The following is a 55,961-nucleotide window of genomic DNA, read 5'->3' on the forward strand; positions in this document are numbered from 1 at the left end:
TCTTGTCGTGCGCCATGGTCTCGGCACTGAGGTGCACGGGGTTGCGCTTGTGGGGATCGCTCATCGGGGCTGACTGCTCGTTAAAAATCGTGTTTCAAGAGTAAACGACTCCCCGGGTGAACACCACGGGGCAAGGGCGGGAAAGATGCCCGAAAAATCCGTTATAATGCCCCCCGTTTTTCCCCTCCCCCCCACAGACATCGCGAGGCCCCATGTCGACTCCCCTGCCCTGGCACCAAATAGATACCGTTTTGCTCGATATGGATGGCACCCTGATCGACCTGCATTTTGACACCCACCTCTGGCAGACCCTGGTGCCGGAACGCTACGCCGAGCGACTCGGCCTGCCGCTGGCCGAGGCCAGGGCGCAGATCGAGGCGCACTATCAGGCCGTCAGCGGCACCCTCGACTGGTACTGCGTCGATTACTGGACCCGGACGCTCGGGCTCGACATCCGCGCCCTCAAGCAGGAGATCCTGGCGAAGATCCAGTGGCGGCCCCACGTCCTCCCCTTCCTGGCCGCACTGCGAGCTGCCGGCAAGCGGCTGGTGCTCTTCACCAATGCCCATCCCGCCAGCCTGTCGGTCAAGGATGCGCACCTCGGCCTCGCCGAGCACCTCGATCTCATGGTGAGCACCCACGATCTCGGCTGGTCCAAGGAGAGCCAGCACTGCTGGCAGGCACTCGCCGAACGGCTGGCGTTCGACCCGGCCCGCACCCTGTTCGTGGATGACAGCGAGCGGATCCTGCGCGCCGCCGCCGACTACGGCATCGGCTACCAGCTCGCCATCCAGAATCCGGACAGCCAGCAGCCCGAGCAGCGCATCACCGCCTTCCCGGCGATCCGCGACTACGCCGAGTTATTGCCGCTGACCGTGTGAGGCCAAGGCTCACCGCCTTCCCCGTTATGCTCCGCAACTACGCCGGATAGCTACCGCCGACCCAGCGGGCAGCGGGCAAACAAAAGGGCTGCCAGGGCAGCCCTTGTCGATCCCGGGTCGACTCAGCCCCGCCACGCCACCAACCGATACTGCTTCTTGCCCCGGCGCAGCAGCAGGTAGCGGCCGAACAGCCGATCGTCGGCGGTGAGCTGCTCATCCCGGCGGATCTCGCCGTTGACGCTGATGGCCCCCACCGCCAGCAGCTCCCGGGCGATGCGCCTGGAATTCGCCAGACCGCTCTCCACCAGCAGGGTCACCAGATCCCTCTCCCCTGCGATGTGACTGCAAGGCAGGCCATCCTGCGCCAGCTGGGCGAGATCGCTCTCCCCGAGGCGGGCCACGTCGCCACTGAACAGCAATTCGCTGATGCGCCGCACCGCCGCCAGCGCCCCCTTGCCGTGTACCAGCTCGGTCAACTCGTCCGCCAGCACCTGCTGGGCCAGCTTGCGCCCTTGCCGCTTGGCATCGTCCGCCTCCAGCGCGGCGATCTCGGCCAGCGGCATAAAACTGTAGTAGCGCAGGAAGCGGTAGACATCCTCGTCCGCGGTGCCGAGCCAGAACTGGTAGAAGGCGTAGGGGGAGGTGAGCGCCGGATCCAGCCAGATTGCGCCCCCCTCGGTCTTGCCGAACTTGGTGCCGTCCGCCTTGGTGATGAGCGGCAGCGTCATGCCATAGACCTGCGCCTGATGCAGTCGGCGGGTGAGATCCATGCCGCTGGTGATGTTGCCCCACTGGTCGTTGCCGCCGATCTGCAGGGTGCAGCCGAGGCGCAGGTGTAGCACGGCGAAGTCCTGGGATTGCAGCAGGGCGTAGGAGAACTCGGTAAAGGAGATGCCCTGATCCGGGCGGGCCAGCCGCTGGCGCACCGATTCCCGGGCCAGCATGGCGTTGACCGAGAAGTGCTTGCCGATGTCCCGCAGAAAGTCGAGGGCCGACATCTGCCCCATCCAGTCGGCGTTGTTCACCAGCCGCGGCGCCGCCAGCCCTTCGCTCGCCGGCAGCAGCGCTCTTATCTGGCCCGACAGGCTGGTCACCCAGCCCTGCACCGTCTCGGCGCTGTTGAGGTTGCGCTCGGTCGCCTTGAAGCTGGGATCGCCGATAAGGCCGGTGGCGCCCCCCACCAGCGCCACCGGGGTGTGACCCGCCAGCTGAAAGCGGCGCAGCATCAGGAGCGGCACCAGATGGCCGATGTGCAGGCTGCCGGCGGTGGGATCGAACCCGCAGTAGACGGTGCGCGGGGTGGTGAGATGATCGGCCAGCGCCGCCGGGTCGGAATTCTGGGCCACCAGGCCGCGTCGGGTAAGCTCGTCGAGCAGATGGGGATTGATCATGGAAGACTCCAACAGCAGGGGGAAAAGCCCACATATTCGCCGCTCTGGCCTGCACCGAATATGTCCCCTGGGGGACAGTTTTGTCACTCCCGTGCTAGCATCCGGCCATAGTGGGTAGCCAGCCCAGCCACCCGGAGCCCATCGCCATGCCCCTGTCTCCTGCCACGGATACCCTGAGCCTGACCGCCGCCGTCGATGCCCTGCACGGCAGCGGCTTCCCGGCAGCCCTGGTGCGCCTCATCCAGCAACAGGTGGCATTCGACTGTGCCCTGCTGCTCGGGGTGGGGCTGCGCCCCGTCTACCTCTACGACAACCTGCACCACCAGCGGGCCCTGCTGTTCGACCGCTACCTCACCCGCCACTTCAGTCAGGATCCCTTTATGCAGGCGCTGGAGCAGGGGCTGGGTGCCGGGGTCTGGACCCTGGCGCAGGTGTCGCGGGGGCGGCTCGACCCCGAGTATCGCCACCACTTCTATCAGGCCACCGGCTGGCAGGAGGAGGTGGGGCTGATCCTGCCGGTGCGCGGCGGCCTCACCCTGATGCTGTTTCTGGGGCGGCTCGACAAGCGCAGCTCCCTCGGTCGGGACGAGCTGGCCAGGCTGGAGGCACTGTTCCCGCTGGTGCACTCCCTGTGCCGCCAGCATTGGCGAGAGGAGACGCCGCGGCTGGCGCTGAGCCCATCCCTGCCGGGTGGCGTCGACCTCAAGGAGACGGTGACGCAGGCCATCGCCAGTCTGGGGAGCGAGAGCCTCACCCGGCGGGAGCACCAGGTGGCGGGCCTGCTGCTGCAGGGGCTGGACACCGAGGCCATTGCCGCCGAGCTCGGCATTGGCAGCGGCACGGTGAAGAATCACCGCAAGCACCTCTACGCCAAGCTGCACCTGCGCTCCCGGGCCGAACTGTTCCACTTCTTTCTCAACCACCTGATCACGGTGCCAAGCGGCACGGCCCCATAACGACACCACCCCGCCAGGGCGGGGTGGTGTTCATAGTGCCAAAACAACCGTCACAGCCGTCAGATGCGACCCTGATAGCGCAGCGGGAAACGCCCCTGACCATCGGGCTGGCCGAGGAAGGGGAGTCCCTGCTTCATCTGGTCCGGCAGCTCGGGCCCGGGTTTGAGGGTGCCCTGGAACAGGTACTGGCGATTGGCCTGTAGCTCCAGCTTGCCCAGCACCTGCACCGCCTCCGAGCCCTGCTTGATCTCGGCCACCAGCCGGGAGTCGAGGCAGGTCAGCTTGATCTCGGGATCCCCCAGCGCCAGCTTGCCCGCCGGAGTGTCCGCCTGCGCCTCATACCAGTGGAGGTCGCCGTAGAGGTTGTCGCACCAGGGATTACCTTGGGCAAACTGATCGATCTTGAGCTGCAGCTGGCCCCCCGCCGTCAGGGGGAAGGGCGGCCTCATCGGCACCCGCCCCAACACCCAGGAGGCCGGCGCGTTCAGGGTGATATCGCGGCCGAAGGCGGTGCCGCTCCAGCCGACCACCCCCTGACCGTTGAGGCCGCCACGCTCGCCAAAGCGGACCGAGACCTCGGGCGCCAGGCGCAGCAGAGACCAGCCGTTCAGCTCCCAGCGCACCTGGGTCAGCGACTCGCTGGCGTATTGCAGACGGGCGACCTGACCGCTCCAGAGGGTGCCGCTCACCCCCTCCAGCCGCACCAGGTTAGGGGGGAGTGGCAGGTGGTGCACCACCAGGGATGCGGGCAACTGGGCCAGCAGGAAACCGAGATAGGCCAGCAGGAAGAGGCTGGCGATCACTATTTTTCGCTTCATTGGGAACGACTCAACTGCAAACGTCTGACCTTGACCAGCCCGGGCGCCAGCCCCTCGCGGGCCACCTCGATGATCTGCACCTGGACGCCGTACTGATCGGAGAGGGTCGCGAGCCAGATCAGCAGATCGTCGAACGGCACAGTGTCTATCCACACCTGCAGCTCCTGCCCCTGGGGCTGCAGCCGGGCAATCTTGATCTTCTGGTTGAAAGCGGTGCGGTTCACTACCCCGTCCAGAGTGCCGCTGGTATCGATCTGGCGGCCCTGGCCACCCTGCATCGCCAGCACCTCCTGTCCTTTCTCCTTGAGCCAGGCCAGGGTCTGCTGCTGCTTCACCACCTGCCGCTCCCGCTCGGCGATGCGGCTGGCCACGGGCTGCCAAATGGCCCAATAGAAGAGGCCGATGAGCAGCACGCTGCCCCCCACCGCCACCAGCCGCTGCTCGCGGCCGCTGATGCCGCGCCACCAGCCTTGCAGTTTGTCCATCATGACGATCTCCCCTTGAGCACCAGCGCCCCTTCCACCTTGCCTTCCTGGCTTCGCACCTCACCCTGCTGCACCTCGAAGCGCTTGCCCGCCAGCTCGCGGAAACGCTCGATCTCGGTGAAGCCGGGGGCCGTCACCTGCAACCTCAGCTCGCCCCGGGCCGCGTCGAACCTCAGCACCTCTGGCTTGAGGCCGGGCACCTCGGCAAACACCGGGGCCAGCTCGGTCAGGAGCAACAGGACGCCATCCTGGGGAGCCTGCCCCAACTGCTGGAGGTGCTGGGTCATCTGGCTGCGCACGTTGACGATACGCGTCTCCCCCGGGAAGATCCGGGTGTAGACCTGCCGGATCTCCGCCTTGAGGGCCTTGTCCTGCTCCGCCAGCTGATAGAGGTGCACGCCGCGCTGGGCCAGGGCCACCAGCAGCAGCCCCCCCGCCAGCAGGGCCACCTTGCGCCACTGCAACCAGTAGCGGGCGTATTCGGTCTGGGGACGATAGGCCCCCTGCAGCAGGTTGGCCTGACAGGCGAGCGCCCCTTTCGCCAGCAGCAGCATGGGCAGTTCGGGATCGGCCGCCTGCCAGTTGCCGGCCGCCATGGCGGGGATGGGGGTATGGCTGTGGAGAGTGACGGGCTCGGGCTGGGCCGCCAGCAGCATGGCCAGCAGGGACTCCTCCGCCACTATGCCCTGACGGGGCCCCTGGCGAACCAGCCACTCCTCACCCAGTTGCAGGGCGGACCAGCCATCGTCGGCCAGAGGCAGCGCCAACACGTCCGGCAGCAGCTGCAGGGTCTTGAGCCCCGCCTGCTGCAACCAGTCGAGCCAGGTCTGCATCTTCGCCCTGTCTACCGCCATCAGATCCACGTCCTGACCCTGATGGCCCAGCACCACCAGGTGCAGCTCGTCCACGTCGGAGGCGATCTGCTCCTCCAGCAGATAGGGCAGGGCCGCCGCACTCTGGCGGCTGTATTTGCCCGGCAGGCTGACCCGCCGGAAGATAAGATCGCTGCCGGGCACCAGGGTCACCACGGGGCGACCGCCGGCACGCTCCTGCAGCTCGCCGAGGGCATGGGCCGAGGCCAGGGTGCCGGAGGCGATGATCTCCTGCTCCTGCGTCGACCACACCAGCCAGTGCACCGGCTGCTGTGCATGGGTCCCCAGACGGATGACCAGACTCTCGCTCACAAATCATTCTCCTGCCATGCCCGCCGGCATAAGGTCGCCGGGCGGGGTCGCAGCCTTGGGCTGCAATCTGGATAAGGGGCGGGACGGACGGGTCTGTCCCGTCCTCTCCCTGTCATTCGGCGCCGCCGCTCAGGCGGCGCAGCATCACCAGCTTGTTGTCCTTGCCACGCTGGAAGACGGTCTCGAGCCTGGCCCGGGTCTCCCCCACCTCCGCCAGCAGATGGGCCTCGAAGAAGCTGCTCTTGATGTCCAGGGCCCCGTCGAGCCCGGTGATGGCACCCGGCTGGACCTGGAACTGCTCCGTCATCTCCTGCTTGTTCTTCCACCCCTTCCTGGGCCTGTTGGTCAGCACCTGTCTGGCATCGTCGAGGGATATCCTGCCCTGGTAGAGCCCCACCAGCAGGGCAGCCTGCTCCGGCTTGATGGTGTTGATGTTCACCACCAGCTTGTCGTTGGGCAGGGCGCACACATAGGGGGCGAGCCTCGCGTAGAGCGCACCGCTCACCCCGCGCACGGCCCGCAATTCGTCCGTACCCAGCATCCGCTGGTTCGCCACCAGATAGGGGGGATTGAGTCCCTCGTAGTAGGCATCCTCGGCTCCGTTGCTGGAGACCAGCTGGGTATCCTTGTCGGTCCAGTCGCGGATGGCGTCCGTCAACTGCACCGCCTCGTACTCGTCCACCTCGAGCTGGGCCAGCAGGGCGCGGAACGCCTTGAACTGGTAGGGCTGGGACTCGAGATCGTCGCCGTTCTCCCCCTCCCTGAGGGGCACGCTCAGGCTGTTGAGGTTGAAGCAGGATTGCAGATCCCGCACCCGGCCGGACAGGGTGCCATCCTCCACCGGGAAGACCCCGTCCTCCCGCGCCCAGTGCTGTCCCAGGCTCACCCGGTCCGGATCATCCTTGTAGTCCTGGTTCAGCGCCTTGATCACCAGCGCCTCCGCCGACATGGCATACCACCAGGCCTGCTTGCCCAGGGTGAGGTTGGCGGTACGCCGCAATTCCAGCTGCAACCTGCCGCTCATGTTGCTGGCGACGATCACCATCACCGACAGGATGAGCAGCACCACCAGCAGAGCCATGCCCCCTTGCCTGGCGGGGCTTGTCATTGGTCTAACCGCCATTCTCGGCCCTCTGGCCACCGGCCCCTATCAGGAACTGGCGACGTATGATGCCGTAATCCTCCAGCTCCAGCTCCACCGCCAGCCCGTAGGGCAGCAGGTCGCGCTGGGTCCACTCCTCCTTCCACTGCCCCCTGTCGTAGAAGTAGAGCCGCAGCGCCGTCACCCCGGTCAGCACGGGCTGGATGCGCGGCTCGGTGCCGATGGCCGGATCCGGATAGAGGTAGCTCAGCCGCTCCAGGGTCTGCCCCTTGAGCCGCCAGCCCACCCGTTGCAGTCCGGAACGCGGCAGCATGCCATCCGGATTGAGCCAGCCACCACGAGTGAAGGCCATGCCCCAGTCGTCGCTCTGCTGGCCGAAGCGCGACGCCGCCAGCAGTACCTTGTTGTTCTCGCCGTCGATGCGACCGCTGCGCGGCACCATCTGGGTGACGTCCCGCTCCAGCAGGCTGAAGGCGAGTTGCAATTCGGAGAGGCGGGCCTCCTTGCGCTTGGCCACCTCGTCGCTGGTCAGCACCCCTTGCAGCACCTGATAGGCCCCCAGGCTCAGAGTGGCGAAGATGGCGATGGCCACCAGCATCTCCAGCAGGGTAAAGCCACTGTGGCACGATGGGCGGGTGTTGCTCTGGCTCATCGGCTGACACCGGCTCCGGATCATCGAGACACGTTGATGAATGTTCATCGGCTGAGATAGGTCCGGATCATGGCCACCGGGCTCTCTGCCTTGGGCGCGGTGCGCACTTCCATGTCCAGCGCCCTGAAGTTGCTGTCCGCCGTGGCGACACCGCGATAGCGCCAGTACCAGGTCTGCCCCGCCAGCTCCTCGTCTCCCTCCACCCAGCTGTCTCCCGGCCACTTGCCCTCGAGCCTCTGCTGCACCAGCTGATTCTCCACCACCCAGGTCGCCAGGGTCTTCTGCTCCAGATAATTGAGGCCGGAGAGGTGCTCGCTGGCGGTCTTCATCACCGCCAGCCCGGCGATGGCGAACACTGCCAGGGCCACCATGACCTCCAGCAGCGTCATGCCGCGCCCCCTGCCGGGGCCGCCCGCCAGAGAGGTGCGGCAAACCCGAACGCCGCCTGTGTGCCGAGTGCCCCTCACTCTTCTTCCTCTTCATCCTGCAACAGGGAGAGGCGACCGAACTCGTCCCCCCTGACGGTGCGCAGGTACTCCAGATCCTCGTCCTGCTGGCTCAGGGTCAGCACGAAGGGGGTGAGCTCCCCCCCCGGGAAGACGAAGATCTGGGGCGTGCGCTCTTCTTCGGCACGGCCCTGTTCCTGACGCTCGTCCGACTCGGTACGCCAGTTGAAGCCTTCCAGCTCCACCGCCAGGGTCATCCCCTCCGGCAGCTGCACCGGCCCCAGCAGCTTGTCCCCGGTCAGCGCCTGCCACTTGCGATCCTTGGCCGCGCGGGACATGAACTGCCAGCCGTTCTCCTCGACCCTCAGCCCCAGCAGTCGGCCATCCATCACCGAATACTCCTGCGCCTGCTGCAGGGTCGCCATGAAGCGGCGCGCCTGCTTGTCGAGCTCCCGATCCCCCCTGGCGCCCCCCATGCTGAGGGTGACGGCGGTGGCCACCAGCCCCATCAGCATGGCCACCAGCAGTACTTCCAGCAGGGTAAAACCGGCATGGCGACTATGCTTCATGGCGCCAACCCCAACTGCATGGCGGTAGCCTCGAGCCGTCCCATCAACATGGCGACCAGCAACACCTCCAGCAGGGTAAAACCGGCATGGCGACTATGTTTCATGGCGCCAGCCCCAACTGCATGGCGGTAGCCTCGAGCCGTCCCATCAACATGGCGACCAGCAGTACTTCCAGCAGGGTGAAGCCGGACTGGCGACGGGCAGAGGAGGCCACCTTCATTCAGGCAGCCCCGGGATGACGGGGTGAGCGCGACGCGGCGGGATCACTTATTGGAAATCCTTCAGGTTCCAGTTGCCGATGTCGTCATCGGTCCCGGCTTCCCCGTCCATCCCCATGCTGAAGATGTCGATCTTGCCGAACTGGCCCGGGCTCAGCAGCTGGTACTGGTTGCCCCAGGGGTCCTGCGGCAGGCGCTTGATGTAGCCCCCGTCCCGGTAGCTGCGTGGCTCGGGAGATGCGGTCGGCTTGTTGACCAGGGCATCCAGACCCTGCTCCGTGGTCGGGTAGCGGTTGTTGTCCAGCTTGTACATGTCCAGGGCGTTTTCCAACGCCACTATGTCGGAGACGGCTTTCTGCTGATCCGCCTTCTCCTTGTTGCCCATCAGGTTGGGGACCACCAGGCTGGCCAGGATCCCGAGGATCACGATGACCACCATGACTTCCAGCAGGGTAAAACCGCGATGACGACGACTGTGCATTACTACTTACTCCCTAACGAATGAGATGGCGCGGGCCATCAGAAAGTGATCCATGGGTTCGACGGCCAGCCGGCCCTCGAACGCCTAAGCCTCATAAATTCACCATGTTGTTGAGCTCCAGGATCGGCTGCAGTATCGACATCACGATAAAGAGCACCACCCCGGCCATGGAGACCACCAGCATGGGTTCGAACACCCCGAGTGCTATGTTCACCTGGGTCTCGAACTCCCTGTCCTGGTTGTCCGCCGCCCGCTCCAGCATGCTGTCGAGCTCGCCGCTCTGCTCGCCTGAGGCGATCATGTGCAGCATCATGGGCGGAAAAATCCTGGTTTCATCCAGCGCCTTGCGCAGGCTGGTCCCCTCCCGCACCCGCTCGGTGGCCTCACCGATACGCATGCGGGCATAGTCGTTGGAGAGCACCTCCCCCGAGATCTTCATCCCCTCCAGCAGGGGCACGGCACTGGCGTTGAGGATGCTCAGGGTGCGGGCGAAGCGGGCGGTGTTGAGCCCCCGGCTGACCCGACCTATCACCGGCAGGCGCAGGATGACCTGATGCCAGTGACGGCGACGCTTGTCGTCGGTCAGCCACCAGCGCCAGACCAGAGCAGCGAGGCCGAGCAGCAGCAGGAACCAGAGGCCGTAGTGCTGCAACAGCTCGCTGGTGCCGATGAGGAAGCGGGTTGTGCCCGGCAGTTGCTGGCCCATGTGCTCGAACTGGGCCACCACCTTGGGCACCACGGCGGTGAGCAGTATGGAGATGACGCCGATCGCCACCAGGGTGAGGACTATGGGATAGATCATCGCCTGCAGCAGCTTGGTGCGCATGTGCTGGCGCTGCTCCGTGTAGTCGGCGAGCCGGTTCAGCACCTTCTCCAGGTGACCGGACTTCTCGCCGGCCGCCACCATGGAGCGGAACAGCTGATCGAACACATGGGGGAAGGCCCCGAGCGAATCGGCAAGGGAATAGCCCTCCACCACCTTGCTGCGCACCGTGGCCACCAGGCTGCGCAGGTGGGCCTTCTCACACTGCTCGGCGACGGCCTTGAGCGCCTCCTCTATGGTGAGCCCGGCCCCCACCAGGGTCGCCAGCTGGCGGGTGATGAGGGCCAGCTCGGCGGTGCTGGCGCCGCGGCGCAACAGCACGAAGCGGTTCGCCTCGCGCTTCGCCTTTTCTGTGGTCTCGTTCACCTCGAGAGGCGTCAAGCCCTGTTCGCGCAGCAGCTGGCGCACCTGGCGGGCGGAGTCCCCCTCCATCACCCCGGATTTCTGCCTGCCTCTGGGGTCGAGCGCCTTGTATTCGAACGCCGCCATCTCAGTCTTCCCGGGTCACGCGCAGTACCTCTTCGAGGCTGGTCTGGCCCTGCAGGACCTTGTCGATGCCGTCGCGGCGGATGCTGGGGGTATGGGCCCGGATCAGCCGCTCGATGGCGAGCTCGCCGCTGGCACCGTGAATCGCCTCGCGCACCGCCTCATCCACCACCACCAGCTCGTGGATGCCGGTCCGGCCGCGATAGCCGGTGTGGTTGCACTGCTCGCAGCCCACCGGGCGCCAGATCTGCTGATCCGGTGGAAGATCCAGCCCCATGGCGAGGCGCTCCTGCTCGGTGATTGGGTGCGCGGTGCGGCAATCCAGGCAGAGGGTGCGCACCAGCCGCTGGGCCAGAACCGCCAGCAGGGACGAGGAGAGCAGGAAGGGCTCTATCCCCATGTCCCGCATCCGGGTGATGGCGCCGATGGCGGTGTTGGTGTGCAGGGTCGACATCACCAGGTGACCGGTCAGCGACGCCTGCACCGCTATCTGGGCGGTCTCGAGGTCGCGGATCTCCCCCACCATCACCACGTCCGGATCCTGACGCAGGATGGCGCGCAGGCCACGGGCGAAGGTCATGTCCACCTTGCTGTTGACCTGGGTCTGGCCCACCCCTTCGAGGTCATACTCGATAGGGTCTTCCACCGTGAGGATGTTGCGATCCCGGGAGTTGATCTCGGACAGGGCCGCATAGAGGGTGGTGGACTTGCCCGAACCGGTCGGCCCCGTCACCAGTATGATGCCGTGGGGCTTGCGAATGAGATCGCTGATGATGTTGCGGTTGGCGAGCGTCATGCCGAGCTGCTTGAGCTCGAGGCGCACGTTGTTCTTGTCCAGCAGTCGCAGCACCACCCGCTCGCCGTAGCTGGAGGGCATGGTGGAGACCCGCACGTCCACGGCGCGGCCGCCGATGCGCAAGGAGATGCGGCCATCCTGGGGCACCCGCTTCTCGGCGATGTCCATCCGCGACATCACCTTGATACGCGACACCAGCAGGGAGGCGAGCTTGCGATGGGGCCGCAGTATCTCCCGCAGCACGCCGTCGATGCGAAAGCGAATGACCAGGGCCCGCTCGAAGGTCTCGATGTGGATGTCGGACGCCTCCTCCTTGATCGCCTCGCTCAGCATGGCGTTGATGAGGCGGATGATGGGGGCGTCGTCGTCGGCGTCCAGCAGATCTTCGCTCTGGGGCAGCTCCTCGGCCAGGGCGAAGAAGTCCATCTCGTTGCCGAGATCCTCCATCAGCTGGCGCGCCTCGGAGGAGTCGCGCTGGTAGTGGGCCATCAGGAGCGTCTCGAACTCGTCGCTGCCAAGCTGTTCCACCTGGAAGGCGCAACCCGCCACCCGCCGCACCTCCAGCAGGGTCTGCGGGGTCACGCCCTGGCGACAGAGCAGCACTGGGGTCCCCTGGCGCTCGGTCAGGATGACCCCGAAGTTGCGGGCGAAGGCGAACGGCAGTTCCGGCAAGGAGGCCGGCAGCTCGCTGCCATCGAGCTGATAGGCGGCCATCAGGGCTTGCTCTGCACGAAGGGTTGGCTCTGGGGCTGCTGCACTGGCTGCTGCACCATGGGTCTCACCACAGTGGTCGACTGCTGCTGCGCCTTCATCAATTCGATCTGCTTCTGCACCTCGGGGGAGAGCATCACGTCCTGGCCGTAGGCGGGCAACACCTGGCGGGTCGGCGAGGTGGCATAGCCCTCCTGGGCGGCCAGGTTCAGCTGCTCGGCGCGGAACAGGGTGTACTTGTTGCTGGAGACCCCGGTGTAGACGTTGGCGTCACGCAAGATGGTCGGCCGGATGAAGACCATGAGGTTGCGCTTGGCCGTGGTATTGGAGGTGGAGCGGAACAGGTAGCCCAGCACGGGGATGTCCCCGAGCAGCGGCACCTTGGAGACCTGCTCCTTGGTCTGTTCGTCCATCAGGCCGCCCAGCACCACTGTCTCGCCGCTCTTGACCAGCACGGCGTTCTTCACGGTGCGGGTATCGAAGGTGGGGCCCAGGTTCGCGGTCCCGGTCGCCTGGGTCTGGGCCACGCTGGAGACCTCCTGCTCGATGTTGAGCAGCACCGAGTCCCCCTCGTTGATCTGGGGCGTCACCACCAGCTTGGTGCCCACCGTCTTGCGCTCTATGGTGTTGAACACCTGATCGCTGGTGGTGGAGCTCTGGGAGCCGCTCTGCACCGGCACTTCCTGGCCGACGTTGAAGGAGGCTTCCTTGTTGTCCATGGTGACGATACTCGGGGTCGAGAGGATGTCGTTCTTGGTGTTGGTGGAGAGCGCCGTCACCAGGGCGGCCCAATCCCCCTTGTAGAAGCCCGCCGCCATGCCGCTGAAATCACTGAGCAGGTTTTCGAGCCCGTCGGTGTTGCCGTTGTCGTCGTAATCCTTGCCCGCGATGATGGCGGGGCCGATGGGCAGGCCGGTATTGGTGAACTGGGTGCCGCCGCCGTTGGCGTTGGCCCATTGCACCCCGAGGTTGAGGCCGTCACCGTCCTGGATCTCGACGATGATGGCCTCCACCAGCACCTGGGCACGGCGGATGTCGAGCTTGGCGATCACCTGCTCCAGCTCGGCCATGACGTCCGGCTGGGCGGTGATGACCAGGGCGTTGGTGGTCTCGTCCGCGGAGATGGCGAGCTGGCCGCCCCCAATGCTGGCGCCGCCGGCGGCCGTGGCCGCGGCCCCCCCCTTCTTGTCCGCCGCGATGCTGGAGCTGACGCCCTTGAGCACGTCCACCAGATCCTTGGCCTTGCCATATTTCAGATAGAAGACCCGGGTGTTGCCCTGGCTCTGCAGATCCCGGTCGAGCTGACGCACCATCTGGATGATGCGGGCCCGAGCCTTGGGCTCGCCGCTGATCACCACGGAGTTGGTGCGCTCGTCGGCCACCACCTTGGGGGAGAGCAGCAGGGAGGCGTTGGCCCCCTGATTGCTGCCGTCCTTGTTCAGATTGGTCACCAGCCGCACCATCTCGCCGGCGGAGGCGTACTTGAGCTTGATGACGTCCATGTCCTGGTCACCGGCCTTGTCCACCCGGCGCACCACCTCCACCAGGCGATTCACCACGGCCGCCCGGCCGGTGATGAGCAGCACGTTGGAGGGTTCGTAATGGACCACGTTGCCGCCGCCGGCGTTGTCGTTGAGCTGGCGCAGCAGGGGGGCCAGCTCGCGCACCGACACGTTGCGCACCGGCACCACCCGGGTCACCATCTCGTCGCCCACACCGGGATTGCTGTCATCCACCACGGGAATGGCCGAGGTCTTGGCATCCTTGGAGCGCACCACCTTGAGGACCCCGTTGTTCATGGGCACCACGGCGAAGCCGTAGACGTCGAGCACGCTCAGGAAGAACTGGTAGTACTGATCCTCGTTGAGCAGATCGTAACTGCGCACATTGATCTTGCCGCGCACCGAGGGCTCGATGATGATGGTCTTGTTCAGGTTCTTGCCGACCGTGTTGATGAACTCTTCGATGTCGGCGTTCTTGAAGCTGGCGGAATATTCGGTGGCCCAGGCAGAACCGGCCATCATCAAGGCTGCCGCCACAGTGGCGAGACGCCAGTGCTTCCCTTTATTTGTCATTCTTGGTGCTACTCCGATTCATTATTCTGACAAGCCGACATACACGTCGTAGAGCTGTCCTTGCCGCTCGACGGTGACGGTCATTTCCGTGGCACCCGCCACCTGCTGCATCGCCTGCATGGCCTGTGCGTTGTCACGGAGATCCAGGCCATTGATGCTGACCGCCAGATCGTTGGCGACCAGACCGAGCTGATTGAACACTTCCGGATTGCGGCCTGGATTGAGACGATAGCCGACCATGCGGCCATCCACCCGGACCGGGGAAATATTGAGGTAATCGGTGATCTTGCCTGGATTGCTCAGCAACTCGCTGCGCACCGAGGAGAGCTTGTCGTCCTGGGTGCCCTGCCTGGGCAGCGGCTTGCCATACTCTTCCCCGTCCAGCATCAGGGTCTCGTCGCGCCCCTCCCGGGCGATGATGACCCGGTCGGCGAACACCTGGCGGATCTTGGCCTGGGTGCCGTCGATGTAGTCACCTATGCCATAGGAGTTCTGCAATCCGTTGTGGGCGATGATGGCGATGGACTTGGCCGGATCGGAGCTCGCCAGCACCCCGTTGAGCTGGGCGTTGAGCTGGGTCTTGGGGGCATCGGCTGCGACGGCATCTGCCACCTTGCCGCCCTTGGGCTGCTGCGCCTTGCCAAACAACGAGAGGCGGCTGACATTGGCGATATCCAGGCGATTGCCGCCACTGCCCTGGGCCGAGGTGACCGATGGCTGCCAGGGGACGCTGCGGGATGGCTGGGCCAGTTCGAACAGGCGCCAGGTGAGCACGGCGCACTGCTGCGCCAGCAACAAGAGCAGCAGCCAGAACAGGGGCTGGCTGAAACGGGAGAGTGGTACGGCCTTGCAGCGAGCCAGAAGGGGGCTCAGCAAGTCATCCCTGAACGGTAGCGTCATCTTTATCAAAATTGTCTGGCATCCAAGTCGGTTGGCTATTGTGTACGGCAATGGACCCAGAGACAACCGACCGGATGGGATGAGGGGGTGAAAATCCAGATCCCGTCACACCGCCGTTCTCCCTGTTTCTATCCCCCCCCTTGCCTCTGGTATAATCAGGCGCCCTTTTCAGCCACACGGAGCCGATTCATGCCAAATCTAGCAGAAAACAGCACTCAGGTACGGCTCGACAAGTGGCTGTGGGCCGCCCGCTTCTACAAGACCCGCAGTCTGGCACGGGATCAGATCGACGGCGGCAAGGTCCACTACAACGGCCAGCGCAGCAAACCGGGCAAGACCGTCGAGGTCGGCGCCCTCGTCCGTTTCTGGCAGGGCCAGGACGAACGGGAGGTACGGGTGCTGCAGGTGAGCGAGCAGCGCAAGTCCGCCCCCCTGGCGCAGCAGCTCTATGAAGAGACCGCCGAGAGCCTGAAGAAACGGGCCGAGAACAGCGAGGCCAGGCGCTTCAACAGCCAGTTTGCCCCGAGCCCGGAACGCCGCCCCGACAAGCAGGAGCGGCGCCAGCTGATCAAGGTCAAGCAATCCTAATCTGCCTGTGTGGCCCCTTTATGACGACAGGTGGGGGAATTAGTTCCTAACCACCTGTTTAACAATGTATTTATTTTCCCCAAGAACATCCTAGGACAACATGATGAGTAACCAAGATCTCCTGTATCGCTATCTGTTCGAAGAGTACGAAGTGCGGGGGGAGCTGGTCCAGCTGGATCGTACCTATCGTCACATCATCGATGCCCAGAACTACCCGGTACAGGTACAGCAACTGCTGGGCGAGCTGCTGGTCGCCACCAGCCTGCTGACCGCCACCCTCAAATTCGAGGGCTCCATCACGGTGCAGTTGCAGGGGGACGGCCCGGTGCGTCTGGCGGTGATCAACGGCGATCACAACCAGCAGTTGCGTGGCGTGGCCCGCTACGAAGGGGAATTGCCGACGGACGGCAAGCTGCAGAGCCTGATCGGCCAGGGTCAACTGGTGATCACCATTACCCCGGAACAGGGTGAGCGCTATCAGGGCATCATCGCCCTCGAGGCCGATACCCTGGCGACCTGCCTGGAGCAGTACTTCGCCCAGTCCGAGCAGCTCGCCACCAAGCTCTGGATCCGAACCGGCCACCATCAGGGCGAGCCCCGCGCCGCCGGCATCCTGCTGCAGGAGCTGCCCGCCCAGAGCGAGGATCACAGCGCCGACTTCGAACATCTGGAGCAGCTCACCAGCACCATCAAGGACGAGGAGCTGTTCGGTCTGGAAGCGGAAGAGATCCTCTACCGCCTCTACCACCAGGACAAGGTGCGGGTGTTCGATCCCCAGGCCATCGAGTTCCGCTGCACCTGCTCCCGCGCCCGCTGTGAAGGAGCCCTGCTGCAGATAGAGAAGGAGGAGGCGGTGGCCATGGTGCAGGAGCTCGGCAAGATCGACATGCACTGCGACTACTGCGGTGCCCACTACGAATTTGACGGCATCGACATCGAAACCCTGTTCAGCAGGGCTCCCGGTAATGATGCAAACCAGTTACACTAATCAAAGGCGGGCAAAACCCGCCTTTAACTTAAATAACAAAAAAATACCCTATTTTATAAAGTTTGATGGCGATCGCTAAAAACTACCACCTAGGTGGTAGCATGGACGTCAGATAGAACCCTACACACCTCTGAACCCAGGAGAATACAATGACAATCGTGGTAGAACCCGCCCTGGCCCAACAACTGAAGCTGGACCAGTACGGTATCAAAAACAGCCAGGAAATCGTTCGCAACCCCTCCTATGAGCAGCTTTTCGCAGAAGAGACTCGCCCTGACTTGGAAGGCTTCGAACGTGGCGTCGTCACCGAGCTCGGCGCGGTCAACGTCAACACCGGCATCTTCACCGGTCGCTCCCCGAAAGATAAATATATCGTCAAGGACGGCACCACCCAGGATACCGTGTGGTGGTCTGACCAGGGCAAGAACGATAACAAGGCGATCACCCCGGAAGTGTGGTCACATCTGAAATCCCTGGTGACCAAGCAGCTCTCCGGCAAGCGCCTGTTCGTGGTGGACGGCTTCTGCGGCGCCAACCCGGATACCCGCCTGGCCGTGCGCATCATCACCGAGGTGGCCTGGCAGGCGCACTTCGTGAAGAACATGTTCATCCGCCCGAGTGAAGCCGAGCTGGAAACGTTCGAACCTGACTTCGTGGTGATGAACGGTGCCAAGTGCACCAACCCGAACTGGAAGGAGCAGGGTCTCAACTCCGAGAACTTCGTCGCCTTCAACATGACCGAGAAGATGCAGCTCATCGGTGGCACCTGGTACGGTGGCGAGATGAAGAAGGGCATGTTCTCCATGATGAACTACTTCCTGCCCCTACGCGGCATTGCCTCCATGCACTGCTCCGCCAACGTGGGCAAGGACGGCGACGTCGCCATCTTCTTCGGCCTCTCCGGCACCGGCAAGACCACCCTCTCCACCGATCCCAAGCGTCAGCTGATCGGCGATGACGAGCACGGCTGGGACGACCACGGCGTGTTCAACTTCGAAGGGGGCTGCTACGCCAAGACCATCAAGCTCTCCGAAGAGGCGGAACCGGACATCTACCACGCCATCCGTCGCGATGCGCTGTTGGAGAACGTGACCGTGGCGGCCGATGGCACCATCGACTTCGACGATGGTTCCCGCACCGAGAACACCCGGGTCTCCTACCCCATCTACCACATCGACAACATCGTCAAACCGGTCTCCAAGGCGGGTCACGCCACCAAGGTGATCTTCCTGACTGCCGACGCCTTCGGTGTGCTGCCCCCGGTCGCCAAGCTGACCAAGGAGCAGACCAAGTACCACTTCCTGTCCGGCTTCACCGCCAAGCTGGCCGGCACCGAGCGCGGCATCACAGAGCCGACCCCGACCTTCTCCTCCTGCTTCGGCGCGGCCTTCCTCAGCCTGCACCCGACCAAGTACGGCCAGGAGCTGGTGAAACGGATGGAAGCGGCAGGGGCAGAGGCCTATCTGGTGAACACCGGCTGGAACGGCACCGGCAAGCGGATCTCCATCAAGGACACTCGCGCCATCATCGACGCCATCCTGGATGGTTCCATCGAGCAGGCGCCGACCAAGGTGCTGCCGATCTTCAATCTGGAAGTGCCGACCGAGCTGCACGACGTGAACCCGGGCATCCTCGACCCGCGCGACACCTATGCCGATCCTACCCAGTGGGACGCAAAAGCCGTGGACTTGGCCCAGCGCTTTATCAAGAACTTCGAGCGCTTCACCGACAATGAAGAGGGCAAACGCCTGGTAGCGGCGGGCCCGCAGCTGTAAAACGGGCGGATCGCCAGCCCCCATCCCGTACCGGTCAGCCCTGCTGACCGGTATTTTTTTGGACGATGCGCGACGTATGACTCCCGCCAAGCCTTGCCTTGTGGCCCCTTGCGCGTTAGATTCAGCCAAACTTTATACAATATACAATTTTGTAACGATTCCCCTGTGACCCGATCATGACCCCACCCTACAAGACCCGCACCCAGATGGTGATGGAGAACCTGCGCGGCCGGATATTGCGTGGGGAATTTCCCGCTGGCGCCCCCCTGCGTCAGGACGCCCTCGCCAAGGAGCTGGCGGTGAGCCGGATCCCGGTGCGGGAAGCCCTGATGCAGCTGGAGGCCCAGGGGCTGGTGAAGTTCGAGGCCCATCGCGGTGCCGTGGTCACCATGCTGGACGCCTCGGCCATCGAGGAGCTCTTTTATTTGCGGGCGCTGCTGGAAGCCGATACCCTGTTCCACGCCGTCGACAAGATGACGGAAGCCACCTTCGCCGAGGCGGAGGCCATCCTCGCCCAGTTCGATCTGGCGCTGGAGTCCGGCACCCAGATCGAGCACTGGGCCGAGTTGAATCACCGCTTTCACGCCACCCTCTATCAGGCTGCCAATCGCCCCCAGGCACTGGAGCTGATCGCCCAGATCAATCTGAGCTGCGACCGCTATGTGCGCTTCGAACTGCTGTTCGCCCAGGGCGGTGTGGACAAGGCCGAGCGTGAGCACGCCCGGCTGCTGGAGCTGTGCCGCACCCGCCGCAAGCACGAGGCAGTGGTGCTGCTAAAGCAACACATCGAGGCGGCAGGCCAGTCGATCAGACAGATCCTGGCAGGCAGCCACCATCCATGAACACTCACATCACCACAATCTGGCAATAACGACATGAATCATTTCGAGATTATTGAAACCCGCGTCGCCCAGGTCAGGGCCACACTGGCCACGTTGGAACTGGACGCCTTCATCGTTCCCCACGACGACGAGCACCTGGGGGAGTACATTCCCGCCCATGCCGAGCGGCTGGACTGGATCACGGGTTTCAACGGCTCCGCCGGTCTCGCCATCATCATGGCGCAGCGGGCGGCCCTGTTCATCGACGGTCGTTATACGGTGCAGGCACGCATGCAGGCGCCGGCCGAGCTGTTCGAATTTCTCCATCTGGTGGAAGCTCCCCACGTGCAGTGGCTGGCGGAGCAGCTGCCTGCCGGCGCCCGGGTCGGTTTCGACGCCCGCCTGCACAGCCTGGCCTGGTACCAGAACGCCAGGGCCGTGTTGGCGGATCGCGGCATCGCGCTGGTGCGGGTGGACGAGAACCCCATCGATCTGCACTGGGTCGATCGCCCGACCCCGGCCAAGAGCCCGGTCATCCTCTACAGCGAAGCGCTGGCGGGCCAGTCCAGCCAGGCCAAGCGCGAGATGCTGGCCAGCGATCTGCGCAAGCGCGGACTGGATGCGGTGCTGCTGACCCAGGCCGAGCCCATCAACTGGCTGCTCAACCTGCGCGGCCGTGACGTGGAGCGGCTGCCGGTCGTGCTGGGTTTTGCGGTGCTCTACGCCAACACCAGCATGGATTTCTTCGTCGACACCGACAAGATCGACTGCTTCGCCTTCAGCCAGCACGTGGGCCAGGATGTCTCCGTCTACCCCATCGACAAGCTGGGTGACGTGCTGCAACGCATCGGCGAGGATCAGCAGAAGGTGCTGGCCGACCCCAACACCGCCAACGCCTGGACCCAGCTCGTCATGGAAGAGGCGGGCGCCATCCTGGTGGCCGGTCAGGACCCGACCATGCTGCCCAAGGCGTGCAAGAACGAAGTGGAGCTGGCCGGCATGCGCGCCGCCCACCTGCGCGACGGCGTCGCCGTCACCCGTTTCCTCGCCTGGCTGGACCGGCTGGTCGCCAGCGGCTCCTTCGAGGGGGTGGATGAAGGCACTCTGGCCGACCGGCTGGAAGCCTTCCGCCACGAGCAGGAGCACTACGTCGAGCCGAGCTTCGACACCATCTCGGCGCTCGGCCCCAACGCCGCCATGTGCCACTACCGCCACACCAACGGCGTGCCGCGCGCCTTCGGCCAGGACAGCATCTATCTGGTGGACTCCGGCGCCCAGTATCTGGATGGCACCACCGACATCACCCGTACCGTGAAGGTGGGTGAAGTGAGCGATGAGCACAAGGCCATGTTCACCCGGGTGCTGCAGGGTCACATCGCGCTGGATCAGGCCCGCTTCCCCCGCGGCACCGCCGGCATCCAGCTCGACGTGCTGGCCCGCATGCCCCTGTGGCAGGCCGGCTACAACTATGACCACGGCACCGGCCACGGGGTCGGTCACTTCCTGAGCGTGCACGAAGGCCCCCAGCGCATCGCCCCCAAGGGCAGCCTGGTGGCGCTGCAACCGGGCATGGTGCTCTCCAACGAGCCGGGTTACTACCGGGAAAACGGGTTCGGCATCCGCTGCGAGAACCTAGTGGTGGTGACAGAGCAGGAGGCGCGGGGCGAGCTGCCGATGCTCGGCTTCGAGCGGCTGACCTATGTACCGTTCGATACCCGCCTCATCGATCGCAGCCTGCTGAGCCCGGCGGAATTCCGCTGGATCAACGAATACCATGCCGAGGTCTATCGTCGTCTTAGCCCGCTGCTGGACGGCGAGGATCTCGCCTGGCTGGAGCAGGCGACCAGCCTCCTCTGATGACACAGGGCCTGCGGGCCCTGTTTTTTTGCCCGCCGTCGGCCGGGGCAACCCCTTGCATCAAGCCGGTCACCCTTCTACCCTGTGCCCTTTTTGTGCCGCCGCCCGGCGGCAGAGACCTTATGCCAGGAGCCCGGATGCAGCCTCCCCCCGTTTTGCGCATTGCCACCCACGCCGACATGCACGCCATAGGACGGCTCGACGCCGACATCTTCGGTGAGGATGTCTATCCCCCCTTCTTCTTCCGTCAGGCCATGGATTTGTGGCCCGATCTACTGGTCGTGGCGGAGCGGGAAGGCAGGCTGCTGGGCTATGCCCTCGGGGGACTCGGTCAGGATCGGTCGCAGGGCTGGCTGCTCTCCCTGGCGGTGCGCCCCGAGGCGCGCGGCTTCGGTCTGGCAGAACGCATGATGCGGCGGGTAGAGCAGGGGCTGGCGACTCTGCGAGTCGCCCGGATCAGGCTGACCGTGGATCCGGCCAATCCGGCCCAGCGCCTCTACCTGCGGCTCGGTTATTCCTTGCTGGCCGAGGAGGCGGGCTACTTCGGCCCGGGTGAGGATCGCCTGCTGCTGGAGAAGACCCTGGGCTGACCCGTTCGGGGGGTGGTGCACCATACCCCTCATAAATGGTTACATTTTGCAGGTTTGACGAGCAATCTGGTTGGCGTAAAGTGGAATCCATCACCCGATTAAACCTATGCCTGCCCAGGAGGCCCATCATGTTGAAACGCATTGCTCTCGTCACCCTGCTGGCCGCCACCACAGCCCTCACGGGCTGCGCCAACAGCGACGTCTACTCCGGCGATGTCTACACCAAGGATCGCGCCAAGCAGGTACAGACCGTCAGCTACGGCACCATAGTCTCCACCCGCCCGGTCAAGATCCAGGCCGATGAGAACTCGGTGCTCGGCACCATAGGCGGCGCCGTGGTCGGCGGCCTGCTCGGCAGCACCATAGGCGGTGGCCGTGGCAGCGACATCGCCGCCGCCGGCGGTGCCATCGCCGGTGCCGCCGCCGGCAAGGCGGCCGGTGACAAGCTCAACCAGGTCGATGGCGTCGAGCTCGAGATCAAGAAAGAGAACGGCGAGTCCATCGTGGTGGTGCAAAAAGCCAGCCCCACCTTCGTACCCGGCGCCCGGGTTCGCATGACCCAGGGCAATGGCAGCATCAACGTGGCCGTGGTGAACTGATCGCCTCCATCGGACGCCATAAAAAAGGTGAGCCCAGGCTCACCTTTTTTATCCGTCTTGTCTGCCGCCATGCCGGCTCAGGCCTCCTGATGCAGCCAGGCCGCGATGGCCAGTTGCAGACCCACCATACCGGCATCATGAAGCAGGGCGCGAAGTGACCCCGCCTCCCCCGCCGCCACCAGCAGGCGCTGCTGTACCAGGAACCCGGGCAACCAGGACGGAGCCGGGGTCAGGGCGCCGGCGGCCTCGGCCACCAGGGCCCCCCCTTCCAACAGGGCGTGCAGCGCCCGTTGCCGCTCGTCATCATCGCCACTCTCAAGCCAGAGCTGCTCATGGTGCTGCCAGTGTTGCAGGCCAAGGCCGATGCGCTCCTGCTGCGTCCGACCCCCGACATCTGGCAAGGGCTGCACGGTCAGCGGCTTGCCGAGCCCCGCCAGCCGGTAGCCGCGCTGCGCCTTGGACTGGGCCCCCAACCTGAGCCCGCCCAGCGTCGCCAGCCTCGCCGCCAGGGCGAACAGGGCGCCGGCCTCGCCGGACTTGATCTCCAGCTCGAGCTCGTCGATCCCGGTGCGTCCCAGAGCGCCGACAATCTCCCCCCGATCCCAGGCCAGCTCGATCTCGGCACGCTCTCCGGCGCTCTCGAATGCGATCAGCCAGTGGCGGCGCAGAAAGTCGGTGCTGAACTGGGCCACCAGCCGGGACTGGATCTCGTCGCGCACGGCCAGGCTCGGCCAGATCTCTTCGGGGAAGGTCGCCAGGGTCGGCAACTCACCCTCGATCGGGGCATTGTACTCGGGCCTGGCGTGCAGCCCTCCCACCGCCTGACCCCGGCATTTGATGGTCTGCTCGGAGAAATGGTCGCTGCGGCGGATGCGCAACCCCATGTCGAGGCGGCGCAGATCCAGAGCGGGGGTGTCGAAATAGACATTGCCGAGCCTTGCCTGATCGGAGGAGATAATTTCAAGCGAATTCAGAAAGTTGGAGAGAGAATCTTGAATATTGCTGGTGATGAAAAACTTTATCTCGATCTCAGTTTGCATAGTCATTCCGGGCGGGCAGGCAACTTTGGGGGGCATGATCCGGATCGCGGGGATATAATGCCAGCGATAGATTCAGGATTAATTCACGGTTTTATTGATGGCACAGTTCGGTTACCATGCGCCCCTCATAAAATCGTATCGAGTGTTTTTTCACCGACACAGGTTTGGCCATGCCAGTAAATACTATTTTGGGTCTTTTTGCCAAGTCCCCCATCAAGCCGCTGCAGAAGCATATCGTCAAGGTTCACGTGTGCTGCGAACAGCTCATTCCCTTCTTTGATGCCGTTGCCGAAGAGCGCTGGGAAGATGCCGAGAAAATCCGGCAACAGATCGCCCAGCTGGAAAAAGAAGCGGACATTCTCAAGCGCGAAATTCGCCTGAAACTCCCCCGCGGCCTGTTCCTGCCGGTCGCCCGTACCGATCTGCTGGAGCTGTTGACCCAGCAGGACAAGATTGCCAACCGTGCCAAGGATATTTCCGGCCGCATGCTTGGCCGCAAGATGGAATTCCCCACCGAGATGCGTGCCGATTTCATGGCCTATCTCAAACGCTGTATCGATGCGACCGCCCAGGCCGAGAAAGCCATCAAAGAACTCGATGAGCTGCTCGAAACCGGCTTTAAAGGACGTGAAGTTGAAATGGTTGCCGAGATGATCCACCAGCTGGATCTCATCGAGGACGATACTGACACCATGCAGATCGGGCTGCGCCAACAGCTGCAAGCCGTTGAGCACAAGTACAATCCGATCGACGTTATGTTCCTCTACAAGATCCTCGAATGGGTAGGTGACCTGGCAGATCAGGCCGAGCGCGTTGGCGCCCGCCTGGAACTGATGCTGGCTCGTTCGTAATCGACTGACTGGGTAAACACTGAATGGACATTATCGCGAATTACGGCACCACCCTGGTGCTCGTGGCGGCCTTGTTCGGCTTTTTGATGGCCTGGGGCATTGGTGCGAACGACGTCGCCAACGCCATGGGCACATCGGTCGGCACCAAATCCCTGACCATACGCCAGGCGATCATCATCGCCATGATCTTCGAGTTCGCCGGCGCCTACCTGGCCGGTGGTGAAGTGACCGCCACCATCCGCAACGGCATCATAGACACCAGCGCCTTCGCCGATACCCCGGATCTGCTGGTGCTCGGCATGATAGCCTCCCTGCTGGCGGCGGGAGCCTGGCTGATCCTGGCCTCCTACTTCGGCTGGCCCGTCTCCACCACCCACTCCATCATCGGCGCCATCGTCGGCTTCGGGGTGGTGAGCATAGGTCCGGAAGCGGTGCAGTGGAGCAAGTTTGGCGGCATCGTCGGCTCCTGGGTGGTCACCCCGGCCATCTCCGGCATCATCGCCTACTTCATGTTCATCAGCGTGCAGAAGCTCATCTTCAACACCGACAACCCGCTCGCCAACGCCAAGCGCTATGTTCCCTTCTACATGTTCCTGACCGCGCTGGTGATCTGCCTGGTGACCATCAAGAAGGGTCTGACCCACGTCGGCCTGCACCTGAGCGATGGCGAGGGGATCCTGCTCTCCGTCGCCATCTCGGTGGCCCTCTCCATCGGCGGCTGGTTCTACATTCGCGGCCAGAAATACAACCCGCAGGATGACAACAAGATGCACTTCGCCAACGTGGAGAAGGTATTCGGCATCCTGATGGTGATCACCGCCTGCGCCATGGCCTTCGCCCACGGCTCCAACGACGTGGCCAACGCCATAGGTCCGCTCTCCGCCGTGGTCTCCACCGTGGAAAGCGCCGGCCAGATCAGCGGCAACAGCCACATCGCCTGGTGGATCCTGCCCCTTGGCGGCATAGGCATCGTCATCGGTCTGGCCACCATGGGCGAGAAGGTGATGGCGACCGTCGGCACCGGCATCACCCACCTGACCCCGAGCCGCGGCTTCGCCGCCCAGCTGGCCACCGCAGCCACCGTAGTGATCGCGTCGGGGACCGGCCTGCCCATCTCCACCACCCAGACCCTGGTGGGTGCCGTGATGGGGGTAGGCCTGGCCCGCGGCATCGCCGCCCTGAACCTGGGTGTGCTGCGCAATATCGTGATCTCCTGGGTGATCACCCTGCCCGCCGGCGCCATCCTGGCCATCGCCATCTTCTATGTGCTGCAGGCCTGCTTCTCCTAATCGCCTCCCGGCGACAGCAAAAAGCCCGAGTCAGTGACTCGGGCTTTTTTACGCTTCTCTTTTGCCTCAAACGGTCGATGACGCTGCGCCAACCGCCCCGACACAGACACTTATTCTTCGATGAAGGTCCACTCGTCGCGCACCCGGCTGATGGCGTCGAGCCGTCGCTTGCCGAGCTGCTCGCGGATCGCCTCCCCCTTGAAGCCCGCCGCCACTATCTCCTTCACCGGCACCGCCGTGGCCGCCTCCAGCGCCTGGGCCACGTAGTCCGGCTGGCTGTAGACCTTCTCCTCGAAACCGGTGCGACCGTGGAAGTCGGCGCGGCAGGCATCCAGCAACTGGGCGAAACGCTCCGGTCTGCGCCAGGCATCGGCCTTGTCGAACACCTTCAGCAGGGTCGCCGGCTTGAGCTCGAAGGCGATGTGGATGTGGGTGTGCAGATCGCTCACCAGCAGGGCCAGATCACGGCACTCGTTCGGTACCCGGAAGCGCTCGCAGAAGTCGCGAATGAGCGGCAGCCCCTTCTGTCCGTGGCCGTGGTGGCTCGGCCAGAACGCCGGCGGGGTCAGTCCCTTGCCGAAGTCGTGGCACAGGGCGGCGAAACGCACGGTCAGCTCGGGGGAGAGGCGGCACGCCTGTGCCAGCACCATCATGGTGTGGATGCCGGTGTCGATCTCCGGATGCCACCTGGCGGGGGCCGGCACCCCGAACAGGGCCTCCAGCTCGGGGAAGAGCGCCTTGAGGGCTCCACATTCACGCAGCACCTCGAAGAAGACCTGGGGGGTCGGCCCCAGCAGCACCTTCTCCAGCTCCTTCCAGACCCGCTCCGGGGTCAGGTGGGCGAGCTCGCCGGCGTCGGTCATCTCCCTCATCAGCCCCAGCGTCTCCGGGGCCACCACGAAGCCCTGGCCGTGGAAGCGGGCCGCGAAGCGCGCCACCCGCAGGATGCGCAGGGGATCCTCGGCAAAGGCCGGGGAGACGTGGCGCAGCAAGCGACGCTCAAGGTCCTCGAGGCCGCCATAGGGATCGTGCAGTTGCCCACCCTCGTCTTCGGCGATGGCGTTGATGGTGAGATCCCGGCGCAGCAAGTCCTGCTCGAGCGTCACCTCGGGATCCGCGTGACAGACGAAGCCGGTATAGCCCCGCCCCTGCTTGCGCTCGGTACGCGCCAGGGCGTACTCCTGATGGGTGCTGGGGTGGAGAAACACCGGGAAGTCGCGGCCAACCTGGGTGAACCCCAGCGCCAGCATCTGCTGCACGGTAGCACCGACCACCAGGTGATCCCTGTCTCCCTGCGGCAATCCCAACAGGCGATCCCGGACCGCCCCCCCGACCAGATAAATCTGCACGCGCACTCTCCTTCGATAAACCTGCCCCGATGATACCGCTTTTGGCCGCCAGAGACGATGACGCCCCCTCCACCAATCCGGGGTGGGCCCTCAGGTTATGGTCCATGATCATCATCATCCGGGCACAATGGCCCTCGCCGTTCGAGCCAGCCCCTCTTATGGAGCCCGGGTCTTTGACTTCCCTCTGGGGAGGCTTTAACCTGCCGCCATAACAATGGAATGGATCCTTATGTACACACAGTTCTTCGGTCTGTCGGAGCCCCCGTTCTCCATCTCGCCCAACCCCAAATACCTCTACATGAGCGAACGCCACGGAGAGGCCCTCGCCCATCTCAACTACGGGTTGCAGGACGGGGGGGGCTTCGTGCTGCTCACCGGAGAAGTGGGCACGGGCAAGACCACTGTCTCCCGCTGCCTGCTGCAGCAGTTGCCCGCCGACACCGAGATCGCCTACATCCTCAACCCCTCCCTGACCGAGCGGGATCTGCTGGCGGCCATCTGCGACGAATACCAGCTCGTTTACGAGCAGGAAGCCAGTCTCAAGCAGCTGTTCGATCTCATTCGCGACCATCTGCTGGTCAACCTGGCGGCGGGCAAGCGCAGCGTCGTACTGGTGGATGAAGCCCAGCATCTGCTGCCCGGCGTGCTGGAGCAGTTGCGACTGCTCACCAACCTGGAGACCGACGAGAAGAAGCTGCTGCAGGTGGTGCTCATCGGCCAGCCCGAGCTGCAGCAGATGCTGCGCCAGCCGCTGCTGCGCCAGCTGGCCCAGCGCATCACGGCCCGCTATCACCTGCTGCCGCTCTCCTGCCAGGACGTGGACGCCTACGTGCGCTTCCGGCTGCAGGTGGCCGGCTGCGTCCAGCCCATCTTCACCCCCAGGGCCATCCAGACCCTACATCGCCTCTCCGGCGGCATTCCGCGCCTCATCAACCTCATCTGCGACCGTGCCCTGATCGCCGCCTTCGCCCGCGGCAGCCACAAGATAGTGCACGGCGACATCAGCCAGTCCGCCTTCGAGGTGAGCGGCATTCGCGACGAGGGGAGCTGGCAGTCCAGCCTCACCGTGACCCTGGCGGGCGCCCTGCTGGTCGCCGCCGGCTGGTGGGGCTGGCAGTTCTTCGGTGTCTTCCCCGCCCGCCCCCTGGTCAAGGTGGAGGTGCCGGTCAAGGTGGATGACACGCCGGAGCAGCTGGAGCAGCTGACCCGCGCCATCAATCAGGCGATCTCACCCGACGTGGCTATGCAGAACCTCTACAGGGTCTGGGGCTACCAGACCGAGCTGGAGGAGGCGACCTGCGACAATGCCCCCCGCGCCGGCCTGCGCTGCCAGGAAGGGGACGCCTCCCTGGCCCAGCTGCAGGCCCTGCAATACCCGGCCCTTATCAGCCTGACCGACGAGACGGGCGGCCTCTATTACGCCACCCTGGTGGGTCTGGGGGCGGACAAGGCCTCCCTGCTCATCGGCAACCAGAGCTGGCAGGTGGACAGACAGTGGCTCTCCGACGCCTGGGGGGGCAGCTACACCCTGCTCTGGCGCATGCCCAGGGGCAATCTGACCCTGATCGGCAGCAATGCCGCGCCGGCCCAGATCCAGTGGCTGGACAACGCCCTGAGCCGAGCCCTGCAACAGCCGGATCGCAAGGTGAGCCGCTTCGACGCCACCCTCAAGAACAAGTTGCAGCAGTTCCAGCGCGAGCAGGGGCTGACCCCGGACGGCATCGCCGGCAGCAATACCCTGCTGCGCCTGAACGTGATGGCCGGGGAGCCCATGCCCAGGCTGGAGGATGAATCCCTGCGCGCCAATACCCCGGTCGACCTCGACAGCGTGGCGGACGACGACATGGAACCCATGGTTGAGGAGGCCTCCTGATGTCTACCCTGCTCAAGGCCCTGCGCCGGGCCGATCAAACCCAGTTCACCCCCCACATGCCGCTCATGGGCCTGCCCATGGGCCAGGAAGAGGAGCCCGGACGCCGCTGGATCTGGTGGCTGCTGGCCCCCCTTGCCCTGGTGATGGGGGCGGGTGCCAACTATGGCTGGCACCTCTATCACCTCAAACCCATAGAGCAGCAGGTCGAGATCAAGGAGGTGGTGACGCCGCCCTTCGTGCGGGTCGAACCCAGGCCCATGATCACCCGCCCGTTGCCCCCGCCGCTGCCGGAGCCCGTGGTCGCCCCCAGGCCCACCGCGGCGACGCCGGCGACCGCCACCGCCAGCCAGGGCGAGAGCCTGGCCGAACGCCTGATGGCCGCCCTCAACAACACCCCGCTGGTGGAAGAGACGGCGCCGCAGGCCCAGGTCCAGACCAGCGCCATTCCCCTCAGCGCCCTGCCCTCAGCCTTGCAGCAGCAGGTACCGCAGATGACCTACGGCGCCCACAACTACTCCTCCGACCCGGCCAAGCGGGCCGTGGTACTCAACGGACGGGAGTGGCGAGAGGGGAACGAGATAGCCCCGGGCGTACTGCTGGCGGCCATCGCCCAGGATTACATCGTCCTGCAGGTCGGCGGCCAGTACGCCAGTCTCAAGGCGCTGCAGGACTGGCGCGGTTAGTCCGGCCGAACCGGCCGATCACCCGCCACTGTCCATTCAGAGGGAGCCCGAGAGCTCCCCTTTTTCATCCATAATATGAGCACAATGTGAGCAACTCGAACGACACCACCTTCGCCGGCCGCATTCTGGACTGGTACCAGATCCACGGCCGCAAGACCCTGCCCTGGCAGCAGGACAAGACCCCCTACCGGGTCTGGATCTCCGAGATCATGCTGCAACAGACCCAGGTCGCCACGGTTATCCCGTATTATCAGCGCTTTATGGCCCGCTTCCCCGATGTGCTGGCGCTGGCGGATGCCCCCATCGACGAGGTGCTGCACCACTGGACCGGGCTTGGCTACTACGCCCGCGCCCGCAACCTGCACAAGGCGGCCGTGCAGATCCGCGATCTGCACGGCGGCCTGTTCCCGGAGCGGCTGGAGGAGGTGATGGCGTTGCCCGGCATCGGTCGCTCCACCGCCGGGGCCGTGCTCTCCCTCTCCCTGGGCCAGCCCCACGCCATCCTGGACGGCAACGTGAAGCGGGTACTCACCCGCTGGCTGGCGCTGGCGGGCTGGCCCGGTCAGAAACAGGTGGAGAACGATCTGTGGGAGCTGGCGACCCGCCTCACCCCCAGGGTCGGGGTGGCCCAGTACAACCAGGCCATGATGGACATGGGAGCCACCGTCTGCACCCGCAGCAAGCCCGCCTGCGAGCGCTGCCCGGTGCGGGACGATTGCCAGGGGCTGTCGCAGGGCAACCCCACCGCCTATCCCCACAGCAAGCCGAAGAAGAGCATCCCGGCCCGCAGCGGCATCATGCTGATCATCCGCCAGGGGGATCAGCTGCTGCTGGAGAAGCGCCCCCCCCAGGGGATCTGGGGCGGGCTCTACTGCTTCCCCCAGGTGGAATCCCTCGCCGAGGTGGCTGGGCGCCTGCAAGGCTTGGGGCTGGATGGCACCGACTATCGGGAGCTCGCTGGATTTCGCCACACTTTCAGTCACTTCCACCTCGATATCCGCCCTTTGCTGATCGAAATGGCTGCGCCGCCGCCCCCCATGCTCATGGAAGCGGATTCCCGACTCTGGTATAACTTACGCCATCCTGCCGAGGTGGGATTGGCGGCGGCCACGGCCCGCCTGCTCGCCTACCCGGACTTACACCCCGACTTGCAACCACAGAGGTCAACATGAGCCGTACCGTATTCTGCCTGCGCCTGAAAAAAGAGGCGCCGGGTCTCGATTTCCAACTCTACCCCGGTGAACTCGGCAAGCGGATCTTCGACAACATCAGCAAGGAAGCCTGGACCGAGTGGCAGAAGAAGCAGGTGATGCTGATCAACGAGAAGAAGCTGAACATGATGAACCTCGAGCACCGCCAGTTGCTGGAAAAAGAGATGGTCAGCTATCTGTTTGACGCGGGTGAAGTCCAGATCGACGGCTATACCCCGCCCAGCCAGTAAGCCGAGAGAGCGCCAAACGGTGGCACCTCTCCTGGCTCGAGCCAATCAGTGACGGGCGGCCCCACCGCCCGGTTTGAGGATCTTATGGGTCGATTTTTTGGGCTGCTGTGCGCCCTGCTGTTTCTCTCTGCCTGCTCATCCTCTCCCCAGAACGGCGGGAGCGACGATGATGATCTGGTCAACGGCAAGGACGTGCGCGGCTTTGAACACATGATCAGTGCGCTCTCCCACAACGTGAACGAGATATGGGGGCGCGAGGCGCTGTTCGCCGGCAAGTTCGACTACGTCAAGTACACGGATCAGTACAAGAGCCGGGCCCACATCGACTTCTCGGGTGGTCGCATCATGGTGGAGACGGTCTCCGGCCTAGACCCCCGTGCCCACCTGCGCCGTGCCATCATCGAGACCCTGCTGACCCCGGACGATCCGGCGGAAGTGGATCTCTATTCGGACAGGGAGATCATGCCCGGGGGCGAGCCCTTCCTCTATGGCCAGGTGCTGGACAACCAGGGGCAGCCGATCCGCTCCAGCTGGCGCGCGGAGCGCTATGCCGACTACCTGCTCGACACGGCGATGAAGAAGCGCACCCTGGGGATCCGCAACATCTTCTTCATCGACATCCCCATGGTGGCGAACCACGAGGACAGGCGGGGTTACAAGTACGCCAGCATCATCCGTGACGCCTCCCGCAAGTATGGGGTCGCCGAGAGCCTGATCTATGCGGTGATCAAGACGGAGAGCAGCTTCAACCCCTATGCGGTCAGCCATGCGAACGCCTATGGCCTGATGCAGGTGATACCGGCCACCGCCGGGCGGGATGTCTATGTGCGGGTCAAGGGGAAGAACGGACAGCCGACCCGGGAAGATCTGTTCAACCCGGCCTACAACATCGACGTGGGGACCGCCTATCTGCACCTGCTGCAAACCGTCTATCTGGCGGACATCCAGGATCCCCAGTCCCGCCGCTATGCGGTGATCTCCGCCTACAACGGCGGTGCAGGCGGGGTGCTCAACACCTTCTCCAGCAACCGCAAGGCCGCCCCGGACATGATCAACCGGCTCTCCCCCGAGGCAGTCTATCAGGTGCTGACCGAGCAGCATCCCAAGGCGGAGGCGCGCCGCTACCTCTACAAGGTCAACCAGGCCGAGAAGGGGTTCAAGCGAACCGTCGCCAGTCGGGCCGGCTGACGACGTCCAAAGAAAGAGGGGCGCTGATAGCGCCCCTCTTGCTGCTGACTGTTTGTCCCTCACTTGGCGATAAAGCCGCCCTTGCTCTGGGGAGCCGCCCCCACCTTCTCCAGGTGCTCCACCTCGACCTCGGTCTTGTTCCAGCTGTGGTCCACCTCGCCGCGCACGCGGATCAGATCGTCCGGACCCACTTCGGTGCCGCGCCACACATCCCCGTCCACTTCCACTTCCACTTCGCCGCTGTCATCTCGGAACATGTAGTTTTCACCGCCAAGATGCTTGACCAGCTTGCCTTCCAGGGTCACCCACTGGTCATCGGCCACGTCTTTCAACTGGGCGACCGAGACCTTGTTCTGCTCCTTGGGACCGGTGTAGGCCGCCATGGCGAAGGAAGAGACGGACATCAGTGCCACCAGGGCGATTGCCTTTGCTTTGTTCATTTCATGCTCCTGTCATTGGGGTATGCAGGCATCTTGCCCGGCTGTGCGTGAAACAAACGTGAAGCCTCCCCATCCAGGGGGGGCGATGTGACCGCAATCGCTTTAATGGCCCGAAGCGGCTGCAAACATGTATTCGAATGGATAGCTTCCTGCCTGGCCAAGCGGGTTCCCAGCCCGCGGCCATCGAGGAACAGCCCGCAGGCCTCGCCTGCCTTCAACCCATGAGAATACCCAGATGAACAAATGGCTTCTGTGTTTATTGGGGCTAGTCGCGCTGACGGCCCAGGCCACCGAGACACGCCCCCCCTTCTCCCGCATCGTGATGTTCGGCGACAGCCTCTCCGATACCGGCAAGATGTACGGCAAGATGCGGGGTTACCTCCCCTCCAGCCCGCCCTATTACCAGGGCCGCTTCTCCAACGGCCCCGTCTGGCTGGAGCAGCTGACCCAGCAGTTTCCCGGGCTGACCATCGCCAACGAGGCGGAAGGGGGAGCCACCGCCGTGGCCTACAACAAGATCTCCTGGAATCCCAAGTACCAGGTGATCAACAACCTGGACTACGAGATCACCCAGTTCCTAGAGAAGGACAGCTTCAAGCCGGACGATCTGGTGATCCTCTGGGTCGGCGCCAACGACTACCTGGCCTATGGCTGGAACACCGAGCAGGATGCCAGGCGAGTGCGCGACGCCATCAGTGACGCGGCCAACCGCATGGTGCTGGGTGGCGCCAAGCAGATACTGCTGTTCAACCTGCCGGATCTCGGCCAGAACCCCTCGGCCCGCAGCCAGAAGGTGGTGGAGGCGGCCAGCCATGTCTCGGCCTACCACAACCAGCTGTTGCTGAACCTGGCTCGCCAGCTGGCGCCCACCGGCATGGTGAAGCTGTTCGAGATCGACAAGCAGTTCGCCGAGATGCTGCGCGAGCCGCAGAACTTCGGCCTGAGCGACACCGAGAACGCCTGCTATGGCGGCGGCTACGTGTGGAAACCATTCTCTTCCCGCAGCGCCACCACCGACAGCCGACTGGCCCCCTTCAGCGCGCAGGAGCGCCTCGCCATCGCCGGCAACCCCCTGCTGGCCCAGGCCGTTGCCTCCCCCATGGCGCGCCGCAGTGCGGGTGAGCTGAACTGCGAGGGCAAGATGTTCTGGGACCAGGTCCACCCCACCACAGTGGTGCACGCCGCCCTGAGCGAGCGGGCCGCCGCCTTCATCGAGCAGGAGTACGAGTTCATCGCCCGGTGATGCTCCTCTTATGCAGCAGGCCGACGTCCGTCGGCCTGTTTTGATCCCTTCATCGAGTGTTTAATGAACACCCCATATGACACCCGTCACAATTCGGATTCATACTACCCCCTCTCTCCCCGGACTCCCCTATGATGGGCATAGTTATCACAATATGTTTTATATCAGTTGCTTGTAGATAAAAGAAAACGAGCTACGTTTAAACATGTTGTGGCTGAACGCTGGCCCAACCCATGAGGCGAGGCGACACGGATCCGTCCTCCCCACCAACAAGATTGCAGAGGCATCTATGAACAAAACACTGATTACCTTGCTGGTTTCAGGCCTGCTTGCGGCCAATGCCCAGGCTGCCGGACAAGACAACACCTGGTATGGCGGTGCCAAACTGGGTTGGTCCAACTTCTACGGTGTCGATGAGAGCAACACCATCGCCACCACCGACAAAGACGACGACGAAGTCGGTGCCGGCGCCTTCGCCGGTTACCAGATCAACCAGAACCTGGGGATCGAACTCGGTTACGACTACCTGGGCAAGCTCAAGTACAGCGGTACCCGCAATGCCGCGGCCTTCAATGACTCTGTCGAGGCCCAACTGGCCCAGCTGACCCTGAAGCTCGGCTTCCCGGTGGCGGACAATCTGGATCTCTACGGTCGCCTCGGTGGCGGTTACGGCTGGACCAGCAGCGATGAGCTGGACAACGACAGCCGCGCTGTCTTCGTCGGTGCGTTGGGCGCAGAATATGCCCTGAATCTGGACTGGGCAGCCCGCCTCGAATACCAGTACAGCACCCCGTACGGCAGCCGGGAAGATACCGGTCTGCGCATGGACAACGGCCTGCTCTCCCTGGCCGCCGTCTATCGCTTCGGCCAGGTCGCCCCAGTCGTGCCGGCCCCCGCCCCGGCTCCGGCCCCCGAGCCCGTGGTGGTCGACAAGCAGTTCACCCTGAGTTCGGACGTGCTGTTTGACTTCAACAAGGCCACCCTCAAGCCGGAAGCCGGCCAGGCACTGGATACCCTCTACAGCCAGATCGAGGAAGCCAGACCCAAGGATGGCTCGGCCACCGTCATCGGCTATACCGACCGCATCGGTTCCGATGCCTACAACCAGAAGCTCTCCGAGCAGCGCGCCCAGACCGTTGCCGATTACCTGATTGGCAAGGGGCTGCCTGCCGGCAAGGTCAATGTGGAGGGGCAGGGCAAGAACTCCCCCGTCACGGGCGACAGCTGCACCAGCAAGTCCAAGCGTGAGCTGATCGTCTGCCTGGCCCCGGATCGCCGGGTAGAGGTCAAGGTACAAGGGGTCTCCGAGGTACAGCAGTAACCTCGTCGGCTCTACAGCCCATGACAAGACGGGAGGCCAAGGCCTCCCGTTTTTCATGCCAACTTCTCAGCTGGTCTTGCGCACTTCCGCCGCAATCTGGTCCAGCAGTTGCTGCCAGCCCTGTCCCAGCGCGTCGACCAGGGCCCCATAGCCATCGGCCGGCAGGACGTGCTCCTGCTGGAAGGGCACGTCCCGCAGCACGACCCCCTCCTCCGTCAGCAGGCGCCAGCGGCCGTTCAGCAGGGCCCGGCCATCGTGCCGTCCCTGGAAGTGCTCGACCGAGATGGTCAGCACAGGCCCCTTGCGGGCCCCGTCCTGACGCACCACCCAGCCCGGCAAGCGGCTGGAGAGGCCGTTGAGGGTCAGCTGGTTCAACTGGGCATCGAGGGAGCCCGCCCAGCGATGGTACTCGGCGAAGTGCAGCTCATTGCCTTCCAGCTGGTAGACCAGGCTCATCCGGTCGAGCTGGCCGGAGAGGGCCACGGGCCGCAGCACCAGCTGGTGCTGCGGCTGCGCCATGACGCCGGCCGGCTGCGGACTGTCGGCATCGAGGGAATAGTAGTGCAGCGTCGGGGCGGCGCTGCACCCCGCCAGCAGGCCCAGCCAGGCCAGGGCCATCATCCGTTTTTTCATTGTGTTCCTCGCTTGGGCTCAGGATCCCTGGGGCGGGAGCGATCGAAGATCAGCGAACTCGGCTGCTCGTTCAACGAATGCACCAGGGGTTGCAACTCGCTCATCAGCTGGTTGAGGGACTGTACAGACTGACGCAGCTCCTGATTGGTCTGGGAGCCGGCATCATAGGTCTGCAGCGTCTCCTGCAACTGCTTGAGGCTCTGGTTGAGGGACGCAGGCAGTTGCTGGGTCGATGGCTGACCGGTGAACTGCTCCAGATTCGCGCTCACAGCCCTGATGTGCCTGAGTGTCTTGTCCAGGGTCGCCAGGGTGCTGTTGACTTGTGTGAGGGTGGTCGCCATATCCATGTCGACAAACTTGTCGAGGATCTGATTCACCTTGCGCTCGATCTGATCCAGCCCCGCCTGCACGGTCGGGAAGACCTGGTAGCCCGCCAGCTTGATGGGGTGATAGGCGGGGGCATCCGGATAGAAGTTCAGATCCACCACCTTGCCCCCGGTCAGCAGGCTGGAGGTCTTGAGGCTGGCCCTCAGCCCCTCCTTGAACTGCTTGCCAAAGAGAGTTCTCCATTGCTCTTTTTCCGCATTGGCGTAGCGATGGGAAATTCGCTGCACCTCGATGCGCGCCAGCACCGGGATCTGCCGGCTCTGGAACATCTGCGCGGCTTTGTCATCAATGGGGTAGGGCGCCGAGATGACGGTACCGACCCGGATGCCGCGATATTCCACCGCCGCCCCTGGGTGCAAGCCACCCACGCTGTCCTCGAACAGGAAGACGTATTCGATGAACTGATCCAGGCTACCGGCCAGCACGCTCGCCTCATCCTTGAACAGCACAAACTCCTCGTTCTGCTTGACCGGTTCACCCGGCAGCCAGCCTGGGGGCAGCCCCATGGTGATGCCGCCGTTGATCAGGCTCTCGAGCGAATCCATCTTGACCTTCATCCCCTCGCTGCTCATGGAGACCTCGAAGCCCGGAGTCAGCCAGAAGCGGGAGTTGCTGCTCACCAGGATGTCGTAGGGGGCGTTGATGAAGAGCTTGTACTCCATCTCGCTCTTCTCGGGCAGGAAGTTGGCTTCCTCCACCTGGCCTATGGTGAACCCCTGGTAGCTGATGGGAGACCCCACCCCCAGCGCATTCGCGTCGCGACTGGACAGGGAGAGCCGCAGCCCCTTGGCATCCAGGGAAGCCAGGGGCGGTCTGTCCAGCATGGCGTATTCGCTGCGGGCCCGGCCTTTCTTGCCGGGAGATAGCTCGATATAGGCCCCGGAGAGCAAAGTGCCAAGACCCGAGACGCCCTCCCGCCCGACCCTGGGCTTGACCACCCAGAACTGGCTGTCCTTCTTGAGCATGCCGGCGGCGGCATTGGTCAACCGCGCCTTGAGCACCGCGTGGCTGTAGTCTTCGCTGAGCTCCACCGTCTCGATGCGACCCACCTCCACCTCCCGGGAGCGGATCACCGTCTTGCCCGCGACTATGCCCTCGGCGGTGGCCACGGTCAGGGTGAAGCTGGGGCCCTGGGAATACCAGTGCTGGAACAGCATCCAGGCTCCGATGAACAGCGCCAGCAGCGGCACCATCCAGATAGCGGCGGCCGAGCTCATGAAATCAGAGCCCGGTTTCCACCTCGTCTTACGCTCACTCACGTTCGCGTTCTCCTTGTTGTAAATCCCAGATCAGGCGGGAATCGAAACTCATGGCGGCCACCATGGTGATCAGCACGACCCCGGCAAAAGCGACGGCCGCGGGGCCAGGATAGATGGTCATCAGATTGTCCAGCCGGATGAGGCCGGCCAGTATGGCCACCACGAAGACGTCGATCATCGACCAGCGCCCCACAAATTCGGTCATGCGATAGAGCTTGAGCTTGCGCAGCGGCGAGGCCCCCTGGCCGCGCTGCACCACGTAGCAGAGCCACAGCAGCGCCAGTATCTTCACCAGGGGGACCACCACGCTGGCGAAGAAGATGACGGCGGCGATGGGGTAGGAGCCCATGGCCCACAGCAGCACCACGCCCCCCATGATGGTCGAGGGGCTGTCATCCCCCAGGAACACGGTGTCCATGATGGGATAGAGGTTGGCGGGAACATAGAGGATCACCGAGGTGATGAGCAGTGCCCAGGTGCGGTTCAGGCCGCCCGGCTTGCGGCTGTGCAGATGATCGCCGCAGCGTGCGCAGCTGTGGGCATCCCCCTCGTTCAGGGCACCGCAGATGTGGCAGCCCACCAGCCCGCAGGACAGGGCGCTGGTCTCGGGATCCACCTCTCTGGCGGCGGTCGGCCCGAACAGCCGCTGCCACAGCCACATCCGATCCAGGGAGGAGATCATCTTGATGAGCAGCAGGGTGTAGCCGACGAAGGCCCAGAACGAAAGCCCCATCTTGATGTCGGCCATGCCCATCAGCTTGACCAGGGAGATGAGCACCCCGATGAGGAAGACATCCACCATCAGCCAGGGCTTGATCCGGCACAGCAGGCGGCCGAGGGAGCGCAGGGCATTGCTGTGCAGATCCTTGTCGAGGCGCCACAGCACCAGCATGATGGAGCCGATATAGACCAGCGGCAGGCCGATCAGGGTCAGACTCAGCACGGCCCCCAGAAACAGGTAGCCCTGATCCACCAGGGTGGTGATGCACTGCAGGAAGGTCATCTCCTGCCCCACCCCGTGGGAAGAAAACGACATGAAGGTGAAGACGTTGGAGAACGCAAACATGATCAGGGCGGCGAAACCATAGGCGATGGGCTTGCGCTCCTGCTCCGGCAGGTGCCGGCTCAGGACATGGCCGCAGCGGGGACAGTCGCTCGCCTCCCCCACAGCAAGCGGTGTCGCCGGCACCAGCAGATCACACTCTTCGCATGCCGTCGCGTCATGGGTATAGATGGTTGGATGTTGGTGTGAAACCGGATGCAAGATAAGACCCCAGCATGAGGCCCGCCACGGGGCCAGAGCCGCCAATTATCGCAGCAGCGGCCCGTGCCCACCAGCCCTGTCGTTGCACCATCCGGGCAGGGGGTGAGAATGACTTTGACAAGGCAGTGGCCATTTAGCACAATCAAACGCCACTTTTTTTCCGCGGGACAATAATTTATGACAACTGAATCCCCCAGCTACTCCACCATTGAGCAGGCCTTCTCCCTCGGGAACGGGCAAGATTCTGCCCTCAACTGGCTGCGCAAGAACCGCAGCCAGGTCGCCATCTTCCTGGTGAGCGGCATCAAACTGGAGGGGACCATCAGCGGCTTCGACCAGTACAGCGTGCTGCTGACCGACGCCCACGGCAACCAGCAGCTGGTTTACAAGGCGAAGATCTCCACCATCGCCATGCACTCGGGTCGTCCCGCCGTCAGCATCCAGCGCGCCCGCAAGCCGCGCGTCTCCATGGCTCCGCGTCCCCACGGCGCACCTGGCCGTTACGACGACAATCAGGGTGGCAGCAGCGAGCAGTAAGGCTCGCCCTTCCCTCACCCCGAGGGTGTTGCTGCGTCAGCCGGTGACACCTGCCGATCCCCACTCTCATGTTTTGCCTGTCCCGTATGAGAGTGGGTCTTCTCTTTGGCTTAGACGCTCCCGACCGATACACCCGGCTCAGTAAGTCAACCCGACCGGTTTTCCCTCTCTGACCATGCAGACCTGCATGCCTGCGGCCTCACCGGCCTGTGCCCCTATGCCCGTATCCTCGAACACCAGGCACTGGCCAGGCTCCACCCCCAAACGGTGCGCCACCAGCAGGAAGGTATCCGGATGGGGTTTGTGCAGCTCGACGTCATCGGCGGTGACCACCACGGGGAAGTAGCGATCCAGCCCGGTATTGCGCAGCACCGCCTCGGCATTGACGCGGGGCGAACCGGTCCCTATCCCCATGGGGATCAGGCCGTGATAGCGTTCCACCAGATCCAGCATGGCCGGGAAGGGGGTCGCCTTGTGCAGGTTGGCGACGTAGTGCTCCGTCTTGCAGCGGGTCACCACCAGGGGATCCAGCGCGATCTGCTGCACCTCGGCCACCAGCAGGGCTATCTTGCGGCTGGGCATGCCCCCCAGTTCATAAAACCAGTCGGCATCGAACCGAAAACCAAACTCGCGGGCGGTGTGCTCCCAGGCGGCCAGGTGCAACGGCATGGAGTCCACCAGGGTGCCGTCGAGGTCGAAAACCAGGCCTTGAAATCCGGATAGGGTCATGGTGCAGGGTCTGTCTCTGTGAAAATGGGCCCCCATTCTAGCCAGAGCCGGGGCGCATCGCCATGCGCCGGATGGCGAGAAACGCTTGCCACCTCATTTATACAGGGCGGCGTGGGCCTGATGCCGAGCGGACAGCCCCCACGCAGGTGTCAGCGATAGGCCAGGGTGCAGGCCCGCCCCTGGGACTTGGCGTGATAAAGCGCCTGATCCGCCTGCTCGGTCAGGGTTTGCCACCCCTTGTCCGCCGAAGGGACGAGGTAGCTGAAGCCGATGCTGACCGTGAGCCGCTGTGCCACCCGGGAGGCCGGATGGGGGATCTGCAACGCTTCCAGCCCCTGATGGATCTGCTCCGCCAGCCGCTCAGCCTCCCCGGGTTGCGGGGCGCACAGCAGGATCACGAACTCCTCCCCACCATAGCGGGCCACCAGGTTGGTGCGCCGCCGCTCCGTCTCCTGTAGCAGGGCCGCGACCCGTTGCAGGCACTGATCCCCCTTGCCGTGGCCGAAGTGATCGTTGTAGGACTTGAACTCGTCCACATCGATCATCAGCACCGCCAAGACCCCCTGATGGCGGCGCGCCCGCTCCCACTCCCGCTCCATGGTGATGTCCCACTGGCGGCGGTTGGCGATCCCGGTCAGGGGATCCTCCAGCGACAGCAGGGAGAGGCGGCGATTGGCCTCTTCCAGCGCCCGATTGGTGTCGGCCAGCTGCCGGGTCCGCTCCTGCACCCGTTGCTCCAGCTCGCGGTTGAAGCGCTCGAGCGCCGACTGGGTGCGCTGGCGGATCAACAGTTGGGAGAGCATGGCCGCATACTGCTTGAAGATCTCGCTCTGATACGCCTTGAGCGGGCGGCGCCAGAGCAGGTTGTCGGCGGCGATCCAGCCCATGGGTGTGCTCCCGTCCCACAGGGAGACCATGGCATTCCAGCCGCGCCCCACCTCCTGCTTCTCGTAGTAGAGCGGCGTGTCTTCCAGCACCAGCACATAGTCCTTGCGCCGCAGCGCCTCCTGCACCATAGGGTGATCCGGTATGGGGCTGATGAAGTGGCGCTCGTCGATAAGCTCCCCCGCCTCGTTGGTGCCCCAGGTGCCGTGCATGGTCTTGACGTCGCCATCCGTCAGGAAGATGGCGACACGGTCGAATTGCAGGTCCTGGCGGGCCAGCGCCACGGCGTCGTGCAGCAGGCGATCCTCGCTGTCGCAGCGGGCGAGCTTGACGCCCACCTGGTGCAACGCCTGCAACATGCTGAGGAAGGAGTCCTGCAGGGCCTGGCTGCGCACGAGATCGGCCTGGGTATGGAGCCGCTGATCCCGCTCCAGATCCACCTGGCCCGCGAGTCGCCGGCTCTCCAGCTCGGCGGCGAGGTAGTGCATCAGCAGCTGGATGCTCTGTTGCTGGCGCCTGGGCAGGCGATCGAGGCGACGCCGGGTCTCCAGATAGACCACGGCCTCCAGCCCCTTGTGACGCTTGAGGGGGAAGCAGGCGCGCAGGCGTGGTATCTCCGGCTCGACGCTCTCCCAGATGGCATGGGTCGGCGCGATCGGTTCCACCAGCAACTGGCCGAGTTCGAGGGAACGTTCGATGAAGAGCATGGGTAGCTCGAGGGAGCCAAGGAGGTCGGCGTTCAGGCAGAGCAGCCCTTGCTCGGGACGATAGTGATAGAGCTGGGGCGTCGGTGCTCGCAACCACAGATAGATCTGTTCGGCCTCGGTCTTTTCTCTGACCGCAGACAGCGTCACTTCGCAGAGGTGTTCAAAACTGGTGAAGTGCTCGGGATCCCATTCTTCCATGCCGACTCATCCTTGATTGTATCCAAGCGAGTATATCGACAAAGCCCGGTCATTCATTGACCGGGCGATCAAAAGCGAGATCCAGAGCCCAGTTTTTACAACAGATCCAATGCCTGCATGGCGGCGCGGATCCGCTCGCGGGTAGCTTCCGACAACGGCATCACCGGCAGACGGCACTCTTCGCTGCAGAACCCGAGCAGGGAGACTGCGTACTTGGCGCCCGCCGGGCTCGGCTCGGCGAACATGGCCTGGTGCAGCGGGATCAGCTTGTCCTGCAGCTCCCGGGCGGCCTGCCACTCGCCGGCCAGGGTCAGGTTCTGCACCTCGGCCACCAGCTTGGGGGCCACGTTGGCGGTCACCGAGATGCAGCCCTGGCCGCCACCTATGTTGTAAGCCACGGCGGTGGCATCTTCGCCGGAGAGCCAGGCGAACGGCTTCTTGATGAGCTGGCGCTCAACCCAGGGGCGGGCCAGATCGCCGGTGGCGTCCTTCACCCCGGCGATGCGCGGCAGTTCGGCCAGGCGCGCCAGGGTCGCCGGCTGCACGTCGACGATGGCCCGCGGCGGGATGTTGTAGACGATGATGGGCTTGGTGGTGGCATCATGCACCGCCTTGAAGTGGTGGTAGAGCCCCTCCTGATTCGGGCGGTTGTAGTAACCCGCCACGTGCAGGGTGGCATCCGCCCCGGCCTGCTCGGCGTAGCGGGTGTACTCGATGGCCTCGACCGGGTTGTTGGACCCGGCCCCTGCGATGACGGGAATGCGCCCTGCCACCAGCTTGACCACCAGCTCCACCACCCGGCAGTGCTCGTCGTGGGTCAGGGTCGGGCTCTCCCCCGTGGTGCCGACCGGCACTATGCCATGGGTCCCCTGCGCTATGTGCCACTCCACCAAGCGAGTCAGTGCGGCCTCGTCCAGCTGGCCCTGTCGGAATGGGGTGATCAGGGCGACTATCGAACCTTGAAACATGGGATTTCCTTCTCCTACACAGATGAAATGGTCAATAAAAAGCCCCGGTACGGGGGTCGCTACCGGGGCTTGAATCGTCTCAGGGATGAGAGGTTACGCGCGCACGCCAGCAGGCCCGAATGTCAGGCTGTGTTTGTGCTTTCGTTTCGATACGCATGACCGCATTGCATCGTCCCCGGGTAAATAAGGCGTCTGGGCATATTTCGGGAACACGGCATAAATGTCAAGGCGAAAGCGGCCATGTATAATGGCCGCCCAAAAATGCGTGGAGAGACCCAATGAGCCGCCCTGCCGGAGCCATCAGCCAGAAAAACAGTGCCGTCAGCCAGATGCTGGAACGTAACCAAGCCCTCTTTGTCGGCAAGCGGCTCCTGGTGTGCGGCGCCCTGGAGGACGATTACCCCCGCCAACTGGCCGAACTGGCCCACTCGCTCACTGTCTTTACCACGGATTACTGCTATTACCGCAGCCAGCAGGCCGCGCTGGGGGATGCCATTCTGTTCGACCACCAGCTCGGCGGCGCCCCCCGCTTCAATGCCCTGCTGCTGCTGATGCCCAAGGCCAAGGCCGAGGCGCAATACCTGCTGGCCATGATGACGCCGCTGCTCGAAAGCGGAGCCGAGCTGTTCCTGGCCGGCGAGAACCGCGGCGGCATCAACGGTGCCGACAAGCTGCTGGCCCCCTATGGCGAGCCGCCGGTCAAGCGGGACTCGGCGCGCCGCTGCTCCCTCTATCACTGTGAACTGAGCAAGCCGGTAGCCCCCTTCGAGCTGGACGCCTGGTTCAGCCGCTACGAGTGCCGGGCCGGCGACACCGGGCTGACCGTCATGGCTCTACCCGGGGTCTTCAGCGCCGACGGCCTGGATCTCGGTAGCCAGATGCTGCTGGCGAGCCTGCCCCCCATGCAGGGCAAACTGCTGGACTTCGGTTGCGGCGCCGGGGTCATCGGCTCCGTGCTGGCCAAGCGCAATCCGGCCCTGGCCGTCACCATGGTGGACATCAACGCCCTGGCGCTGGAATCCAGTCGCCGCACCCTGGCGGTCAATGGCCTGAACGGCCGGGTCCATGCCTCCGACGTTTACTCCGATATTGCCGAAACATTCCAACATATCGTCTCCAATCCCCCCTTCCACGCCGGGCTCAAGACCTTCTACGCCGCCACCGAAACCTTCCTGGCAAAGGCCCCCGCATTCCTGACCCGGGATGGCGACCTGACCATAGTCGCCAACGCCTTCCTGCGATACCAGCCTATACTGGATGCGCACTTCAAACAGACCGAGGTGATCGCGGGTGATGCCAAATTCAAGGTGTATCTGAGCAAAGCCTAAATAAGTGCAACGGTTGTAATAAAACAAGTAGAGAGTGCCAGACGGGATCTGCTAAGGTACCAAGAAAACGTTTACCACCCCTTTTGGGGTGTTTTTTTCGCAACAGTATGAAAACCTTTTCAAGGCATGAATTCAGGGAGAGAAATACGATGGCAGGCATACTCACCATGATACTGGCCGGCGGTGAAGGAACCCGTCTCCAGCCACTGACCACCACCCGCAGCAAACCCTCGGTTCCCTTTGGCGGCAGCTATCGCCTGATCGACTTCGTCCTCAACAACTTCGTCAACGCCGACTTCCTGCGCATCTACGTGCTCACCCAGTTCAAGTCCCAGTCCCTCTATCTGCACATGAAGAAGGGCTGGAACATCGTCGGCATCACCGACCGCTTCATCGACCCCATCCCGGCCCAGATGCGAATGGGCAAGCGCTGGTATGACGGCACCGCCGACGCCATCTACCAGAACCTGCGCTTCATCGAGATCTCCGACCCCGAGCACGTCTGCATCTTCGGCTCCGACCACATCTACAAAATGGACGTGAGCCAGATGGTGAGCTTCCACAAGCAGAAGGCGGCCGCCCTGACGGTCGCGGCCCTGCGCATGCCCATCGAGGAGGCAAGCGCCTTCGGGGTGATCGAGGTGGATCAGGAAGGGCGGATGATCGGCTTTGAAGAAAAGCCCAGGCACCCGAAGCACATTCCCGGCGATCCCACCCAGGCCTTGGTCTCCATGGGCAACTACATCTTCGAGACCGAGGCGCTCTATCGCGAGCTCAAGCGGGATGCCGCCGAGGAGAACTCCAGCCACGACTTCGGCAAGGACATCATTCCCAGCCTGTTCCCCCGTGCCCCCGTCTATGTCTACGACTACAGCACCAACGTGATCCCGGGGGAGAAACCCAACGTCTACTGGCGCGACGTGGGAACGCTGGACGCCTATTGGCAGGCGCACATGGACCTGGTGGCCGACGACGCCCCCTTCTCCCTCTACAACCGCAAGTGGCCGCTGCACACCCACTACCCGCCCCTGCCCCCCGCCACCTTCATCGACACCGACGACTGCAAGGTCAAGATCGCCAACTCCCTGATCTCCGGCGGCTGCTTCATTCAGGGCAGCCAGATCCAGCGCTCCATCCTGGGTTTCCGCTGCAACATAGGCCCCTGCAGCCACATCAGCGAATCCGTGCTGCTCGGTGACGTGAAAATCGGCGAGGGCTGCTCCATTCGCCGCGCCATCATCGACAAAAACGTTGAAATTGCACCCGGCACCGTGATCGGTGAGAATCTGGACCATGACAGAGAGCGGTTTACCGTGTCCGAAGGCGGTATCGTCGTGGTACCTAAGGGAGCAAGAGTTGGCTATTAACCCACTGAAAATCCTGTTTGTAGCCTCGGAGGTTGAGGGGCTGGTGAAGACCGGGGGCCTGGCGGATGTCGCCAAGGCCCTGCCGCAGCATCTTGCCCGGGCGGGCCACGATGTGCGCATCATCCTGCCCTTCTACAAGACCCTCAAGCGCCGGGACGAGGCCAAACTCCTCGCCTCGCGCTGGCTGCCCACGCCGCAGGATCGGAGCGATATCGGTTATCGCATCCATCAGTTGGAACTGGACGGGATCTGCGTCTACCTGCTCGATTGCCCCCAGTATTTCGAACGCCCTCAGCTCTATGCCGAGAACAATCAGGCCTATCCCGACAACGGCGAGCGCTTCGCCTTCCTGGCGGCGGCGGCCCTGCACGCCTGCGAGCAGCTGGGCTTTGCCCCCGACATTGCCCACTGCAACGACTGGCACACCGGCCTGCTGCCGCTGCTGCTGAAGACCCGGCACGCCCATAACCCCTTCTTCCAGCGCACCCGATCCGTCATCAGCATCCACAACGCCGCCTTCCAAGGGGTGTTCGATCGCCAGCAGTTCTGGGCCGTGCCCGAGATCGCCGACTACGAACGGCGCATCAACTACGACTACGGCCACGTCAACCTGCTCAAGTGTGGCGTGCTCTATGCAGACAAGATCAATGCGGTCAGCCCCAACTACGCCAGCGAGCTGCTGACCCACCTGGGGGCCCACGGCATGGCGAGCGTGTTCCAGCAGCGCGCGGCCGACCTGAGGGGCATCCTCAACGGCTGCGACTACCAGGACTGGGATCCCGCCTTCGATCCCCTGCTGCCCGCCACCTATGACGCCGACAACCTGGCCGGCAAGCATGTCTGCAAACGGGCCCTGCAGCAGGAGACGGGGCTACCCGTCGGCAGCCTGCCCATCTACGGCATGGTGTGTCGTCTGACGGAGCAGAAGGGCGTACACCTGCTCATCCCGGCCCTGGACAAGTTCCTGCAGCATAGGGTGCAGGTGGTGATAGTGGGATCCGGCGACCCCTCCCTCGCCGCCCAGTTGCAAAGCATCGCCCAGCAACATCCCGAGAAATTTGTCTTTATCAACGCCTATGACGACCGCCTGGCCCACCTGGTGGAGGCTGGCGCCGACTTCTTCCTGATGCCTTCCCTGTTCGAACCCTGCGGCCTCAACCAGATGTACAGCCTGGCCTATGGCACCCTGCCCCTGGTGCGGGCGGTCGGTGGCCTGAAGGATACCGTGGTGGACTGGGATGCCGACCCCGAGCATGCGACCGGCTTCTGCTTCAACGATCCCACCGCCAGCACCCTGCTCGACGCCATGCGCCGCAGCCTGATCCATTACCTGCAAGAACCAGAACGTTTCGCCCGAATCCAGCACAACGCCATGAACACCCGCTTCGACTGGGCCGGCTCTGTCCCCCTGTACGAGCAGATGTATCGCGATGCCCTGGCCGGGACCTGACTCCGATTGCTGAAGTTTTGTGCCCTTGATGCGGCTTTACCGGTCAACAGCGAAAAAAGTCCCCTTTGGCTGTTGACGCCCCCCCAAAACTCTATAGAATCCCCCACCGCAGTGATGCGAAGGTGGCGGAATTGGTAGACGCGCTAGCTTCAGGTGTTAGTGTCCCACGGATGTGAGGGTTCGAGTCCCTCTCTTCGCACCATACTGCGCCATGCTCTTATCGGACAGCATGTAAATCCAGACTGATAACCCGATGTGCGAAGGTGGCGGAATTGGTAGACGCGCTAGCTTCAGGTGTTAGTGCCCCCCGGGTGTGAGGGTTCGAGTCCCTCTCTTCGCACCATGCTTCTGGCATGTAAAACACAGAGAATGCGCTCCAACCGCATTTAAAAACCAGCTGGAGAAAATCAGTGTGCGAAGGTGGCGGAATTGGTAGACGCGCTAGCTTCAGGTGTTAGTGTCCCACGGATGTGAGGGTTCGAGTCCCTCTCTTCGCACCATTCCTTCTGCAAAAGGCCCGTCACGACAGTGACGGGCCTTTTGTTTTTGTCCCTGCCATGGCTATGCTGTTGAAGACGTCATGCCACCACAGGGGCTTTCCCATGATCCTGGATACCGACATTCACAATTTCTATGAGCATCTGGTGCTCAAGGAGATAGAAAAACAGGGGCTGAGCCAGACACTGACTCCCCACCAACTGGCCGATCTCTGCTGCCTGACCCTCAACCAGCTCCCCTCCCACTACATTCGCCACGACGTCGACATGATCTACTTCACCACCGATGCCGAGCGCGCCGACATGGAGCAGAAGGTCATCGCCTCCCTGCGACTGGCCCATGACAAGATCCAGGCCGTACCCGCCCGCTAACCCTACAGCCAGCTCTGTTGCCAGAGCAGGGTGACGACCCCCGTCATGCCCGCGACCGGCAGCAGGATCAGCGCCGGCCTCAGCCTGGGCTCTAGCATGATCCAGGCCGCCAGCAAGAAACCCAGGCTCCACAGGCCGTACGCCTTGTCCTGACCCCAGACCAAGACAGCCAGAAGAGCGGCCAAGAGTAGAGCACGTACTATCCAGTTCATTGGCAATGGCCCGAAAAGATATTAATGATAACCATTATCATCTTTGATGTTGCCATCTGCAATCGAACTTGCCTATGGGTTTCCGGCTTTCAAACGGCATCGAATGAACAGTGAAAAATGCCGATTGGATCAACTATTTTGTGGGATTTTAAAATTTTAAAGCGGTTTTGCCGAATGAGTGGGGATTTTACACCTCATCTTTATGGTAGATTGCGCCCTCTTTTGGTGAGCCCCTCGGGATACGCGTATCCGCAGGACGAGAGGGACTGACCTTGGCGAGCAAGAATTTAGGGAGCGTCTATGCAAAACCAACAAAACCACATCCGATTGCCGGGCATGTCACAGGTGTTTGCCTGCCTAGCCATCTTCCTGGCTCTGGCCTTCTCCTTCACCAGCGTGCTCGACCTGCCAATCCAGCTGGCACTGTTCATCGCCTGGTTCGTCATCATGGGGCTCGGCATCCGGCTCGGCCATGATTACAAGTCCCTGGAGCAGGCGGCCGTCGACGGCGTCGCCAAGGGGATGGGGGCCATCCTGATACTGGTCTCCGTCGGGGCACTGGTCGGCACCTGGATTGCCGGCGGCATAGTCCCCAGCATCATCTACTTCGGCCTCAAGGTGATACACCCGTCCATCTTCCTGCTGGCGACCCTGATCATCTGCTCCCTCACCTCCCTGGCCACCGGCACCTCCTGGGGCTCTGCCGCTACCGCCGGCATCGCCATGATGGGGATAGGCCACAGTCTGGGGGTCCCGGCACCTCTGGTGGCGGGGGCCGTGCTCTCCGGCGTCTACTTCGGTGACAAGCTTTCCCCCCTCTCCGACTCAGTGGTGCTGGCGTCGACCATGTCCAACGTCGACGTGGTGGAACACATCAAGGGGATGCTGCCCATCAGCCTCTTCTCCTACGTCATCACCGCCGCCCTGTTCACCGTGGTCGGCATGCAGTACTCCGGCAACGTCAGCCTGGAGCAGGTCAACCTGGTGATGGAGGCCCTCGACAAGCAGTTCAACATCACCCCGCTGGCCATAGTGCCGGTGATCCTGGTGCTGGGCCTCTTGGCCAACCGCAAGCCCGCCTTCCCGGTGATCAGCTTCGGTGCCCTGCTGGGCCTTGTCTGGGCCATCCTGTTCCAGGGCATGGATCCGGTCAAGGCGATGCACGCCGCCTACAGCCCCTTCCCCATCGTCTCCGGGGTCGACTTCATCGACAACATCCTGGGCCGTGGCGGCATGGAGTCCATGCTGGGATCCGTGGCCGTCATCATCTTCGGTCTGGGGTTTGGCGGCCTGCTGGAGAAGGTCGGCATTCTCTCCGTCATCGCCAGCGCCTTCGAGAAGCGCATCAACAGCGCCGGCAGCCTGACCAGCCACACCATTGGCACCGCCTTCCTGGCCAACGTGTTCGGCTCCGCCATGTATGTGTCGCTGATCCTGACCCCCAAGATCATGGCCAAGAACTACGACCGGCTGGGGCTGGCGCGCAAGAACCTCTCCCGCAACGCCGAGTTTGGCGGCACCCTCACCTGCGGCATGGTGCCCTGGAGCGACAACGGCATCTTCATGGCCGGGGTGCTGGGGGTGGCCACCCTCGACTACCTGCCCTACATGTGGCTCAGCTTCACCTGCATCATAGTGACCATCACCCTCGCCTATCTGGGCAAGGCGGTGAACCGGGTGCCGGTGATCGAGGCGGCCAACTCCCGCTAACCGCCGGAAAAACCATGACAAAAGGCGCCAGCACGGCGCCTTTTGTCTGGGCGCGATTCGAGGTTAAGCTGGCAGTCACCTTGATCGCACGCGGCAGGACGCCCAGATGAACTTCACCTTTCGCCAGATCCGCTATTTCGTGGCCGTGGCCGACAGCTTCTCGGTCAGCCGCGCCGCCGCCGAGCTGCACATATCCCAGTCGGCGGTCACCAGCGCCATCCGCGAGCTGGAGACCGAGCTCGGCGCCGCCCTGTTCGAGCGCAATCCGCGCGGCGTCAGCCTCACCACCCAGGGTCACCAGTTTCTGCTGCACGCCCGTCGCATCCTCGGCGCCATGACCGAAGCCGGCCAGTCCCTCAAGGCGGTGGCCCAGCAGGATCAGGGGCGGCTCACCATAGGCGTGACCACGCTGGTGGCCGGCTACTACCTGTCGGAGGCACTCGGCCGCTTTCGCCGCGCCTTCCCGGCGGTGCAGATCGAGGTGAAGGAGGACGAGCAGCCCTATCTCGAGCACCAGATCGTCAACGGCGAGGTGGACGTGGGGATCCTGATGACCAACCGCACCATCCGCCAGGAGGCGTTCGATACCGAACTGCTGACCCGCTCGCCGCTGCGGGTCTGGCTCGCCGCCAACCACCCGCTCTGCGCCGAGTCGACCCTCTCCCTCAAGGCGCTCGGCGAAGAGCCCATGATCTCGCTGACCGCCGACCAGCTGGATCAGATCATCGGCGGCGGCCTGCGCCGCTACGGCATCGCGCCACGCATCGTGCTGCGTACCGCCTCGGTGGAAGCGGTCCGCAGCCTGGTGGCTAGCCAGCTCGGGCTCGCCCTGCTGCCGGATTTTGCCTACCGCCCCTGGTCCCTGGAGCAGGAACGGGTCGAGGCCCGCGCCATCAAGGAGCCCATCCCCGCCATCGACATCGGCCTGGTGTGGCGGCGCGGCTCGCGGCTGGACTGGACCGCCCGCGAGTTCATCGACATCGCCAGGGATCAAAGCCGGCTGCGGGCCCGCCAGCACCTTCCCCGCTGAGTGGAGCCTCCTGCTCCGTCACGGGGTCTCTTGCAGAAACTCAGATTCATCTGCACTCGATATCAATTTTTAAGATACCTATGGCGTTAAAAATTGAAATTCTCATTGCTCATTGCTTCTCCTACGCTCATAGCTGGTTAACAGGATGTTAATTGTCAGCGTGGCATCACAACCGTGCCCGCCCCAGCAAGGAGAGCAAGATGAAACTGACCCCCCTCACCCTGGCCCTGATCCCCGCCCTGCTGGCAGGCCAGACCCAGGCCGCCCCCACCTCCCTCGGCAAGGGTGAAGGCCAGCTCAACATAGTGGCCTGGGCCGGCTATGTGGAGCGCGGCGAGACCGACAAGAACTACGACTGGGTGACCGGCTTCGAGAAGGAGACCGGCTGCAAGGTCAACGTCAAGACGGCCGCCACCTCGGACGAGATGGTGGCGCTGATGAACGAGGGGGGCTTCGATCTGGTGACCGCCTCCGGCGACGCCAGCCTGCGCCTCATCGCCGGCGGCAAGGTGCAGGCGCTGAACCTGGCGCTCATCCCGAGCTACAACAAGATAGACCCCCGCTTGCAGAAGGCCCCTTGGCACACGGTGGACGGCAAGCATTACGGCGTGCCCTACCAGTGGGGCGGCAACATATTGATGTACAACACCAAGGTGTTCCCCAAGGCGCCCGACTCCTGGAGCGTGGTGTTCGAGGAGCAGACCCTGCCGGACGGCAAGTCCAACAAGGGGCGGGTGCAGGCGTTCGACGGCCCCATCCACATCGCCGATGCCGCCCTCTATCTGATGACCCACCAGCCGGCGCTCGGCATCAAGGATCCCTACGAGCTGAACGAGGATCAATACAAGGCCTCCCTCGACCTGTTGCGCAAGCAGCGCCAGCTGGTAGGTCGCTACTGGCACGATGCCTTCGTCCAGATCGACGACTTCAAGAACGAGGGGGTCGTGGCCTCCGGCTCCTGGCCCTTCCAGGCCAATACCCTGATCGCCGACAAGCAGCCCATCGCTACCACAGTGCCCAAGGAAGGCGTCACCGGCTGGGCCGACACCAGCATGGTGCACAGCGAGGCCAAGAACCTGACCTGTGCCTATAAGTGGCTGGAGCACTCCCTCAACAACAAGCTGCAGGGGGATCTCGCCTCCTGGTTCGGCTCCGTGCCCGTGGTGCCGGCCGCCTGCGAGGGCAACGCCCTGCTGGGGAAAGAGGGGTGCAAGACCAACGGCATCGACAACTTCGACAAGGTGCACTTCTGGCGCACCCCCGTCTCCCAATGCAAGAGCCAGGGAACCTGCGTCCCCTACTATCGCTGGGTCTCGGACTATATCGCCATCCTGGGTGGCCGCTGATCCAGGCAATGCTGTAACCACTGGGCCGGACAGGAGTCCGGCCCGCTTCCCATAGACAAGGACGTATCATGACAGCCGTACAATTTGACCGGGTCAGCCGCCACTATGGCGAGGTGGCCGCGGTTGACGACATCTCCTTCCAGATCCCCGCCGGCGAGTTCTTCACCCTGCTGGGGCCGAGCGGTTCCGGCAAGACCACCTGCCTGCGGATGATCGCGGGCTTCGAATACCCGAGCGAGGGGGAGATCCGACTGTTCGGCGAGCCCTGTTCCACCGTGCCCCCCTACGATCGCAACCTCAATACCGTGTTTCAGGACTATGCCCTGTTTCCCAACATGGATGTGCGCGACAACATCGGCTACGGCCTGATGCTCAAGGGCGTCGCCAAGGCGGAGCGCTACCGCAAGGTGGACGAGATGCTGGAACTGGTGCGCCTGCCCGGCGTCGGCAACCGCAAGCCGGGCCAGCTCTCCGGCGGCCAGCGCCAGCGCATCGCCATCGCCCGGGCGCTGATCAACCAGCCGCGCATCCTGCTGCTGGACGAACCGCTCGGGGCGCTCGACCTCAAGCTGCGCGAGCAGATGCAGCTCGAACTGAAAGCCTTGCAGCGCCAGCTCGGCATCACCTTCATCTTCGTCACCCACGACCAGCAGGAGGCGCTCTCCATGAGCGACCGCATCTGCATCTTCAATCAGGGCAAGATTGAGCAGATCGCCGCGCCGGATACCATCTACGACGCCCCCGCCACCCCCTTCGTCGCCCGCTTCGTCGGCACCGTCAACCTGTTCGAGGGGGAGCAGGCCAGGCGCCTGTGTGGCGATGAGCGCCAGATGATGGTGCGCCCGGAGCGGATCCGCCTCGCCGAGGCTGGCACGCCCGGCTGGTCCGGGGAGGTGCGCGAGGTGGAGTACCTCGGCCCCTTCGTGCGCTACCGGGTCGATCTCGGCGAGCAGCTCGAGCTTATCGTCAACCATCCCAACGAGGGCCAGGCCCGCCTGCCCCGTGGCGCCCGGGTCAGCCTCAGCTGGCCGGAGCAGGCGATCCATCGCCTGCATGCCGCCCATCCGGGAGCTCAACCATGAGCTCCCCTCACACTGCGAGCCTTGCCATGAGCCACGCTACCGACTCCGTTCGCGTCAGGCCGCTGCGGCGCCTCTCCACCCTGCTCTATGGTCGTTCCGGCCTGCTGCTGGCCATCCTGCTGGGGCCGCCCCTGCTCTGGCTCGGCATCATCTATGTCGGCTCCCTGCTGATGCTGCTCTCCAACGCCTTCTTCGGGCTGGACGAGTTCAGCGGCCAGATCCGCCACGAGCTGGGGCTGCAGAACTTCGTCGCCCTGCTGAGGGCGGAGAACCTGGACGTGATCCTGCGCACGGTCGGCATGTCGCTGCTGGTGACCCTGGCCTGCGCCCTGCTCGGCTTTCCGGTGGCCTACTACATGGCGCGCTACACCAGCGGCAAGACCCGGGCCCTGTTCTACGTCGGCATCATGCTGCCGCTCTGGTCCAGCTATCTGGTGCGGGTCTACGCCTGGAAGCTGATCCTGGCCAAGGAGGGGGTCATCAGCTGGCTGGCTGACACCCTGGGGCTGGACTGGCTGTTGGACGCCATCCTCTCGCTGCCGGTGATCGGCGGGCCGTCGCTATCGTTCTCCCGCATCGGCACCTTCATCGTGTTCGTCTACGTCTGGCTGCCCTTCATGATCCTGCCCATCCAGGCGGCGGTGGAGCGGATACCGCGCTCATTGCTCGAGGCGAGCGGCGATCTCGGCGCCACCCCGGCCCAGACCTTTCGCACCCTGATCCTGCCGCTGGCCCTGCCCGGGGTGGTGGCGGGCTCCATCTTCACCTTCTCCCTGACCCTGGGGGACTACATCATCCCCGGCATCATAGGCAACTCGACCATGTACATAGGTCAGGTGGTCTACATGCAGCAGGGAACGGCGGGCAACCTGCCCTTCGCCGCCGCCTTCTCGCTGGTGCCGATCCTTATCATCGCCGTCTATCTGGCGATAGCAAAACGCCTGGGGGCTTTCGATGCGCTCTAATCAGCCCATGAAACGGGACCATGGCAGCCAGCCCTCCGGCCTGCTCAAGTACGCGGCCATCGGCGGCCTCCTGTTCCTGCACTTTCCGATCCTGTTCATCTTCCTCTACGCCTTCACCAGCGAGAGCAAGAGCTATCAGTTCCCGCCCCCCGGGCTCACCCTCAAGTGGTTCGAGGTGACCCTCAACCGCCCCGACGTGTGGCGCGCCATCCAGCTGTCGCTGGAGGTAGCGGGACTGGCGACGCTGGCCGCCATGGTGCTCGGCACCCTGGCGGCGGGGGCCATCGCCCGCAGCCGCTTCTTCGGCCAGGAGGTGGTGTCGCTCTTGCTGGTGCTGCCCATCGCCCTGCCCGGCATCGTCACCGGCATCGCGCTGCGCTCCGCCTACGGGGTGATGGAGATCCCCTTCAGCTTCTGGACCATCGTCATCGGTCACGCCACCTTCTGCGTAGTGGTGGTCTACAACAATGCCCTGGCGCGCTTTCGCCGCACCAATCAGAGCCTCATCGAGGCGTCGATGGATCTCGGTGCCGACGGCTTCCAGACCCTGCGCTACGTCATCCTGCCCAACCTCGCTACCGCGCTGCTGGCGGGGGGCATGCTGGCGTTTGCGCTGAGCTTTGACGAGGTGATCGTCACCACCTTCACCGCCGGCCAGCAGACCACGCTGCCGATCTGGATGTATCAGGAGCTGATCCGGCCACGGGACAGGCCGGTCACCAACGTGGTGGCGCTCATCATAGTGGCCTTCACCACCATTCCCATTCTGCTTGCCTACTACCTCACCCGCGACGGCCAGGACGTCGCCGGCAGTGGCAAATAACGACTCAACGCGTGCGCAAGGATGCAACCATGAAACTCTCAACCCAACTCTTGATCGACGGTCAGTTCGTCACCGGTGACGGCCAGGCCGAGCCCATTCTCAACCCGGCCACCGGGGAGCTTCTCGCCTCGGTGCCAGAAGCCTCGTTCGAGCAGGTGAACCGGGCGGTGAACGGCGCCCAGCGCGCCTTCGCCCAGTGGAGCCGCACCACCCCGGCAAGCCGCAGTACCCTGCTGCTGCGCCTGGCCGATGCCATCGAGCGCCACGCCGAGGAGTTCGCGGCCCTCGAATCCCTCAATTGCGGCAAACCCTATCTGGCGGTGCTCAATGACGAGCTGCCGGCGGTGGTAGACTGCTTCCGCTTCTTCGCCGGGGCCGCCCGCTGCCTGCAGGGGCCGCTGGCGGGGGAGTATATCGAGGGGCACACCAGCATGATCCGCCGCGACCCCATCGGAGTGGTGGGCAGTATCGCCCCCTGGAACTATCCGTTGATGATGGCGGCCTGGAAGATGGCCCCCGTGCTCGCCGCCGGCAATACGGTGGTGCTCAAGCCCTCCGAGCAGACCCCCCTCACCGCCCTGCGCCTGGCGGAGCTCGCCAGCGAGTTCTTCCCCCGCGGCGTCATCAACATCGTCTGCGGCCGGGGCGAGAGCGTGGGGGCGCCGCTGGTAGAGCACCCGCTGGTGCGCATGGTGTCGCTGACCGGTGACATCGCCACCGGCCAGAAGATCCTGCAGAGCGCCGCCCGCACCATGAAGCGCACCCACCTGGAGCTGGGGGGCAAGGCGCCGGTCATCATCTTCGATGACGCGGATCTGGAGGCCGTGGTGGCGGGCATTCGCACCTTCGGCTTCTACAACGCCGGCCAGGATTGCACCGCAGCCTGCCGCATCTATGCCCAGGGCAAGATCTACGACAAGTTCGTCGCCGCCATGACCGAGGCAGTGGCCTCCATCAAGGTGGGGGGCCAGCGCGAGGAGGGGGTGGAGATGGGGCCGCTCATCTCGGACCGGCAGCGCAACCGGGTGGCCAGCTTCGTGGAGCGAGCCCAGAGCAGCGGCCACGTGGAGGTGACCACTGGCGGCAAGATCCGCGCCGGCAACGGCTTCTTCTTCGAGCCGACCCTGATCGCCCACGCCCGTCAGGAGGATGAGATCGTGCGCCGGGAGGTGTTCGGCCCCGTGGTGTCGGTGACCCGCTTCAGCGACGCCGAGCAGGTGGTGCAGTGGGCCAACGACTCGGACTACGGCCTCGCCAGTTCGGTCTGGACACGGGATCTCGGCCTCGCCAGCAAGGTGGCCA

Annotated in this window: 55 protein-coding genes and 3 tRNA genes (1 of these 58 running past the window's edge); 33 read left to right on the top strand and 25 right to left on the bottom strand. The window is 64.0% G+C overall.

What is annotated here, in order from left to right; all coding sequences use genetic code 11:
• Positions 1–212: 212 nt before the first annotated feature.
• Positions 213–881, top strand: a complete 669-nt coding sequence (gene yrfG / locus BN1132_RS05860; protein WP_042075887.1) for a GMP/IMP nucleotidase — start codon at positions 213–215, stop codon at positions 879–881.
• Between the two features lie 122 nt (positions 882–1,003).
• Here the strand turns inward: yrfG and tyrS are convergent, their stop codons facing one another.
• Entirely contained in the window at positions 1,004–2,272 is a 1,269-nt protein-coding gene (gene tyrS, locus BN1132_RS05865; protein ID WP_042075889.1) for a tyrosine--tRNA ligase, read from the bottom strand.
• Positions 2,273–2,418: 146 nt separating this feature from the next.
• Here tyrS and BN1132_RS05870 point away from each other — a divergent pair, with 146 nt between their 5' ends.
• Positions 2,419–3,228 carry a helix-turn-helix transcriptional regulator gene (locus BN1132_RS05870; RefSeq protein WP_042075890.1) on the top strand — a complete coding sequence of 270 codons (810 nt, stop codon included), beginning with the start codon at positions 2,419–2,421 and terminating at the stop codon, positions 3,226–3,228.
• Positions 3,229–3,287: 59 nt separating this feature from the next.
• Here BN1132_RS05870 and exeN read toward each other — a convergent pair whose 3' ends face one another.
• The 14 genes from exeN to exeC form a co-directional block, all read right to left on the bottom strand.
• Positions 3,288–4,046, bottom strand: a complete 759-nt coding sequence (exeN, locus tag BN1132_RS05875) for a GspN family type II secretion system protein ExeN (RefSeq protein WP_042075891.1) — start codon at positions 4,044–4,046, stop codon at positions 3,288–3,290.
• Positions 4,043–4,534, bottom strand: coding sequence for a GspM family type II secretion system protein ExeM (gene exeM / locus BN1132_RS05880; RefSeq protein ID WP_042075892.1), 492 nt, complete (start codon positions 4,532–4,534; stop codon positions 4,043–4,045). The genes exeN and exeM overlap by 4 nt, the downstream gene beginning before the upstream one ends.
• Positions 4,531–5,715, bottom strand: a complete 1,185-nt coding sequence (gene exeL / locus BN1132_RS05885; RefSeq protein WP_042075893.1) for a GspL family type II secretion system protein ExeL — start codon at positions 5,713–5,715, stop codon at positions 4,531–4,533. The genes exeM and exeL overlap by 4 nt, the downstream gene beginning before the upstream one ends.
• 112 nt (positions 5,716–5,827) lie before the next feature.
• Positions 5,828–6,838, bottom strand: coding sequence for a GspK family T2SS minor pseudopilin variant ExeK (exeK, locus tag BN1132_RS05890; RefSeq protein WP_042075895.1), 1,011 nt, complete (start codon positions 6,836–6,838; stop codon positions 5,828–5,830).
• Positions 6,828–7,469 (bottom strand): GspJ family T2SS minor pseudopilin variant ExeJ, encoded by a 642-nt coding sequence (gene exeJ, locus BN1132_RS05895; RefSeq protein WP_042075897.1) that lies wholly within the window; start codon positions 7,467–7,469, stop codon positions 6,828–6,830. Before exeJ ends, exeK begins: the two co-directional genes overlap by 11 nt.
• A gap of 44 nt (positions 7,470–7,513) precedes the next feature.
• The gene (gene exeI, locus BN1132_RS05900) at positions 7,514–7,858 is read right to left on the bottom strand and encodes a GspI family T2SS minor pseudopilin variant ExeI (RefSeq protein WP_042075899.1); all 345 of its coding nucleotides are present in this window, start codon (positions 7,856–7,858) and stop codon (positions 7,514–7,516) included.
• A 74-nt stretch (positions 7,859–7,932) separates the two neighbouring features.
• Complete coding sequence (gene exeH / locus BN1132_RS05905) at positions 7,933–8,484, bottom strand: GspH family T2SS minor pseudopilin variant ExeH (RefSeq protein ID WP_042075900.1); 552 nt, start codon at positions 8,482–8,484, stop codon at positions 7,933–7,935.
• Complete coding sequence (locus BN1132_RS19920; protein WP_157005343.1) at positions 8,481–8,588, bottom strand: prepilin-type N-terminal cleavage/methylation domain-containing protein; 108 nt, start codon at positions 8,586–8,588, stop codon at positions 8,481–8,483. The genes exeH and BN1132_RS19920 overlap by 4 nt, the downstream gene beginning before the upstream one ends.
• Entirely contained in the window at positions 8,585–8,704 is a 120-nt protein-coding gene (locus BN1132_RS19385) for a prepilin-type N-terminal cleavage/methylation domain-containing protein (RefSeq protein ID WP_084202620.1), read from the bottom strand. The genes BN1132_RS19920 and BN1132_RS19385 overlap by 4 nt, the downstream gene beginning before the upstream one ends.
• Positions 8,705–8,751: 47 nt before the next feature.
• Positions 8,752–9,183: a GspG family T2SS major pseudopilin variant ExeG gene (gene exeG / locus BN1132_RS05910; RefSeq protein ID WP_042075901.1), complete on the bottom strand. Its 432-nt coding sequence runs from the start codon at positions 9,181–9,183 to the stop codon at positions 8,752–8,754.
• A gap of 91 nt (positions 9,184–9,274) precedes the next feature.
• Entirely contained in the window at positions 9,275–10,495 is a 1,221-nt protein-coding gene (exeF, locus tag BN1132_RS05915) for a GspF family T2SS innner membrane protein variant ExeF (RefSeq protein ID WP_042075903.1), read from the bottom strand.
• Between the two features lies 1 nt (position 10,496).
• Positions 10,497–12,002, bottom strand: a complete 1,506-nt coding sequence (exeE, locus tag BN1132_RS05920) for a GspE family T2SS ATPase variant ExeE (protein WP_042075906.1) — start codon at positions 12,000–12,002, stop codon at positions 10,497–10,499.
• Positions 12,002–14,074, bottom strand: a complete 2,073-nt coding sequence (gene exeD, locus BN1132_RS05925; protein WP_042075908.1) for a GspD family T2SS secretin variant ExeD — start codon at positions 14,072–14,074, stop codon at positions 12,002–12,004. The genes exeE and exeD overlap by 1 nt, the downstream gene beginning before the upstream one ends.
• A gap of 21 nt (positions 14,075–14,095) precedes the next feature.
• Complete coding sequence (gene exeC / locus BN1132_RS05930) at positions 14,096–14,950, bottom strand: GspC family type II secretion system variant ExeC (RefSeq protein WP_280136282.1); 855 nt, start codon at positions 14,948–14,950, stop codon at positions 14,096–14,098.
• A 213-nt stretch (positions 14,951–15,163) separates the two neighbouring features.
• On the opposite strand from exeC, the gene hslR reads away from it, so the two are divergent.
• The 7 genes from hslR (at position 15,164) to BN1132_RS05965 (ending at position 22,192) form a co-directional block, all read left to right on the top strand.
• Complete coding sequence (gene hslR / locus BN1132_RS05935; RefSeq protein ID WP_042075911.1) at positions 15,164–15,562, top strand: ribosome-associated heat shock protein Hsp15; 399 nt, start codon at positions 15,164–15,166, stop codon at positions 15,560–15,562.
• Between the two features lie 103 nt (positions 15,563–15,665).
• Positions 15,666–16,550, top strand: a complete 885-nt coding sequence (hslO, locus tag BN1132_RS05940) for an Hsp33 family molecular chaperone HslO (protein WP_042075914.1) — start codon at positions 15,666–15,668, stop codon at positions 16,548–16,550.
• Between the two features lie 149 nt (positions 16,551–16,699).
• Positions 16,700–18,325, top strand: a complete 1,626-nt coding sequence (gene pckA / locus BN1132_RS05945) for a phosphoenolpyruvate carboxykinase (ATP) (protein ID WP_042075916.1) — start codon at positions 16,700–16,702, stop codon at positions 18,323–18,325.
• 176 nt (positions 18,326–18,501) lie between these two features.
• Positions 18,502–19,167, top strand: a complete 666-nt coding sequence (locus BN1132_RS05950; RefSeq protein WP_042075918.1) for a GntR family transcriptional regulator — start codon at positions 18,502–18,504, stop codon at positions 19,165–19,167.
• 33 nt (positions 19,168–19,200) lie between these two features.
• On the top strand, positions 19,201–21,003 hold the full coding sequence (locus BN1132_RS05955; protein ID WP_042075920.1) for an aminopeptidase P family protein: 1,803 nt from the start codon (positions 19,201–19,203) through the stop codon (positions 21,001–21,003).
• 137 nt (positions 21,004–21,140) lie between these two features.
• Positions 21,141–21,593: a GNAT family N-acetyltransferase gene (locus tag BN1132_RS05960; RefSeq protein WP_042075923.1), complete on the top strand. Its 453-nt coding sequence runs from the start codon at positions 21,141–21,143 to the stop codon at positions 21,591–21,593.
• Positions 21,594–21,721: 128 nt separating this feature from the next.
• A complete protein-coding gene (locus tag BN1132_RS05965; protein WP_042075925.1) occupies positions 21,722–22,192 on the top strand; it encodes an outer membrane lipoprotein in 471 nt (156 codons plus the stop codon).
• A gap of 77 nt (positions 22,193–22,269) precedes the next feature.
• On the opposite strand, the gene BN1132_RS05970 is transcribed toward BN1132_RS05965, so the two are convergent.
• A complete protein-coding gene (locus tag BN1132_RS05970; RefSeq protein ID WP_042075926.1) occupies positions 22,270–23,232 on the bottom strand; it encodes a CYTH domain-containing protein in 963 nt (320 codons plus the stop codon).
• Between the two features lie 170 nt (positions 23,233–23,402).
• Between BN1132_RS05970 and BN1132_RS05975 the strand changes: the two genes are divergently transcribed.
• Positions 23,403–24,083, top strand: a complete 681-nt coding sequence (locus BN1132_RS05975; protein WP_042075928.1) for a TIGR00153 family protein — start codon at positions 23,403–23,405, stop codon at positions 24,081–24,083.
• A gap of 23 nt (positions 24,084–24,106) precedes the next feature.
• A complete protein-coding gene (locus BN1132_RS05980; RefSeq protein WP_042075931.1) occupies positions 24,107–25,372 on the top strand; it encodes an inorganic phosphate transporter in 1,266 nt (421 codons plus the stop codon).
• Between the two features lie 110 nt (positions 25,373–25,482).
• Here the strand turns inward: BN1132_RS05980 and BN1132_RS05985 are convergent, their stop codons facing one another.
• Positions 25,483–26,721, bottom strand: coding sequence for a multifunctional CCA addition/repair protein (locus tag BN1132_RS05985; protein ID WP_042075934.1), 1,239 nt, complete (start codon positions 26,719–26,721; stop codon positions 25,483–25,485).
• Between the two features lie 229 nt (positions 26,722–26,950).
• On the opposite strand from BN1132_RS05985, the gene BN1132_RS05990 reads away from it, so the two are divergent.
• The 5 genes from BN1132_RS05990 (at position 26,951) to mltC (ending at position 31,906) form a co-directional block, all read left to right on the top strand.
• A complete protein-coding gene (locus tag BN1132_RS05990; RefSeq protein ID WP_042075936.1) occupies positions 26,951–28,594 on the top strand; it encodes an ExeA family protein in 1,644 nt (547 codons plus the stop codon).
• The gene (gene exeB / locus BN1132_RS05995; RefSeq protein WP_042075938.1) at positions 28,594–29,277 is read left to right on the top strand and encodes a GspB family T2SS assembly factor variant ExeB; all 684 of its coding nucleotides are present in this window, start codon (positions 28,594–28,596) and stop codon (positions 29,275–29,277) included. The genes BN1132_RS05990 and exeB overlap by 1 nt, the downstream gene beginning before the upstream one ends.
• A gap of 86 nt (positions 29,278–29,363) precedes the next feature.
• Positions 29,364–30,449, top strand: coding sequence for an A/G-specific adenine glycosylase (gene mutY, locus BN1132_RS06000; protein ID WP_042075940.1), 1,086 nt, complete (start codon positions 29,364–29,366; stop codon positions 30,447–30,449).
• Entirely contained in the window at positions 30,446–30,718 is a 273-nt protein-coding gene (locus BN1132_RS06005; RefSeq protein WP_010675742.1) for an oxidative damage protection protein, read from the top strand. The genes mutY and BN1132_RS06005 overlap by 4 nt, the downstream gene beginning before the upstream one ends.
• A gap of 84 nt (positions 30,719–30,802) precedes the next feature.
• Positions 30,803–31,906, top strand: coding sequence for a membrane-bound lytic murein transglycosylase MltC (gene mltC, locus BN1132_RS06010; protein WP_042075942.1), 1,104 nt, complete (start codon positions 30,803–30,805; stop codon positions 31,904–31,906).
• 59 nt (positions 31,907–31,965) lie between these two features.
• Here mltC and BN1132_RS06015 read toward each other — a convergent pair whose 3' ends face one another.
• Positions 31,966–32,346 (bottom strand): YgiW/YdeI family stress tolerance OB fold protein, encoded by a 381-nt coding sequence (locus BN1132_RS06015; RefSeq protein ID WP_042075944.1) that lies wholly within the window; start codon positions 32,344–32,346, stop codon positions 31,966–31,968.
• A gap of 235 nt (positions 32,347–32,581) precedes the next feature.
• On the opposite strand from BN1132_RS06015, the gene BN1132_RS06020 reads away from it, so the two are divergent.
• Positions 32,582–33,589: an SGNH/GDSL hydrolase family protein gene (locus tag BN1132_RS06020; RefSeq protein WP_042075946.1), complete on the top strand. Its 1,008-nt coding sequence runs from the start codon at positions 32,582–32,584 to the stop codon at positions 33,587–33,589.
• Positions 33,590–33,878: 289 nt separating this feature from the next.
• Positions 33,879–34,910 (top strand): porin OmpA, encoded by a 1,032-nt coding sequence (gene ompA / locus BN1132_RS06025; RefSeq protein ID WP_042075948.1) that lies wholly within the window; start codon positions 33,879–33,881, stop codon positions 34,908–34,910.
• Positions 34,911–34,976: 66 nt separating this feature from the next.
• Here ompA and BN1132_RS06030 read toward each other — a convergent pair whose 3' ends face one another.
• From BN1132_RS06030 to BN1132_RS06040, 3 genes are read right to left on the bottom strand one after another with little or no spacing between them, the layout of a single operon-like run.
• Positions 34,977–35,543, bottom strand: coding sequence for a PqiC family protein (locus BN1132_RS06030; RefSeq protein WP_042075949.1), 567 nt, complete (start codon positions 35,541–35,543; stop codon positions 34,977–34,979).
• Positions 35,540–37,189 (bottom strand): intermembrane transport protein PqiB, encoded by a 1,650-nt coding sequence (gene pqiB, locus BN1132_RS06035; RefSeq protein ID WP_042075951.1) that lies wholly within the window; start codon positions 37,187–37,189, stop codon positions 35,540–35,542. Before pqiB ends, BN1132_RS06030 begins: the two co-directional genes overlap by 4 nt.
• Positions 37,182–38,453 carry a paraquat-inducible protein A gene (locus BN1132_RS06040; protein WP_042075953.1) on the bottom strand — a complete coding sequence of 424 codons (1,272 nt, stop codon included), beginning with the start codon at positions 38,451–38,453 and terminating at the stop codon, positions 37,182–37,184. Before BN1132_RS06040 ends, pqiB begins: the two co-directional genes overlap by 8 nt.
• 177 nt (positions 38,454–38,630) lie before the next feature.
• On the opposite strand from BN1132_RS06040, the gene hfq reads away from it, so the two are divergent.
• Positions 38,631–38,990, top strand: coding sequence for an RNA chaperone Hfq (gene hfq, locus BN1132_RS06045; RefSeq protein WP_033128946.1), 360 nt, complete (start codon positions 38,631–38,633; stop codon positions 38,988–38,990).
• 138 nt (positions 38,991–39,128) lie between these two features.
• Here the strand turns inward: hfq and BN1132_RS06050 are convergent, their stop codons facing one another.
• From BN1132_RS06050 to dapA, 3 genes are all read right to left on the bottom strand, one after another.
• Positions 39,129–39,719, bottom strand: coding sequence for an HAD family hydrolase (locus tag BN1132_RS06050; protein ID WP_042075955.1), 591 nt, complete (start codon positions 39,717–39,719; stop codon positions 39,129–39,131).
• 149 nt (positions 39,720–39,868) lie between these two features.
• Positions 39,869–41,509 (bottom strand): GGDEF domain-containing protein, encoded by a 1,641-nt coding sequence (locus BN1132_RS06055; protein ID WP_042075958.1) that lies wholly within the window; start codon positions 41,507–41,509, stop codon positions 39,869–39,871.
• Between the two features lie 95 nt (positions 41,510–41,604).
• Positions 41,605–42,477, bottom strand: coding sequence for a 4-hydroxy-tetrahydrodipicolinate synthase (dapA, locus tag BN1132_RS06060; protein ID WP_042075960.1), 873 nt, complete (start codon positions 42,475–42,477; stop codon positions 41,605–41,607).
• Positions 42,478–42,776: 299 nt separating this feature from the next.
• On the opposite strand from dapA, the gene rsmC reads away from it, so the two are divergent.
• The 7 genes from rsmC (at position 42,777) to BN1132_RS06095 (ending at position 47,491) form a co-directional block, all read left to right on the top strand.
• A complete protein-coding gene (rsmC, locus tag BN1132_RS06065; RefSeq protein ID WP_042075986.1) occupies positions 42,777–43,805 on the top strand; it encodes a 16S rRNA (guanine(1207)-N(2))-methyltransferase RsmC in 1,029 nt (342 codons plus the stop codon).
• A gap of 107 nt (positions 43,806–43,912) precedes the next feature.
• Entirely contained in the window at positions 43,913–45,172 is a 1,260-nt protein-coding gene (gene glgC / locus BN1132_RS06070; RefSeq protein WP_084202623.1) for a glucose-1-phosphate adenylyltransferase, read from the top strand.
• Entirely contained in the window at positions 45,162–46,622 is a 1,461-nt protein-coding gene (gene glgA / locus BN1132_RS06075; RefSeq protein WP_042075964.1) for a glycogen synthase GlgA, read from the top strand. The genes glgC and glgA overlap by 11 nt, the downstream gene beginning before the upstream one ends.
• Before the next feature lie 116 nt (positions 46,623–46,738).
• Positions 46,739–46,824 (top strand) — tRNA-Leu (locus BN1132_RS06080).
• Positions 46,825–46,879: 55 nt separating this feature from the next.
• Positions 46,880–46,965, top strand: a tRNA-Leu gene (locus BN1132_RS06085).
• Positions 46,966–47,036: 71 nt separating this feature from the next.
• Positions 47,037–47,122 (top strand) — tRNA-Leu (locus BN1132_RS06090).
• 102 nt (positions 47,123–47,224) lie between these two features.
• The gene (locus BN1132_RS06095) at positions 47,225–47,491 is read left to right on the top strand and encodes a late competence development ComFB family protein (RefSeq protein WP_042075966.1); all 267 of its coding nucleotides are present in this window, start codon (positions 47,225–47,227) and stop codon (positions 47,489–47,491) included.
• Positions 47,492–47,493: 2 nt separating this feature from the next.
• On the opposite strand, the gene BN1132_RS06100 is transcribed toward BN1132_RS06095, so the two are convergent.
• Entirely contained in the window at positions 47,494–47,703 is a 210-nt protein-coding gene (locus BN1132_RS06100; RefSeq protein WP_042075989.1) for a hypothetical protein, read from the bottom strand.
• 300 nt (positions 47,704–48,003) lie between these two features.
• Between BN1132_RS06100 and nhaC the strand changes: the two genes are divergently transcribed.
• The 7 genes from nhaC to BN1132_RS06135 all read left to right on the top strand — a co-directional run.
• Complete coding sequence (gene nhaC, locus BN1132_RS06105; protein ID WP_042075968.1) at positions 48,004–49,413, top strand: Na+/H+ antiporter NhaC; 1,410 nt, start codon at positions 48,004–48,006, stop codon at positions 49,411–49,413.
• 106 nt (positions 49,414–49,519) lie between these two features.
• Complete coding sequence (locus BN1132_RS06110; RefSeq protein WP_042075969.1) at positions 49,520–50,443, top strand: LysR family transcriptional regulator; 924 nt, start codon at positions 49,520–49,522, stop codon at positions 50,441–50,443.
• Positions 50,444–50,643: 200 nt separating this feature from the next.
• Positions 50,644–51,789, top strand: a complete 1,146-nt coding sequence (locus BN1132_RS06115; RefSeq protein WP_042075971.1) for an ABC transporter substrate-binding protein — start codon at positions 50,644–50,646, stop codon at positions 51,787–51,789.
• Positions 51,790–51,857: 68 nt separating this feature from the next.
• Positions 51,858–52,871: an ABC transporter ATP-binding protein gene (locus tag BN1132_RS06120; RefSeq protein ID WP_042075973.1), complete on the top strand. Its 1,014-nt coding sequence runs from the start codon at positions 51,858–51,860 to the stop codon at positions 52,869–52,871.
• A complete protein-coding gene (locus BN1132_RS06125) occupies positions 52,868–53,836 on the top strand; it encodes an ABC transporter permease (RefSeq protein ID WP_042075974.1) in 969 nt (322 codons plus the stop codon). The genes BN1132_RS06120 and BN1132_RS06125 overlap by 4 nt, the downstream gene beginning before the upstream one ends.
• A gap of 7 nt (positions 53,837–53,843) precedes the next feature.
• Positions 53,844–54,659 (top strand): ABC transporter permease, encoded by an 816-nt coding sequence (locus BN1132_RS06130; RefSeq protein WP_019840685.1) that lies wholly within the window; start codon positions 53,844–53,846, stop codon positions 54,657–54,659.
• 29 nt (positions 54,660–54,688) lie between these two features.
• On the top strand, positions 54,689–55,961 hold the 5' portion of the coding sequence (locus tag BN1132_RS06135; RefSeq protein ID WP_042075976.1) for a gamma-aminobutyraldehyde dehydrogenase. The gene runs 158 nt beyond the window's last position; the window shows 1,273 of its 1,431 coding nt (coding positions 1–1,273); the start codon lies at positions 54,689–54,691; the stop codon falls past the right edge of the window.

This window comes from Aeromonas sanarellii (assembly GCF_000820085.1).
GTDB classification, from domain to species: Bacteria; Pseudomonadota; Gammaproteobacteria; order Enterobacterales; family Aeromonadaceae; genus Aeromonas; species Aeromonas sanarellii.

Bases quoted from the DNA above. Each gene is read 5' to 3' on its own strand.
- yrfG (WP_042075887.1), top strand. From the start codon at position 213: ATGTCGACTCCCCTGCCCTGGCACCAAATAGATACCGTTTTGCTCGAT.
- tyrS (WP_042075889.1), bottom strand. From the start codon at position 2,272: ATGATCAATCCCCATCTGCTCGACGAGCTTACCCGACGCGGCCTGGTG.
- BN1132_RS05870 (WP_042075890.1), top strand. From the start codon at position 2,419: ATGCCCCTGTCTCCTGCCACGGATACCCTGAGCCTGACCGCCGCCGTC.
- exeN (WP_042075891.1), bottom strand. From the start codon at position 4,046: ATGAAGCGAAAAATAGTGATCGCCAGCCTCTTCCTGCTGGCCTATCTC.
- exeM (WP_042075892.1), bottom strand. From the start codon at position 4,534: ATGATGGACAAACTGCAAGGCTGGTGGCGCGGCATCAGCGGCCGCGAG.
- exeK (WP_042075895.1), bottom strand. From the start codon at position 6,838: ATGGCGGTTAGACCAATGACAAGCCCCGCCAGGCAAGGGGGCATGGCT.
- exeJ (WP_042075897.1), bottom strand. From the start codon at position 7,469: ATGAGCCAGAGCAACACCCGCCCATCGTGCCACAGTGGCTTTACCCTG.
- exeI (WP_042075899.1), bottom strand. From the start codon at position 7,858: ATGACGCTGCTGGAGGTCATGGTGGCCCTGGCAGTGTTCGCCATCGCC.
- exeH (WP_042075900.1), bottom strand. From the start codon at position 8,484: ATGAAGCATAGTCGCCATGCCGGTTTTACCCTGCTGGAAGTACTGCTG.
- BN1132_RS19920 (WP_157005343.1), bottom strand. From the start codon at position 8,588: ATGAAACATAGTCGCCATGCCGGTTTTACCCTGCTGGAGGTGTTGCTG.
- BN1132_RS19385 (WP_084202620.1), bottom strand. From the start codon at position 8,704: ATGAAGGTGGCCTCCTCTGCCCGTCGCCAGTCCGGCTTCACCCTGCTG.
- exeG (WP_042075901.1), bottom strand. From the start codon at position 9,183: ATGCACAGTCGTCGTCATCGCGGTTTTACCCTGCTGGAAGTCATGGTG.
- exeF (WP_042075903.1), bottom strand. From the start codon at position 10,495: ATGGCGGCGTTCGAATACAAGGCGCTCGACCCCAGAGGCAGGCAGAAA.
- exeE (WP_042075906.1), bottom strand. From the start codon at position 12,002: ATGGCCGCCTATCAGCTCGATGGCAGCGAGCTGCCGGCCTCCTTGCCG.
- exeD (WP_042075908.1), bottom strand. From the start codon at position 14,074: ATGACAAATAAAGGGAAGCACTGGCGTCTCGCCACTGTGGCGGCAGCC.
- hslR (WP_042075911.1), top strand. From the start codon at position 15,164: ATGCCAAATCTAGCAGAAAACAGCACTCAGGTACGGCTCGACAAGTGG.
- hslO (WP_042075914.1), top strand. From the start codon at position 15,666: ATGAGTAACCAAGATCTCCTGTATCGCTATCTGTTCGAAGAGTACGAA.
- pckA (WP_042075916.1), top strand. From the start codon at position 16,700: ATGACAATCGTGGTAGAACCCGCCCTGGCCCAACAACTGAAGCTGGAC.
- BN1132_RS05950 (WP_042075918.1), top strand. From the start codon at position 18,502: ATGACCCCACCCTACAAGACCCGCACCCAGATGGTGATGGAGAACCTG.
- BN1132_RS05955 (WP_042075920.1), top strand. From the start codon at position 19,201: ATGAATCATTTCGAGATTATTGAAACCCGCGTCGCCCAGGTCAGGGCC.
- BN1132_RS05960 (WP_042075923.1), top strand. From the start codon at position 21,141: ATGCAGCCTCCCCCCGTTTTGCGCATTGCCACCCACGCCGACATGCAC.
- BN1132_RS05965 (WP_042075925.1), top strand. From the start codon at position 21,722: ATGTTGAAACGCATTGCTCTCGTCACCCTGCTGGCCGCCACCACAGCC.
- BN1132_RS05970 (WP_042075926.1), bottom strand. From the start codon at position 23,232: ATGCAAACTGAGATCGAGATAAAGTTTTTCATCACCAGCAATATTCAA.
- BN1132_RS05975 (WP_042075928.1), top strand. From the start codon at position 23,403: ATGCCAGTAAATACTATTTTGGGTCTTTTTGCCAAGTCCCCCATCAAG.
- BN1132_RS05980 (WP_042075931.1), top strand. From the start codon at position 24,107: ATGGACATTATCGCGAATTACGGCACCACCCTGGTGCTCGTGGCGGCC.
- BN1132_RS05990 (WP_042075936.1), top strand. From the start codon at position 26,951: ATGTACACACAGTTCTTCGGTCTGTCGGAGCCCCCGTTCTCCATCTCG.
- exeB (WP_042075938.1), top strand. From the start codon at position 28,594: ATGTCTACCCTGCTCAAGGCCCTGCGCCGGGCCGATCAAACCCAGTTC.
- BN1132_RS06005 (WP_010675742.1), top strand. From the start codon at position 30,446: ATGAGCCGTACCGTATTCTGCCTGCGCCTGAAAAAAGAGGCGCCGGGT.
- mltC (WP_042075942.1), top strand. From the start codon at position 30,803: ATGGGTCGATTTTTTGGGCTGCTGTGCGCCCTGCTGTTTCTCTCTGCC.
- BN1132_RS06015 (WP_042075944.1), bottom strand. From the start codon at position 32,346: ATGAACAAAGCAAAGGCAATCGCCCTGGTGGCACTGATGTCCGTCTCT.
- BN1132_RS06020 (WP_042075946.1), top strand. From the start codon at position 32,582: ATGAACAAATGGCTTCTGTGTTTATTGGGGCTAGTCGCGCTGACGGCC.
- ompA (WP_042075948.1), top strand. From the start codon at position 33,879: ATGAACAAAACACTGATTACCTTGCTGGTTTCAGGCCTGCTTGCGGCC.
- BN1132_RS06030 (WP_042075949.1), bottom strand. From the start codon at position 35,543: ATGAAAAAACGGATGATGGCCCTGGCCTGGCTGGGCCTGCTGGCGGGG.
- hfq (WP_033128946.1), top strand. From the start codon at position 38,631: ATGACAACTGAATCCCCCAGCTACTCCACCATTGAGCAGGCCTTCTCC.
- BN1132_RS06050 (WP_042075955.1), bottom strand. From the start codon at position 39,719: ATGACCCTATCCGGATTTCAAGGCCTGGTTTTCGACCTCGACGGCACC.
- BN1132_RS06055 (WP_042075958.1), bottom strand. From the start codon at position 41,509: ATGGAAGAATGGGATCCCGAGCACTTCACCAGTTTTGAACACCTCTGC.
- dapA (WP_042075960.1), bottom strand. From the start codon at position 42,477: ATGTTTCAAGGTTCGATAGTCGCCCTGATCACCCCATTCCGACAGGGC.
- glgC (WP_084202623.1), top strand. From the start codon at position 43,913: ATGAAAACCTTTTCAAGGCATGAATTCAGGGAGAGAAATACGATGGCA.
- BN1132_RS06095 (WP_042075966.1), top strand. From the start codon at position 47,225: ATGATCCTGGATACCGACATTCACAATTTCTATGAGCATCTGGTGCTC.
- BN1132_RS06100 (WP_042075989.1), bottom strand. From the start codon at position 47,703: ATGAACTGGATAGTACGTGCTCTACTCTTGGCCGCTCTTCTGGCTGTC.
- nhaC (WP_042075968.1), top strand. From the start codon at position 48,004: ATGCAAAACCAACAAAACCACATCCGATTGCCGGGCATGTCACAGGTG.
- BN1132_RS06110 (WP_042075969.1), top strand. From the start codon at position 49,520: ATGAACTTCACCTTTCGCCAGATCCGCTATTTCGTGGCCGTGGCCGAC.
- BN1132_RS06115 (WP_042075971.1), top strand. From the start codon at position 50,644: ATGAAACTGACCCCCCTCACCCTGGCCCTGATCCCCGCCCTGCTGGCA.
- BN1132_RS06120 (WP_042075973.1), top strand. From the start codon at position 51,858: ATGACAGCCGTACAATTTGACCGGGTCAGCCGCCACTATGGCGAGGTG.
- BN1132_RS06125 (WP_042075974.1), top strand. From the start codon at position 52,868: ATGAGCTCCCCTCACACTGCGAGCCTTGCCATGAGCCACGCTACCGAC.
- BN1132_RS06130 (WP_019840685.1), top strand. From the start codon at position 53,844: ATGAAACGGGACCATGGCAGCCAGCCCTCCGGCCTGCTCAAGTACGCG.